This is a genomic window from Streptococcus zalophi (assembly GCF_016481285.1).
Lineage (GTDB): Bacteria > Bacillota > Bacilli > Lactobacillales > Streptococcaceae > Streptococcus > Streptococcus zalophi.
In genome coordinates, this window is the sequence record NZ_JAENBP010000003.1 from 171980 (window position 1) to 222165 (window position 50186).

Genomic DNA, 50186 nt, shown 5'->3' on the forward strand with positions numbered 1-50186 from the left:
CTTGAAATCTTTGTTCATCTCCCAACCCTTTTTTAGAATTTTGGAAATTTTGATTTAAAGTATTGATAAGTGTAGTTACTTGTTTAAGTGTATCATTTGTAAATGTTGCCATTATATCGTTCTCCAATCATTCAATTGACAGTTTTAAAATCGAAATACTAAATAATGAAACAGTGAAAAAGCTCCCTCTGTTAATAAATGATTGATATCATCTATCAGTTTTCTAGCTTTTTGGGGTAGTATAATGTCAGCAGTCACAAGTTTTTGATTGACCGTTGACAAAAATTCTTTTACTCTCTGTCGTAGAATCACATCATTTGACTTGCCTTCTTCTAGGAAAACTAAAAAAATATTGGTCAAGTGATTTAAATTGATTTTTTCATTGATGGTGTAGTCATCTCTAATGATTTGATACAAGTTTTTAACCGTTGCTTTCAGTGTCTTTTTCAACATTATTAACCCCTTTCTTGTCTCCAACCAGTAGATAACCTTTGTTGCAATATCACTAACTTCTTTTGATTATCCTTTAAAAGCAAAAGGTTGTATTTTGCTTGTTGTTTCAAAAGAGCTATTCAATGCCTGAATGTGATGCCACAATTCACTGCCTTCTTTCGATAAAACAATGCCACCAGGCATTAAATGTCTTCCAAATACTGTCACAAAGCGACGTAATTTAGAGGCTACTACAGCTTCACCTTCTTCTTTGGAGTGACGACTGTCTAAAAATTCTTGAATTGTTTTAAGAGCATTTTGTTTAAGCTCACTAGTAATTGCCATTGTAGCAATTTCTTTTTCCAAACTTGTCACTAAAGCAATGCTTTTTTCTTTATAAGATGTTGTCATGGTTTTTTCCTTTCTTTTTACATCATTGCGTATTTCATTGATTTTTAATAATACTAGTGATGATTTTACAAATAAATAATAGCACAACAATTTATTTTAGTCGTGCTTTTTCCTAAACAGTCATTGAACAGTCCTAAATGGTAAAATTTAATATTTTTCATAAAAATAGGGTATAATAGAAATATCTTAATAGAATTGAGTTTAGAAATGAAAGTTATCAAAGTTTTTTGGGAGTCATAATGATAATCATTATTATCACTTGGTTAAAATCCTTTTCATCAGATTCGAAATATGTTGACCCAAGACAAAATCAAATTAATGCGATTAAAATCCAAGAAAAAGAAATGGAACAAAAGGTCCATGAAAGATATCCACAAATCAAAAGCTTGGAAATTATTTATGATACATTAACTATTGACGCTATTTCAAATCATCCATTTTTTGGTTTTGGAACTGACTATTATCAATTAGAAGTTCGATCTAAATTTAATCATATTGAAAACAGCGATATTATTCTTTCCTTTGATTTGGAAAATCAAACGGATCTCCCAAATATTTCTAATTTCGGCTTTTTATACCCCATTTTTCTTTTTAAAGATGAAGAAGGGCATGAGTATTGGACTCGATATGATGAAGAAACGTTAAAACTAATAAGCGGTGAAGAGTTAGCAAAAAGAACTTTTAGCCAATGAAAATAGCTAATAAATTAGCATTTAAAAAAGCCGTTAGGCTTTTTTATTGTCTTAATTTCTTCTCATTATATCTTAAAGAAAGTACCATGCCCTTTGTCACTATATTTAGCATTGGTGTCTTCAATAGAACGGTAAAGTTCACTTTCTTCAGTAGTCAATATCACTTGTCCGTCATGCTTTAAAGCACCAATCTCTTTGATTAACCACTTCACTTTTAAAGAAATGCTTAAAATACTACCATTATTTCCAGAAATTTCCTTAAGACCTTCATCGATTTTAGTCACTATGGCTTGATGAAAGGTATTGTCATAAGATGCCATTTTTTCTTTGAAGGATTCTATTAAAGGCAAAATAGTAGCTTGAAATTCTGCTGTTTTATCATCTTTTTTTGTATGAAACATTTGTATAACCTCCAATTATATTATTATCATAAATTTTAATGTTTTTATGAAAAGTACTATTGATTTTTTATAAAATAACACTGGTTTCATTTTTTCTTTGAAATTATATTCCCCAATTATCTATTTTATCATAAAATCAGCTTATAATTTCTATGAAAATGTATTTTTATCTAACCATTAAAAAATAATTTTCAACATTTAACATTGTCGTCACTATCAGCAGTATGATAAATACTATAAAATAACATTATCAAACACCTTTTCAAAATTTTAGTTACTTCAATTTTCTAACTTGAATTAACCATTCAGAATATAAAAATCATATCACCTTAATTAATTCAGTCCAAGATCTTTCATAAATGGTTCAAATTCTTTATCTTGTATCATTTTATTAATAATTTCCTTAATTAAATAAATTTGAATTGAAAGCCTGTCTTCTTTTAATGCAGTTTTGCAAACTTCTTCAATACTTACACTAATATCACTTATATTTTCAAAAACCGGCAAAATATCTGATACTTGCTGCAATCCTTCTTCTTTATGGGAGATAAAACTACTTCCCTTACTTATTTCTCTTAATTCATCAAAAGTTTTATTAACGAATGACAGTCCAAAATAATCTGGTTTGCCTCCTCTTTCTATTAATCTAGCGTATCCAATTATTTTTGTTTTCAGCTTTAAGTTTTTGGAGGATAATCCCCATTCCTCCAAAAATTCTCTCTCCATTGCATTAATAATAATATCATTAAAAGAGTTTATTTTTCTTTTTTTATAATCTAAATACCAATCAACCGAACCTGAGCCAGAGGGAGCATAACGATTTGCATTTGATTTTGAATATTTACCCTGCAGACCAATTAAAATTTTATTATCAGAAGTAAAAACTATTGTTGAAGCCCCTAAAAAATTGGCACTTCTATTTTGTTCTAGAGGATTTAGTATATTATTATCCAACATTAAGTTTATTCCCTCAAATTTTATTCCAATTTCATCAGTCTTCATAAAATTTTTATAAACAATCTCATGAGTGCATTGTCCATCGTAATAATTAGATTTACTAACTGTCATCGTTTTAATTTTATTGTTATCATCAAATAATAAACTATTATTTTGCTTCAAAAGATTACCATTATTCATAAATTTATCCTTTTTAAGATTATGGTACATTATCTTAGGAACAAAATCTTGAATTTCTCTAGGAATATGATAGTTATTTTTTTTTCTAGTATTTATAGATAAATTATTAGTTTGTAAATATCTATTGATATCATCACTTATAACATAATACTCCTTTTCATTAGTCCTATTAAATGTTTTTATTTGATATCCAGATTGCAAATATTTTTGATTTAATTTTATTAATTTTTTTATTTTTTCTTGTTCGTTAGATGATAATGAATAAATTTCTATATTATTTTTTAAATAATTATATCTATATAATGCTAATAAAAAAATAATAATAAATAAGAAAAGTAGAAAAAATAACTTATTAAAAGATAATATATTTAATAATGAAAAATCAAAAAGTACATCAATATAATCAATTAAAGCAATCAACTGACTAATAACAACAATAACAATTGATAAAATCCACCATCTTCTATATCTAATTGTCATAAAAAACAAATCAACTTTTCCAGTCAAGAGATAGTAATATTTATTTCTATTTTTAAAAATATCTTTCATTTTTAACATTAAATTATTTTTCATCATTTCATCCTTAACGTTAAAATACTAATATCATCTCTTTTTTTAAATTTGTTAGATTTTTCTTTATCTTCGTTTTTGAAGATATCAGAAATTATTCTAATGATATTCTCTGTTGTAAATTCTAACTCTAAAATATTATTTTTGAATTTAAAATAATCTAGAAATCCATCAGAACAAAGAATTAAGCGCTGATTTTCTTTTATCTGTAAAGTTCCAACTAAAGCATAATCTAGACCATAAGCATCTAATGAGCCTATCCAATAACCATTTTTTTGATTTAATTTTTTTCTGGTATCAATTAAGATTTCTTTCCTTTTTTCTGAATCAAAAATTTTTCTAAACTTCTTTAAATCATTTTCAGAAAACCTACTAATTCTATGATCAGAAATAATTGTTTGACCTTCTATAATTAAAGAAGAATCTCCCAGAACCATATATTCTATTTGGTTATTTCTTGTTTTTCTAATGAAAATAATAGTAAATGTAGGTAACTTGTATTTTTGTATTGCTTCACTATCAAATAACATTTTTGTTTGATGATTAATCTCTGAGAGAGTGTTTTTTAAGATACTTTTTAAAGAAAGTTCATCATTAAGGTGATTAGGCAACACTTCATTAATTAAGCTAACAAGCTTTTTAGAATCACTACCTTCTTGAAATAAATCCATATCAAATAAATCTGTGACACCATCCATAAGCCAGAAATAATTTTGATAAAATCCTACAATATCTTCATTAAATAAACTAGTTCCTTTTAGTGATAAAAAATTTTCAACAATCATTGTTTTCCTCAGATATTTCATTAGTACTACTAATCATTATAACATATGAAAACAATTAATAGAAAAAATTGGCTGAAACACTATCAGTTTAATTTTCTCAATTTATAAAATTAAGATAAACAAAAAGTCATCTATGATAGGTTCAGATAGATATCACATTTGTCTAAAAAGTCTACCGTAAGTTGCTTATATTCATTTTACTACAAATTAAATCGTAATGATAAATGATTGAAGTATAAGGTGAATAATAAATTTCAGTTCTTAAAATTGCTCAATTATTTAAACGATTCCGTACAACTATTGATAAGAGTATTAATTTTCTAAAATAAAGATAATCAGCAAGCGACTATTATTGTCACTACAAAACTAATAAAATTGTTGTGACCATAGTGAAACATACCTTCCTAAAAAGGAAATAATTTTTATTTTAAGAATATTTTAAACAATATTAGTTAATAGACGTTATTAAAGAAATTTTAAAAAAACATATTTCTTTTTTTATGAAAATCTTATATCGTTTAGTAGAGCGTGACATCTTCAATAAATTAGAATTTCCATAATAAGGATAACGTAAATCCAATGATTATGAAGAAAAGCGTAAAAAACAAGCTTCATATGACATATTATACTAACTTATAGTCGGTTTTACAGTTCAATTATCAAAGAATTAAAAGTTATAAGTCATTGATATAAAACATATTGATGACTTTTTATATTATATTTTATCAAATTAATATTGCTAAAAAATCTTTTCAAACTAAAAAAGAGCAACTCCTAGGAGTCACTCTTTTCTTCTTATCTTTTATGGTTTCAAGCGGTGTAACATTCGTGGGAATGGAATGGCTTCGCGGATATGTTCATTGCCTGTGACAAAGGTTACCATACGTTCTAGTCCTAAACCAAAACCAGAATGTGGCACGCTACCGTACTTACGAAGATCTAAATACCAACCGTATTCTTCTTCTGATAAACCGAATTCAGCAATTTTAGTTTTTAAATAATCATAGTCAGTCGCACGTTCACTACCACCAATAATCTCACCGTAGCCTTCTGGTGCAATCAAGTCGGCACAAATCACCACGTCATCTCTTGTTGGGTGTGGTTTCATATAGAAGGCTTTAATCGCTTTTGGATAGTTCATGATAAAGGTTGGCACACCGTAGTAGTTTGACACAAAAGTTTCATGTGGTGAGCCAAAATCATCACCCCACTCGATTGGCTCGTAATCATTTTCGGCTGCTTTTTCTTGCAATAAAGCAATCGCATCATCATAGGTCACGCGCTTGAAAGGCTCCTTGAGGTATTTCTCTAAAAGACTTCTGTCGCGTTCTAAGACTTCAAGAGCGTAGCCTTGATTATCCAACACCGCTTTGATTAGGAACTTAATATAGGCTTCTTGAATATCAAGAGATTCTTCGTGTTGGACAAATGCCATTTCTGGTTCAATCATCCAAAATTCAGTCAAATGACGTCTTGTTTTTGATTTCTCAGCTCGGAAAGTCGGACCAAAGGTAAAGACCTTACCAAGAGCCATCGCTCCTGCTTCTGCGTAAAGCTGTCCAGTTTGGCTTAGAAAGGCTGGTTGACCAAAATAATCCGTTTCAAATAATTCTGTAGTTCCTTCAGGCGCTGACCCTGTTAAAATTGGTGAGTCAATCTTGATGAAGCCTTCCTTATTAAAGAATTCATAAGTCGCACGGATAAGCTCATTACGGATTAACATGATGGCATGTTGCTTACGCGATCTCAACCAAAGGTGACGATGGTCCATCAAGAAGTCTGTCCCATGTTCTTTCGGAGTGATTGGGTATTCGTTACTTTCTCCGACCACTTCAAGGTCAACAACATCTAGTTCATAACCAAATTTTGAACGTTCATCTTCTTTAACAATACCTTTGACAAGGACAGATGTTTCTTGGCTTAGCTTTTTAATCGTATTAAATTTTTCTAAACCTACTTCTTCACCAAATTTTTCGATAAAGTTTGGCTTAAAGGCAACCGCTTGGAAAAAGGCTGTCCCATCACGAAGTTGTAAAAAGGCTAATTTCCCTTTTCCTGATTTATTGGCAACCCAGGCACCAATAGTGACTTCTTGACCAACATGGTTTTTAACATCGATAATTGATACGTATTTTTTTGACATAATCTTTCTTTTCTATCCTTTTCTTATTTTTTCATAAATGCTGTTAAGCGACGAACGCCTTCTTTGAGGGTTTCTAAGTCTGTGGCATAGCTTAAACGGACGTTTTCTGGCGCACCAAAGCCCTCTCCTGTTACTAGAGCAACACCCACTTCTTCTAAAATGGCCATTGTAAAGTCTGTGACATTTTGATACCCTTTCATCACCATTGCCTTAGAAACATTTGGAAACAGGTAGAAAGCTCCTTGCGGTTTATCCACTTCAAAGCCAGGAACAGCCGCTAACAAGGGGTAAATGATATTGAGACGTTCTTCAAAGGCTTGTCTCATCTCTTCAATCACATCTTGAGGGCCACTAAGCGCTTCAATCGCAGCATACTGGGCAACGGTTGTCGGGTTTGAGGTGGTCTGTCCTAAAATTTTACCCATTGCAGCAATAATTTCTGGCTGACCAACCGCAAAGCCAATGCGCCAACCCGTCATCGCATAAGTTTTTGAAACGCCATTGACAACAATCGTTTGTTGCTTAATCTCATCGCTCAGAGTTGAGATAGGTGTGAACTTAGCCCCATTATAAACCAGCCTACCATAAATGTCATCTGCTAAGATGAGAATATTATTGTCAACTGCCCACTGGCCGATAGCTAAAAGTTCCTCTTTATCATAAATCATTCCTGTCGGGTTTGACGGTGAATTTAACAAGAGGACTTTAGTCTTCTCAGTTTTAGCCGCTTCTAGCTCAGCTACCGTCACTTTAAAGTGATTGCTTTGTTTGGTAGGAATAATGATTGGAGAGCCTTGTGCCATCTTGACCTGATCGGCATAGCTCACCCAGTAAGGAGCTGGTATCACAACCTCGTCAAAGGGATTAAGAACTGTCATGAAAAAACTATATAGTATAAACTTGGCACCTGTCCCTGCAACAATCTGATTAGTTGCAACAGAGTAGTCATAATAACGCTTCATATAATCTTGAATGGCTTCTTTTAGAGTTGGTAAACCTGAAGCTGGTGTGTAAAAACTTGCCGAACCATTTCTAATCGCTTCAATCGCTTTGTCTTGAATCGATGGAGGTGTTTTAAAATCAGGTTCTCCCAAAGTCAGATTGATAATATCTTTGCCACTTGCCTGTAAGGCTTTAGCACGGGCTCCTGCTTCTAAAGTTACACTCTCAGACATATTTAAGACACGGTCTGATAATCTTGTCATATCTCCTCCCACATTTTTTCCATTAATTAACACTACCTATTATAGCAAAAAATCAGATAGTTCTGATAGGATTTCCTCAAAATTTTCTTCCCTAACAGGAGATTGTTTGGCTAAGGCCTTGGTAATTTGTTTGCCGTAGCGTTTGGTTACCACTCTATTATCTAAAATAATAATCGCTGATTCCTGTGTTTGTCTACGATTGGTCCGTCCGATCGCTTGTTTTAATTTTAAAATAGCTACTGGCAGAGTATAATCATAAAAAGGATTTTTCTTATTGTCTCTAAGGTAGCTTGCCATCTTTTTGGTGAAAAAATCCTCAGGATTATCAAACGGTAAGCGAGTGATGACGGCTATCATTTTATCTTGTTGGGTAAAGTCAACCCCTTCCCAGAAACTGCCTGTTCCTAGTAATAGCTTACTTTCTGCGTTGTCAAAACGTCGTTTAACATTACTAGCTAGACCATTTTTATACTGTGTCAGATGTTTGATATGATAATCATCCAATCGATCTGAGACTGACAACATGACTTGTTTTGACGTAAATAAAACCAGCATGGGAATATTTTTTCTGGTCAATGAAACTATTTTTTTAACCAATAAAGCCTCATAGGATGCTAGATCTGTTTTCTCATAGGGCTCTGCTTCTTTATCCAGCCAAATCTTCTGATTAAGACTGACATCAACAGGCAAATAATCAAAAGTAACCTCATCAAAACCTAGTAAATCAGCGAGATTGACTTTTTTACTGATCGACAGTGTGGCTGATATAGCGTAGGTTTTCGTTTTCGGTGATAGATATTCTTGAAAACGTCTAAAGTCAGTCTGACCGCCTCTAAGATAGGTTTCACGGTGTGTCTCTAGCTGCTCACTCTCTAACCAAAAGACAGTTAAAGAACTAAGCAGTAATTCTTTCAATTCATCCAGATCATTATCTGGATACTCACTGATATCTTGTTTTAGTTGTATGAGGTGTTCTTCTTCTAAAAGATTTCTTTTTTTCTTATAGAAATCCCCAACCAAATGACTTAATTCAAATTGAAGACTCTCTAGTAATCTTTGTAAAATAAGTGGAGGGTCTTGTTGCAATTTTTTGTGAATGATTTGTAAGATTTTTGTGACATTCACCTTTTTTTGTGAAGTTCTTTCTAAAGCCAAAAAGAACTTTTGCGCTTCATCAATCACAAGAACCTTGTTTTCCAAAAAGGACTTATCATGTTCTGAGCGAGCAAGCAAATAAGCATGATTAGTGATAATAATTGGTTTTTTACGATAATTACTTTCAATCCTATGCCAAAAATCAACCTCAAAAAAGGGAGATGACGCATCAATAAAACCATCATGTTTTATCTCGTCAAAATAAGCTTCAAAACGTTGTTTTTGCTTAACTTCATCCAAATCACCTGTCTTAGTTTCAAGTAACCAGACAAGTAATTGCATTTTATAGCGGTTAATCAGACGATTATGGTCCTGTCGCTGTAAGGTTTGGTAAAAAGCATCTAGTTTAAGATAATTTTGCGGGCTTTTGATGCTTTGACAATCAATGTTAAAAGTTTCTTTAATTTGTCGAGCTTCACTAGCAACAATCTGATCTTGTAACACTTTAGTTGGCACACTGATAAGGAGTTGCTTGCCATCTAGTCTTGGTAGAAGCGACAAAAGGTAGCCGTAAGTTTTACCAATCCCTGCTTGGGCTTCGATAAAACTAGTTGTTGGCTCCTCAAATCGTTTTTCAATTAATTGTGCAAACTGTGATTGGATTGGGCGTTCTTCTAACCCCAAATAATGACAATTAGTGTCAAAGTCGAGAGATAAGTGTTTTGGTTTAGCCATTGGCTGATCTTTTTTTAGGAGAATATCCGCCACTCTAATATAATCCTTATCATCATATGATGATTTTTCAGCAATGATTTCTTTAATAACCAACTGAGATTCAAACAAGAGACTGTCACCAAATGTCACTATTTTTTCAAGTGTTCTTTTAGGCAGTTGACGCATTTTATTTCGTAATTTTAAGAATAATTCAGCGGTTGCTATGGCATCTGAAATGGCTATATGAGCATTTGCCAGATTAAGAGACAAACTTTTAGCTAGAATCGGCAAACTATATTTTTCTAGGGTAGGGTAGAAAACTTGAGTTAATTCAACCGTATCCACACGCGGTGTCATTAGTTCATAGCCTTCAAAAAATAATTGTTCTGCTAAAAGATTAGCATCAAACTTAACATTGTGCGCCACAAAAATGCAGTCTTCCAATAACTCAAAGATTTCTTTTGCCACTTGTGAAAACTCAGGTGCCTTACTTAAGCGCTCATCTGTCAAACCAGTTAAAGCTATAATGTGGTCATCCAATCTTTCATGAGGATTAATATCTGTTTCATAGGTTTTAATAATGTGATCATCTTCAATAATGACTATGCCAACTTGAATAATGGAAGCTGTTGTTCCTGCTGAGGTTGCTTCCAAATCAACAATGGCATATCTTGGCTTTTTCATCTCTTCTTTCATAATATCCCTATTATATCATAGACTTAGTACTTTTCTATAGACGCTACAAAGTCTTTTCAAAATAAAAAAACTCTAACAAACGATTTTGTTAGAGTCGGTTTTTTAACGATTAAAACTTTCAGTCAATTGTGGTACCACTTGTTTTTTACGAGAAACAGCACCCTCAAGAAAGGCATGATTGTCAACTAATTTGAAGTTAAAGGCTGCCTCAATTTTATCTCTATTATTACCAAGTGATAAAATTTCTGAATTAGAATTGATAATATCAGTAATCATCAAGACAAAGTCAGAATAACCGTTGGTAGCAATTGCTTCTTTAATAGCTGTTTCGATTTCTTCTTGACGTTCTAGGACATCAGCAATTTCTACTGTGTTGACTTGAGCGACACGGACCTTATTGCCATTAAGTTCAAACGTTTTAGCATCGATATCAATCAATTCATCAGCTGTTTTACTTGCAAGATTAGTACCAGCTTTTAGCATTTGAAGTCCATACTCTTCTAAGTTAACTTCTGCAATCTCAGCTAGCTCTTTAGCAACACCATGATCGATTTGGTGTGTTGTTGGTGATTTTAATAGCAAGGTATCTGAAATCAAACCAGAAAGTAGCATTCCTGCAATATCTTTAGGAACAGCAATGTTATTTTCTTTAAACATACGATAGGTAATCGTACTTGCTGAACCCACTGGCTCAAGACGCATAAATAGTGGATTAGCTGTTTCAAAATTAGCCACACGGTGATGATCAACGACATAAACCACTTCAACATCTCGAATATCAGAGATAGATTGTTGAAATTCATTGTGGTCTGTCAACATGACTTGAGTTGAACCTGCTTCTTTAGCAGAATGAACAACTTCAAGAGGTTTAACACCAAAATAATCTAATGCAAAAGCTGTTTCTTCATTTGGTTCACCAAGAGCAACTGCCTTTGTATCATAACCAAATGCCTCTTTCGCTAGATAAGCAAAACCATAAGCCGAACCAACGGCGTCAGTATCAGGATTTTGATGACCAAATACTAAAATTTTAGACATTTTTTTACCTCTTCTAATATCTTTTTCTCAATTGACCTTATTTTATCAGAAAAATAAGGATATAGCAAAACTAGACACTTTTAAAAACAAAAGAAGCTATTTAACAAACTTCTTTTTGATATTAACCATGAACACGTTTCATATAATCTTGATAGCTTTCTGTCTCCATCAACTCTTGAGCATTTTTAACACGGTCTTTTGTTGGTGGCTTAACACCAGCTAATGGATAAGGAATCCCTAGTTCACGCCACTTAAATTCACCCATGGTATGATAGGGAAGAATCTCAAACTTGTCAACATTTTTTAAGGTTTTTACAAATTTACCAAGTTCGATCAAATCTTCATCAATATCGGTTAGACCTGGTACCAAGACATGACGTATCCAAACGGGAATATTTTTATCAGACAAATAGCGGGCACAAGCAAGAATATTTTTATTGCTTTGGCTAGTCACAAAACGGTGAGTTTTATCATTGATTTCTTTAATATCTAGCAAGACTAAGTCTGTCACAGCAAGTAGTTTATCAAATATTTTATGGTATTCTGGTTTATCACGAAATGGTAGAGCACATGTATCTAAGGTACAATGAATACCTAATTTTTTAGCTTCTGTAAATAGCGCAGTGACAAATTCTATTTGAAGAAGGGCTTCACCACCACTAACAGTGATACCTCCTTTTTTGCCCCAGAAACCACGGTAACGAAGGGCTTCTTGTAAGACGTCTTCCACTGTACGTTCTTTAGATTGATTGGTTTCCATTTCCCAAGTATCAGGGTTATGACAGTATTGACAGCGCATTTTACAACCCTGCATGAAAACGATAAATCGAATCCCCGGGCCATCTACAGAACCAAAACTTTCTGTTGAGTGCACCATGCCTGTTACTTTATTATAATCAATAGTTGACATGTCAAATCCCTTCTAAACTTATTTCTTTTATCCATTATACCACTTTTAACCCCAAAAAGACTAGTTTTTAACTAGTCTTTTTCAGCTAAGTCTGGAACTTCTGTTATCATAATTTTCAATTTTGTTACACGACCATCTCTCACCTTATCATTCACTAAAACTAAGTGTTTATCTTTTGAGTCGACTTCGTAGTAACGTTTTTCATCAGGACTAGGAATAGTCCCGACACCTGTTAAGTAAAATCCTGCAATGGTATCAACATCATCACTTTCAAGAGTTGTATCAAAGTAATCATTAAATTCATTAATGGTCATTATTCCAACTACGATGTAAGTATTATCTGCTATTTCACGAACAAATTCAGACGCCTTATCAGATTCATCATCAATCTCACCAACAATTTCTTCTAATAAATCTTCTAAAGTCACAAGCCCTGCCACCCCACCATACTCATCAAGCAAAATTGCCATCTGATTTTGTGTATTTCTTAGGGCACTTAATAAATCGTCAACAAAAATAGTCTCAGGAACAAATAAAGGCTCTTGTAAAATACGACGAATATTAATATTTTCAAAGCCTTCATTAAAACCAGCATTTAATAATTTTTTCGTATGAATTAAACCAATCACCTTATCACGATCATCATCATAAACTGGTATTCTAGAAAATGATTCTTTTAAAATAGCTTTGATGATTTCTTGTGAGTCATCGTTAATATCGACCATGAAGGCATCTGTTCTAGGTACCATCAATTCACGCGCCATCATTTCATCAAGTGAAAAAACACCTTGAAGCATCTCAATCTCATCAGCATCTAAAGTAGCTTCACTTTTCGTTAACATATATTCAATTTCATCACGCGTCATTTGTTGGTCAGCATCATCAAAAGTCATCGGAGTAATACGACTCAACAAATTAGTGGTTGCTGATAATAACCAGACAAAAGGACTAACCACTTTTCCTAAGAAAATAATAAATGGCACTGCTGCAACGGCTAGATTTTCTTTCAAATTCATTGCAATACGCTTAGGATAAAGTTCTCCTAAAACGATAGAAATATAGGTTAGAAAAGCAAGCGAAATAATACCACCAATTGTTTCGGCAGACGGTGAATCACCAAACCAAGAAGCGATTACCTTTCCTAAAGAATCCGCCAATTTAGCCCCTGATAAAAGGGTTAAGAGGGTAATACCGACTTGAATGGTAGACAGAAAATTATTAGGATTTTCTAGAACTTTCAGCAAACGCATATATTTGTGATCGCCTTCAGCTGCTTTTTGTTCTACTCGCGAACGATTTAAAGAAACCAAAGCCATTTCACTGGCTGAGAAAAAAGCATTAAAAAGAGTCAAAACAATTAGTAATAATAACTGTAACATTATCGATTGACTGCTCGGGTCTTCCATTATAATATATCTCCTAATATTTTTAATATAGCTTATTTATTATACCATATTTCTTAAATAATGTAGTAAAATGCCACATATTACCATCAAAAAGGTATTTAAGTGATGAAAATCAATTTGATTCTCTTTTAAAGACTCCTTTTTTCAATCATGATTAAAAAAGGGGGATAGTTAACTTGATTGACCGGCTGATAGCGCATAACAGTGTATTGATTTTGAGATAAGGTTTTGAGAAACTGCTCTAGAGCATCTTTTTCTATTTGACCCCCGTCATGGCCATAATAGACCATGATAGAAATCCGGCCGCCAGCTTTTAGTAATGCTAACGTTTTCTCTAAGGCCTTAATCGTTGAGTCTGGTTTTGTAACAATCGTTTTATCAGCCTTTGGGAGATACCCTAAATTAAAAATAGCCACGTCAATCTCACTAAGGTAGTTATCAATATGTTCATGACTGTCTAAAACGAGCTGTACATTTTGATAACCAGAAGTTAGTAGCTTTTCTTTTGTCGTTTTAAGTGCTATTTCTTGAATGTCAAAGGCATAAACTTTCTTGGCATGTTTAGCAAGAAATAACGTATCATAACCATTTCCCATGGTAGCATCAAGTGCGATACTTTGATCGGTAAGAACTTCAGCTAAGAAATCATGTGATAATTGAATAGGATTTTTCATAGTTAACCTCTTGATATCTTGTTATTAGTTATCATCAATCACTCTTTTTTGTTGACTGATTATCTTCATTCTAACATAAAAAAACTATTCTCTTACTAATAAAAGAATAGCATTATCAAACAAATTCTTATTTTTGTAGGCTTTTAAAACGCCACTTAAAGCGCCACTCATCGTAATAAGGGAAAATAAGATTTAGACAACCAAAAGCTAACAATAATCCTGCTAGAACATCACTAGGATAATGAACACCAAGATAGATGCGTGATAACGAAATAATGATTATTAAAGCAACTAGTGCCAAAAGAACCAGTTTTTTCAAAAAACCATCTTTTAAGCGTTGTTGAAAGATAATAAAGAGAGTGCCAAAAATTAAGAGAGACCCAGTCGCATGACCACTTGGAAAAGAAAAACCATGTTCAACGATTAAGTGAGGGATATCAGGACGCTCACGAACGTATAAATTTTTTAAAACAATGATTAAAATACCTGCCAAACTACCACTAAAAAGCATGAACAAGCCTTCTGCTTTCCATTTTTTCCAAAAATAAAAAAATAAAAATAAGACTGTTACAATAATAACTTGTGACAAAACATTACCAATAATCGTAATATGACTTAAAAAAACAGTCACCAGTTGTGGCAACTGCCCCCTTAGCGCATTTTGAATCGTTGTATCAAAGCTTACTAGCGTCTGTGGGAAAAACTTAACAAGGTAACCAAGCATCACAAAAAAGAGTATGCTAAAAGAGGCTACTAGTAAATGTTGTTGTTTTTGTTTCATACTTTACAAGTCTCCAAGAATGATTTCATTGAAAGATAAATAATACCAAATGCCACTGAAAACAAAATCCCCTGAACAATATTAAATGGAATAACCATAGCCACAATATATTTGCTAATGCCAATAAACTGACCAATATCAAAATTGGCAAAAGTAGCATACAAAGGAACGGCATAAAAAATATTTAAAATAATCATAGCAAGTGTTAAGAGTGTTGTTGCTAGGATACTTGAAATCACGTAGGTTTTTCGTGTTCTCTTATGATTCCAATAAAGAGCAAAAACAAGGACAAATATTCCTGTTGCAACGACATTCATCGGTAAGCCAATTAAATCATTGACACCAGTATTATTTAAGAAAAATTTCAAAGCTGTTCTTAACAGTAAAATAATATAAGCGGATTTTAGATCAAAAAGAACAAGTCCTATTAGAACAGGGATAATACTAAAGTCTATTTTTAAAAATTCGGCTCCCGGAATAATGGGAAAGTTAAGAAGCATCAATATAAAAGAAAGAGCTCCTAAGATAGCCATATGGGCTAATTGTTTTGTTTTTAACATAAAAAAATTCCTCCAATTTTTTCAAATTGAAAGAAGTCACAAAGAGTTAAGCAAGCAAAAAACCCTTCGTCTTCTTCCATCCAGACTTTACTGTCGGTTGTGGAATTACACCACATCAGCTTTCGCTCGCGGACTTCTAGTATCCTAGTTACCGCCGGTCGGGAGTTACACCCTGCCCTGAAGACATTCTTATCATACCAAAAAAGTTTTTTTTTAGCAAGATATGATGCTTACACAATGTTTCAAATAAAAAATGACGGTTTGTAAAGAAAAAAATCAGATTAAAAATCTGATTCATTAATATAATATTTATACTTGAAAAAATTTTCAAAACACATCCTACTAAGACCATTATTTTATTTTAATTTATCTTGCTGATACTGATGACTTAATTCTAAACCAGAAAAATGCTGTTGACGCAAGGCTTCATAAACGATTAAACAAACCGTATTAGACAAATTGAGACTTCTTACATGCTCATCATTCATCGGAATACGCAAGGCTTTTTGGGCATGACTGCGCATAAAAGATTCTGGAAGTCCCTTATCTTCTCTCCCAAAAAGAAAATAATGAGTGTCACCGTCGTCATATGACACTTCAGAATATGTTTTTTCAGCAAATTTAGTGATTAAATGAAGTTTTCCATCACAGTTTGTCATAAAATCTTCTAAACTATCGTAGAAAAAAACAGTTAATTTATCCCAATAATCAAGGCCAGCGCGTTTCATTTTCTTATCGTCAATTGGAAAACCCATCGGTTGAATGATGTGAAGGGGGGCGTTCGTTGCAGCACATGTTCTAGCAATATTTCCCGTATTAGCAGGAATTTGGGGTTCAAATAAGACGATGTGATTTTTAGCTAAAATGGGTGGTTTTTGTGATTTTAAAGGTTCTATCATTGCTATCTCCCTCTTTTTAATTGATAACAAAAAAACCACGAAACCCGGAGTCTAGGCTCGGCAGATATCGTGGTTGATGGTGATTCACAAACTTAAATCACAACAGATCTGATTTAAATCAGTGAATGGTACTATTAGTATAGCATTTTTATCTGAATTGTCAACAAATCCAATCTTAAAATATTGTTTAAAACGTTTTCTTTTCTACCACGTGTCATTTGTGAAATAATGACATGTTTTTTTCTTAAAAAAGATGATATTTTTGTAAAAAAAGGGTATGATAGTTACTATATATTGGAGGTTATCATGAGAATAATTGTCGTTGGTGGCGGTAAAGTTGGCGCGGCACTTTGTCGTTCCTTAGTTGATGAGAACCACAACGTTGTTTTAATTGAACAAAAAGAATCCGTCTTATCCCAAGTTGTTAAACGTAATGACATTATTGGTATTATTGGGAATGGCGCTAATTTTAAAATTTTGGAACAGGCAGATGTTGCCAACTGTGATATCTTTATATCTATTACCGATAAAGATGAAGTTAATATGATTGCTGCTAGTTTGGCTAAAAAAATGGGAGCCAAAAAAACAATTGTAAGGGTTAGAAATCCAGAATACTCTAATCCTTATTTTAAAGAAAAAAATTTCTTAGGTTTCTCTCTTATGGTTAATCCAGAACTTCTCACCGCACGCTATATTGCAAACGCTGTGGAGTTTCCAAACGCACTATCAGTAGAACATTTTGTGAGTGGTAGAATTATGCTCATGGCTTTTAAAATTAAAAACAATAGTGTTCTCTCTGATATGACGTTGTCGCAATTTCGTAAGAAATTCCAAAACATTGTTATCTGTGCGATTGAGCGTGATAGTCAAATTATTATACCTGACGGAGAAGCAACTATTTTAAATCAAGATAATATTTATGTGACTGGAAATCGTCAAGAGATGATTGCATTTCATAATTTTCTTAAAAAAAGAATTGTTAAAAGTCTTATGATTATTGGTGCGGGAAAGATTGCTTATTACCTGCTCACCCTTTTAAAACAAACTAAAATTAAGATTAAATTAATTGAAATCAATCCCAAAAGAGCAGCATTATTTAGTGAAGATTTCCCAAATATTCATATTGTTGAAGGAGACGGCACCACTAAAAATCTTCTCTTAGAAGAACGTGCTGATCACTATGATGCGGTTGCAACGTTAACAGGTGTCGATGAGGAAAATATTGTTGCCTCAATGTTTTTAGACTCTCTTGGTGTCCAAAAAAATATCACCAAAGTCAATCGAACAAGTCTTTTAGAAATTATAAAAGGTGAAGAATTTTCAAGTATTGTAACACCTAAAGCTATTGCCGTTGACGCTATTATGCACTTTATTCGCGGTCGTGTTAATGCACAGCACTCTAACTTAGATGCTATGCACCATGTTGCTAATGGGCGTATCGAGACCCTACAATTTGAAATTAGGGAAAATAACCGCATGGCTGGTCAAACCCTTTCTTCCATTAAATTGAAAAAGAATGTTTTGATTGCTGCTATTATCCGTCAAGGTAAAAATATTTACCCAACAGGTGAGGATATTTTCCAAGTTGGCGATAAAATTGTGGTCATCACTCTACTTAACAATGCTAATAATATCTATGATTTGTTGAGGTAAGTCATGAATAAAAGTATGGTACGTTTTTTATTAGCAAGACTCCTTGTCATTGAAGCTGCCTTATTACTGGTTCCCTTAGGAGTTTCCTTTATCTATAAGGAATCAATGACTGTCATCTCTAGTTTTTTAATCACCATGGCACTGTTATTAATCATTGGTGGTGTGGGGTGTCTTTCTAAGCCGAAAAATTTTAGAATTTATACTAAAGAAGGGTTTCTCATTGTGGCATTATGTTGGATGCTTTGGGCCATCTTTGGAGCACTTCCTTTTGTTCTTTCTGGTCAAATCCCTAATTACATTGATGCTTTTTTTGAAACCAGTTCAGGTTTTACAACAACGGGTGCAACTGTTTTAAATGATACTGCTGTGCTATCACCTTCTCTACTATTTTGGCGAAGTTTTACCCATCTTATTGGTGGAATGGGGGTGCTGGTTTTCGCCCTTGCCATAATGGAAAATAGTAAGAATAGCCACCTAGAAGTGATGAGAGCGGAAGTTCCTGGCCCTGTTTTTGGTAAGGTTGTTTCCAAATTAAAAAACACGGCGCAAATTCTCTATATTATCTATTTGGTCATGTTTACTATTTTAACACTAGTACTATGGTGGGCTGGTCTGCCTTTATTTGATAGCATAATAACCGCCATGGGAACAGCTGGAACAGGTGGTTTTGCCGTCTATAATGATAGTATCGCTCACTATAATAGCTCTCTCATTACAAACATTGTCGCTGTTGGGATGTTAATATTTGGTATTAATTTCAATCTTTATTATTTGCTACTTATTGGCAAGTTAAAAAGTTTTTTTAAGGATGATGAATTAAAAGCCTATCTCCTAATCATTGCGATTGCTGTTGGTCTTCTTTTCTTAAATGTTGGTGGTTTATATGCCTCAACACAAGAAGCCTTTGAGAGAATTTTCTTTCAAGTATCAACAACCCTAACATCAACTGGTTTTGGATTAAATGATGTCACCTTTTGGCCGTTATTTTCCCAGATTATTCTCTTACTCCTTATGTTTATCGGAGGTTCAGCAGGTTCTACTGCTGGTGGATTTAAAGTGATGCGAGTGCTTATTCTCTTAAAAATTGCATATAATCAAATGCTCTTAAATCTCTATCCTAATCGTATCGTTTCCTTACATATCAATGGTGACGTTTTGGATAAGAAAACGCAGCATAGTATTTTAAGATACTTTGTTATTTACGTCATGATTTTTATTAGTCTCGTTTTTTTGATTAGTATTGATAATAATCAACTCATGATTGTTGTTAGTGCAGTTGCAAGTATCTTGAACAATATTGGACCAATGCTTGGAACTTCTGAGAATTTCTCTATTTTTAGTCCTTTCTCAAAAATACTATTATCTTTAGCCATGATTGCTGGACGTTTAGAATTATACCCCATGTTATTACTCTTTTCATCAAAAACATGGTCAAAACAATAAAAATATCTTCCTCTTTCAGGAAGATATTTTTATTAATTCTTATTGCTTAAGATTAAAAACATAGGTTAATTATTCTTCTTTATTTCGCTTTAAGCTGAAATAATCTGGCACACTGTCTTTTCCTCCTTCAACAAAGGGATGACAACGTAAAATTCTTGCAATTCCCATCAATACACCTTTTATCCCATGTTTATCAATAGCTGTAATCATGTATTGAGAACAAGTTGGTTGATACCGACAAGAAGGTGGAAAAAGAGGTGAAATCCATTTTTGATAGCCTCTAACCAGTAAAATTAATAATTTTTTCATTTGATATGATTGACGGCCGCATTATGCAGCTGACTAATTTCCTTTTTATTTAAACGACGTGACTCTCCCGGACGAAGCCCAGTTAAATCTAAGGTGCCAAAACGCGTTCTTGAGAGTTTATCTACTGGTAGTCCAACTGATTCAAACATTTTTTTAACTTGATGATGACGACCTTCATGGATGACTAATTCAACCACGGAACGATTTTTATCACGATCAACTTTGATAATGTTGTATCTAGCTGGCTTGGTTTTTTTACCATCAATCACAACCCCTCTTGTTAAAGGACGTAAATTTTCTTTGTTGGCTAATCCCTTAACGCGAGCAACATAGACTTTATCAATTTCATTTCTAGGGTGAATCATTTTATCAGTAAAATCCCCATCATTGGTTAAAATGATAAGACCCGTTGTATCCCAATCTAGACGTCCAACAGGGTAAATACGTTCTTTCACTTCTGGTAATAAATCAAGAACTGTTTTTCGCCCTTTATCATCTGAAACGCTTGAGATGACACCTCTTGGTTTATTTAAGAGATAATAGACTTTTTCTTCATTATAAATGGGACTACCATTGATTTCCACTTGGTCATGCACTTTAATCGTAGTCGCAAGATTGGTCACAACTTTACCATTGACTGTGACTTGTTCTGATGTTATCAATTCCTCTGCTTTTCGTCTACTAGCAATACCAGCATGTGCAATATATTTATTAATTCTCATTGTTATTTCCTAACTCTTCTTCTAGTGATAAAGGCTCTTTAAAAAGAGTTACTTCTTCTTCTTTCAACGCAATGGTTGAGGCATCGGGTAATTCTGTAATGTCATTTATTCCCATGAAATCAAGAAAATAATCTGTGGTAATATAAAGATTTGGACGACCAATCACTTCTTTTTTGCCATCTTCACGGATTAAATCATAGGCTTGTAATTTAGTAATCACACTGCTAGAATTAACTCCTCTGATGTCATCAATTTCAATTCGAGTGATAGGTTGCTTATAGGCAATAATCGATAACACTTCAAGACTAGCTCTTGTTAAGCTTTGATTGATGGGGGTTTTAGCAAATTCTTGCAGCAAGTCAGCAAAATTTTCCTTTGTCACTATTTTATAGCTATTTGAGGATTCTATCAAACATAAACTACTATTATCATCTTCTTGATACTTTTGAGATAACTTTTCTAATTGTTGCTTTAAGGCCGAAGGCGTTATTTCTAGAAAATGTGATAATTGTCTTAAACTAAGTCCTTCTTCACCAGCAACAAATAGTAACGCTTCAATTTTAGATAAATAGGTCATGCATTTCCCCTGACTAACAAAATATCACCAAAATTTTCTTTTTGTGTGACAACAATACTTTGCACCTTAATTAATTCCAAGGTTGCTAGAAAAATCGTAATCATCTCATTAATATTATGACTTTCTTCAAACAATTCTCTTAAGGTAATCTTTTGAAAAGTTGTCATTTTCTCTTCTATAAAAATCATCATATCTTCAATACGAAAATCATCTCTTTCAATAGTCGTATGTGTATTTTTAATCTGTTTTTGCTTTTCAGCCATAATAGTGGAAAAAGCTAAATAGATATCAAGCACCGACTTATCATGATTTAAAGTCATATCTTCATAAATCAGTTCTTGCTTGGGTTTTGAAAAATACAAAGCCCTTTTTTGGTGCTGTTCAGCCATTTTTTGACTAAGCTCTTTAAACTGACGATACTCCTCAATCTGTTGTAATAATAACTGTTCAGGATCTTCATCTATGGGCGTTTCTTCAACAACCTTAGGCAGTAAGCGACGACTTTTTATCACCATCAACTGACTCGCCATCACCATATAGTCACCAGCAATCTCCAATTTCATCTCTTGTAGTGTCTTGATATAGGTAAGGTATTGTTCTATAACGTCAACAATAGGAACATCATATATGTCCATCTGGTATTTTGAGACCAAATGAAGCAAGAGGTCCAACGGACCCTCGAAATCTTTTAATTTTATATCCATTAGTGTTTATAATACTTTTCTAGAGTTGTTGATGTTTTTAATCCCAACTGCTTTGCCAGCGTATAACGATCAACGCCTCTGTTTATTTCCTTTAAAATATACTGTTTTCTAAGTGTTTGCGCACTCATTGATGAACAATCAATCGATGTTAAAAAGGTAGTTAATTGATTGAATAACCACTGCCTTGAATAGGGTTTCCCCTTATTATCAAAGAGATATTCATTTGAGAGCCTACCTTCTAGATAGCCCATTAAATCGTCTGGCAGAGTCAGTATTCTTCGATGTTGCTCTTTTTTAATGGTTATCACTTTAAAGTCAAGTGAGATATCTTCTGATTTAATCAGTAACAACTCATTTGGTAATAGTCCCAAAGAAATAATCATTAATGCTATCAGTTGACCATCAAGAAACGGTGTTTCTTCATAAAAAGTAGATAAATCTTCCAAACCCACAACAAAAGAATCTACACCACCAAATTGTTTCACTTTTTTTAGCTTTAAAAAGGTATCAATCTTTTCTTCTTCATATAAGAAATACAAGAATTGATTGACCACTGACTGCTTTCTTTTTTGAACAGACAAGGTTAAAGTAGATAAATAGTCTTGGTATAAATGGAGTTTATCTCTTGATAGTTTCTTCTCGACAATAGTCAAAAATTGTAGCAAATCATATTGGTAGGATAATCTTGAATTCTCTGATAATTTCTTACTAGCTAAAAAATGATTAATTAGTGTTTTCATTTCTTTTTAATCTCATAAGTGGCTGTAAAATTATGTAATAAACTATTGATGGCTTTTAAAATAGATTTTCTGGTAATAATCCCCATAAAGGTTTGGTCATCAGTGACAACCGGTAAGAAAGAAGAATCAACAAGATCGTGCATAATATCTGTTAGATTGGCAGATATTGAAATCGTCTTAATCCGTTTATTAACCATGTTAGAAATATCAAGACGAGCTAACTCATCAACATCTAATTGGTGCTCTGATTGGTATTTTATAATATCAGAAACACTAATCGTACCGACATATTTTCTATCTTTGGTTATAACTGGTACACGAGAAAAACCATTACTAGCTAACACCAGCATCACATGATCCGTATTATGAGTATCAATAAAGATGGCAAGATCTTTTGCAGGCGTTAGGTAGGTATCAGCATAGTGGATTAAATAATCTTCAAATTCTTTAGCAATCATCTCATAAATTCCTTTGATAATGATGGGTAAATCTCATGGTCACGCGTGAAATAATCAACTTTAATGGTTTGTTTAGTAATAGTTACCTTGGCATATAACTGCTCATTAACTTCGCCACGAGGTTGTAAGACACTCCCTGGATTAATAAATAAAATATGGTCATTTTCCCAAGCTGCAGGACGATGTAAGTGACCATACAAGCAAATATTAGCATTTGCTTCTTGAGCAAACCAGTTTAGTCTATCCCAACCAAAATTAATACCATATAAGTGACCGTGTGTTTGTGCAATAGTGATATCTGAAAGTTTGGTGATTAGATTTTCTGGATAGCCACTATCATAATCACAATTGCCTCTAACCACCTTAATACCATTCCAGACAGGGTCTGAAGAAGGTAGTTCAGAATCACCATTATGGAAAATAGCATCTACTTTTCCCAAGTATTTCGTTTTAATATTTTCAATAATATCTCTATCACCATGAGAATCACTCATAACAATTAGTGTGAGTTCTGCCATTTAGAGAAAACCTCCATTAGTTTCTTAACTGCTTGACCTCTGTGGGAAATCTTGTTTTTTTCTTCTGCAGAAAGTTCTGCTGCTGTTTTACCGGTGTCACCAACAAGAAATAAGGGATCATAACCAAAGCCATTCTCACCTTTTGGCACATGTGCGATATAACCATCCCAATCTGCTTCTACAATTAAGGTTTCTTTATCTGGTGCTGCAACAGCAAGCGTTGTATGAAATTGTGCGGTTCTATCCTTAAGCTCAAGAACCATGGCTAATTCATGTAACAATTTAGCATTGTTACGACTATCAGTAGCATCAGCGCCTGAAAACCTCGCTGACCAAACACCAGGAAGACCACCTAATACATCAACTTTTAATCCGGAATCATCAGCTAAAACCATTTTCCCAGTGATTTTTGAAATCGTCTCTGCTTTTAATCTAGCATTCTCTTCGAAGGTTGTCCCAGTTTCTTCTACCTCAGGTAATTCAGGATAATCATCCAAATTTTCAACCTTTAGGCCAAGTTGGCCAAAAAGTTTTTCAAATTCTTTAGTTTTTCCTTTATTTCTAGTAGCAATTAAAATACTATCACCAAGGTTTTTAGGAGAAAAATCGCCATTTCCAAAAAAGTCTTCTAGTCGCATTCCTTCTTTTGGAACATATACTGATAATAGTTTATCCTTTTCCAAAAGTAAGATGGCTCCTTTGTGATTAACAACAGATAAAGCTGTGTTATAGCGATCATTCATCATCTCAGCAACAAACGTGAATAAACTAATAGGAGAAGAGAAATGAATAAGATGAAGTTGTAAACCAGTCGCTTCATCCAATCGAAAAAGCTGTGTCAACATTTGACGAATGTCACTTAAATTGTCTTTTGTCTCAAAACTAGTGATTTTGGTGTTTTCTCCCCATTGGCCAACATACCAATCATTTTGGGTTTGGTGATTATAAATTTTTTGTTTCATATTTCTACATGCTCCACACTAACTGGTAATTGTAACCATTTTTCAGCGATAGCTTTAAAACTATCTCGATTTGCCGTTGTATAAAACTGGTGATTTCTTGTTTGTTTGTCTCTTTGATGATTAATATCAAAATAATTCAACAAAACAGAAATATCACGAACACATTCGGCACCACTGTCAATTAATCTGACTTTTTTTCCCATCACATTTTGAATAATGGGACGAAGTAAAGGATAGTGAGTGCACCCTAAAACAAGGGTATCTACTTGTCCTACCATAGGTGAAAGGGTTTCGTACACTACTTTTTTTGCTAAACTAGAGGTCATCTCATTAGCTTCAACCAAAGGGACAAAACGAGGACAAGCTAAACTATGCACATTCATTTGTGGTGCTAAATCTGTAATTTTTTCTCTGTAAATATCTGATGCTATTGTCATTTCGGTACCAATAACACCAATGTCCCCTGAGGCCGTATTTTTAATGGCTGCACTAGAACCAGGTAAAATCACACCCAAAACAGGAATGTCTAACTTTGATTTCACTTCTTCCCAAGCAACTGCCGTTGCAGTATTACAGGCAAAAACAATCATTTTAACATTTTTTGTGAGTAAAAATTGAACCATTTCCCAAGTAAAGGTTCTGATTTGTTCAGCAGATCTTGGTCCATAAGGAGCTCTTTTGGAATCGCCAATATAGACAACTTCTTCATGAGGGAGCTGTCTTAAAAGTTCTCTAACAACTGTTAGACCGCCAACACCAGAATCTAAAAAACCAATTGGTCTATTATCCATATCCATCTTCTTTCTAAAATAAGACTAGGCAAGCCCAGTCTTATCTAAAAGATTATTATTTCTTTTTAGCCTTTGCTTTGGCTGCTTTTTGTTGCTTATTCATTTGACGGACAACTTGTTGCACTTTTGCTTCACTTGGTTTTTGCCCCATTTGACTCATCATTGTTCGAATAAGATCCTCATTTAATGGTGGGTTCTCTTCTAAATATTTTTCCATTTGTTTACGGGCGATGAAAGTACCCCCAACAAGCCCTGCCAACAAGGCAACCATAACTATTATTATCCAAATCGTTGTAGACATATATTCTCTTTTCTCCTCATTTTTTTACCTTCTCATTATAGCAAAATAGACTAGTTTTTACAAATCTTCTTCTTGTTTAACACAATTCTTTAAAGACAAAAAATCAGTGCTGTCCAATATAATGTTAAACTTTCTTTTTGTGGATTAAAAATGAGTAAAATAAAAAAACACTTGATGACATAAATCAAATCATTTCATCAAATGTTTCTTTAACTACTTAAAAATTGTTATCTTAACGTCTTCTACCAAAAATTCTTAATAAACTAATAAATAAATTGATGAAATCAAGGTAAAGACTTAGAGCAAGTGACACTGCCCAGCCGTCTAAAACTTGTCCATTACTTTCTTCATAGACACGTTTAATACGTTGATTATCATAAGCGATAAGACCAGAAAAGATAACAACAGATACCATACTAATCATTAAGCTAAGCGGACCACTTGCTAAAAACATATTAACAATGCTTGTAATGATTAAACCAATTAAAGCTGCAATTAAGGCTTTACCCATACCAGATAAATCTTTTTTAGTCACGCGACCAATAATAGCCATGACAAAGAACAAAATGGATGATGAAACAAAGGCAGCTACAACTGTTGTTTGAGCATATTGGGCAATAATAAAGCTTAATGTGAAGCCATTTAAAGCTGAATAGATTAAAAATAAAGGAAGAGCCAAGGGGCTATTTTGACGTGCGACACTAGCTGCCCAAAAGACTAATACAAGCTCAACAGCCATGGCACCAAAATAAATCATTGGCTGATTAATCAAAATATCGACAAAAGTATCAGTAAATATATATAGCATTCCAGCAGATACAATGGCAGAAAGTAAAATACCCATACCAACTAAGCCATAAACTCTAGCAAAAAAACGATTTAATCCTGTCTGTGTTTCTGTATAAATGTTGTTATTCATAATAATCTCCTTTTCTTTAGTTGTGATGACTACCTAGTGTTTTGCGTTTAAAGAATGGTTGTCTTTTTAATAATTGTCTTACTGGTGTCAAAGCTTCTTTAACAGCCCAATATTTATCAACCATGGTCACTATATAGCCTTCTTTATATCTAGGCGGTGCAATCGTAGCCCCCCACATGTGTTTTAAGATAATATCTTCTTCTTTTTTATTTAGTGTTGTGATTTTCCGAGCATTTTTAACAGCTATCCTGGGATGAACCCAAGCATGGCTTTTTTTAAATTTTGTCACACGCCAATCATAATAGAAAAAGTCATGAAGTAAGGCACCTCTAGCAGTACTCTTAGCATCCCACCCCATTTTCTTAGCAATTTGATAACTAGTATAGCTAACATTTATCGAATGTTCAAATCGTGTCGAAAAGTGATGCTGGGTAATACTTTCCAATTTTTTAAATCTCGGGTGTGCAATCAAATGACCGATATGGGTCATAAATTCATTATCTTTTTGATAGTCTTTATTATTCAATTTCTCACCTCTTTCAAGTATTATAACATAATCTTTTAAATGAGTTGAAAAATAATGATTCCGGCAGCAACTGAAACATTTAAACTCTCTGCTTGACCAGGCATTGTGATATGAACTACAAAATTTGCTTCTTTAGCAACTAAATCAGAAATCCCTTGTCCTTCATTACCCATAATTAAAGCAAAAGTATCGTATTTAACTAAATTCTTGTAATTGATAGACTCATTGCTTAGTGAAGTGGCAATAAGAGGAATCATTTGTTCTTTTAATTGTTTGATAATCTCAGTCATCTCTAACCGATAAATAGGCAAATGAAAATGACTACCTTGCATTGAACGTAAGGTTTTATCGTTATAGATATCAGCTGTTTTTAGCGAAACAAAGACACCATCAAAATTAGCTGCATCTGCTGTTCTAATCATTGTGCCAACATTTCCAGGGTCTTGAACATCCTCTAAAATAAGATAGCGGCCTTGTTTTTTTATTGGAGGATTAACAGACATTTTTATTTCCGCAATGACCCCTTGAGGTGCTTTTGATACCGTCAATTCTTTTAAAACAGCTTCAGAAACAACTATAATTGGCGCAACTTGTGGAACTCTTTCTTTTTGTGAGTCAATCACAAAAATGTTTAAAATAGTAGCCTTATATTTAATGGCTTCTTCTAACAAATGCCAACCTTCTATCAGATAGCTATTTTGTCGGTGCTTTTTTTGTAATAATTTCTTTGTTTTTTTAATGAGATTATTTGTTTTTGAGGTTATAATAGTCATATAGCTATTATACCAAAAAGGAGGGATTTTGATGAAAAAAGTACGTCTATTAGTTTCAGGAAGAGTTCAAGGCGTTGGCTTTCGTTATTCCATAGCTCGTCTAGCTTCACAAATAGGAGACATTAATGGTAGGGTTTGGAATAATAAGGATGGTACGGTTGAAATACTAGCCCAATCAACTAATCACAGAAAACTAGATGATTTTATTATCGCGGTTAGAAAAACACCTTTTCGATTTGCAAAGGTCACTTATGTAGATGTCACCACAGACAATTCTGAGGAATTTCAAGATTTTCAAATCCTTAGATCATAATAATTTCAAAATCATCCCTAAGAACTATTGAATAATTCTTAAAAAAACAGTAAAATGGGAAGGTATAACTAAATTAAAGGACAATAACCGTGAACAAAAATATTAAACGTTTCTTATTCTCAGGATTGGCATTATCAATCCTTCTCTTTCTATCTGGCTGTGTGCAACAAAAAAATGGCGTGCCTACTGGTGAAGGATGGGTATATCGCTTTCTCGTTGAACCTATGGGGGAGGTCATCAAATACTTTGCCAACGATATGGGCTTAGGTTTTGGTTTAGCCATCATCATTGCAACCATTATCGTTCGACTTGTCATTATCTTACCTTTGGGACTTTATCAAAGTTGGAATGCTACTTATCAATCAGAAAAACGTGCCTACCTTCAACCCATTTTAGGACCTATACAAGAACGCATGCAAAATGCTTCTAGTCAAGAAGAGAAAATGGCAGCGCAAACTGAATTTATGGCTGCTCAGAAAGAAAATGGTGTGAGTATGCTTGGAGGCATTGGGTGTCTGCCTATCATTATCCAAATGCCATTCTTCTCTGCTCTTTTTTATGCCGCAAGATTTACTGAAGGGGTTTCAGAATCTCATTTTCTCTGGTTTAAATTATCAGATTCAAATCTGATTTTAACAGCCATTATTGCCAGTCTTTATTTCTTCCAATCTTGGTTATCAATGCGAGCAGTTCCAGAAGAACAACAAAAACAAATGAAAACCATGATGTACTCAACACCTATCATGATGATTTTCTTCACCATCTCTCAACCATCAGGTGTTGCTCTTTATTGGTTAGTGGGAGGAATCTTTAGTATTATCCAACAATTAATTGTGATGACTGTTTTAAAACCTAAATTACGTGAAAAAGTGGCTGAGGAATTTAAAAATAATCCTCCTAAAGCGCCTAAAACAAATCCACAAACACGTAAAGATGTTACCCCTAAAAAAGAAGAAGCCATCACTTCTCCAATTTCAAAACCTAAAAAAACAAATCGAAATCTAGGAAAACAAAAACGTCAATAACTAAAAACCTTAACTGCTGTGGCAGTTAAGGTTTTTTTATCTTGTTATTCTTTAGTTTTTTCAACACTAATAATTTCAACATTATATTTCCCTGCTGGTGACACAATAGTTACAACATCACCAACTTTTTTCCCGATCAATGCTCGAGCGATTGGACTTTCATTTGAAATTTTACCAGCAAACAGATCTGCACCGGCTGAACCAACAATAACATATTTGTCTTCATCGTTAGTACCAACTTCTTTAATAACAACAGTTCTTCCAATAGCAACTTCATTTTTTGCTATAGCATCACTGTCAATAATTTCTGAAAAGCGTAATTTCGTTTCAAGTGTTGAAATTTGACCTTCAACAAAAGCTTGTTCATCTTTTGCTGCGTCATATTCACTATTTTCTGAAAGATCACCATAAGATCTAGCGATTTTAATACGTTCTACAATTTCAGGACGACGGACTAGTTTTAACTCTTCTAATTCTTTTTCAAGTTGAGCTTTTTCTGTCAGTGTCATTGGATAAGTTTTTTCTGTCATAGTTTCCTTTTTACCTTTTTTATTATTTTTAAAGTTTTAAAGACAAACATGATGTGACTTCACATCATGCTTTTATCTGCTATTGCAATTGACTATTCACGTATTTTTCAACATTAGCAGAATGTTCTTCAAATGTTGTCGCATAATAAACTTGACCAGTCGTTACATCCGCAACAAAATATAAATAATCAGTTTGAGCTGGCATTATTGTTGCCTTAATTGCTGATAAACTTGGACTATCTACTGGTCCTGGTGTTAAACCTGTTTCCCGATAAATATTATAGGGAGAATCAATTTCAGTGTTGATACTCGCATCTTCAGATAAAGTAGTTTTCTCTCCTAATTTATCCATAGCGTAAAGAATGGCAATATTACTTTGAAGTGGCATCCCAATATTCCAACGATTATAAAAGACACTAGCAATATTTTTACGATCATCATCTGTTGAACCTTCTTTTTCAACAAGAGAGGATAAACTTAATAATTGATTAACAGTTAATCCTTGAGAAGCAATTGTATCATAATATGGACTTAAATTATTATCCATTGTTGCAATCATCTCTTCAACAATATTCTCCATAGTAGTATCTTCACTATAATTATAAGTAGCTGGGAAAAGATAACCTTCTAAGCGATATTTAACAGCATTAGCCTCGGGTAAACTTTCTAATAATCTAGGATAAGTCTCTTTCATTCTAGCGATAAAAGCTTCATCCGTAACAACCTTTAAAAAGTCTTCTGAACTATATGGTGTTTTTTCTTTTTTATTTTTAGAATTTGAATTGACTGACACCGCCTCAGAAATCTGTTTGATAGTATAACCTTCAAGCACTAAAATTTTACCTAAAACAGGATTGACTGGTTCAGCCGTTCCTCCCGCTTGAAGAGCTTGGGCAATCTCATCTAAAGACATACTTTTTTGAAAATTATAGTAACCACTTTGAAAATTGCCATAGTTGCGAAACTTCGTATAATAATTGAAAATCATACCGTTTTTAATAACGCCAGATTGCTCTAAAACTTGTCCAATCAATTTATTTCCAGAACCCTCTGGAATTTCCACTTGAATAAATTCTGTAGAATTTCGATCCAACGGCTCAATAGCACTCGTTACATAACGATAACCAAAAAAAGCAGTTGCTAATAATAAAACTAAAATTAGTGTTCCTAGTAATAAAGAAATTTGGTTGGCAATTTTATTTGTTTTTTTCCTATTTCTTCGACTCAATGCTTCATCCTCTTTTACAGTTTGATGACTGGCTGATAATTCAATGGAATCAGTGTCTACAGATAATTCACTTTCTGACAATGAATTATCTTCATCCTTTAAACGTTCTTTTATAGGTGCTGTTGATAAGATAATGCTATCAGCATTATCATCTCTATCAACCTTAATTATTTCTTCAGTTCGTTCAGTTGGAATTTCAGATATATCATTTTGAGAATCAAAAAGCTTAAGTTCATTCAAAAGCGATAAATCATCAGTTTTTGAATCATCTGATGGATTTTTTAAATCAAGTTCTTCAGTAACTTGTTTTCCTTTAGCTTCTTTTAACTCTCTTAATATTTTTTCTTTAAAAGTCTCTGGTTCGGGCATCTTTTGGCTCTCATCATCATTATAGATATCTGTCAAAGTAAAGCCTCCTCACATTTATCAAACGCCATTATAACTTAAAAAGCAAATAAAAGCAATCATCTTATGAAAATGTTATAAATTCTTAATAAAATTAAGTTTTTTGAGGATTCTCCCAAAACATTATGTGCCATTTTTCGCCACCTAATTGTGATTGCGAAATTCCTTTAATTTTAAAATCATTCATTTCATAGTAAGAAATTAATTCTTCTTTACAAGTGAGTAAAATACCATCTCGCTGATATTTTACTACTATTTCTTTAAATGAAGCTAATAGTAGGGTTCCAATTCCTTGTTTTTGATAGTTTTTTGCAATAGAAAGGCTAGTGATGGCTTGAATACCTCCTGTTGATGGATTGGAAGGAACACTTTTAAATAAATCATCTGACAAATCCATCTTATCAATCACTGGACCTTCGATATAACCAGCAAAATTCCCATCTATTTCAGCGATTAAAAAACTGTCTGCTATCAATTGAATTCTCTCTCTTATAGCTTCTTTAGAAGTGGCAATAGTTTCACCAAAATTGTCAATTTCAATTTGAGAAATAACATCTAAATCTGTTATTTCTACCTGCCTTATAATCATTTTTAATCCTTTCAAAAAAGTTTTTACTTTCGTAAAAACTTCGCTTTGTTACTGATTTGTATGAGTTAAAGAAGATAACAACTGTTCAAATGAATATTCATACAGTTGGATATCACCTGCTCCCATGAACACAAAAACAGCATTGTCATGGTCTAAGAGTGGTGAAACATTTTCTACTGTAATCACTTTTGCACCTTTTTCAATTTTATCAGCTAAATCTTCAACTTTCACTTTACCATTATCAGTTTCTCTTGCTGAACCATATATTTGAGCCAGATAAACACTATCTGCTTCATTTAGTGACTCAGCAAACTCATCTAATAAGGCAATGGTTCTTGTAAAAGTATGCGGTTGAAAAATAGCTACAATCTCTTTAGTAGGGTATTTTTGTCTAGCAGCATCAATTGTGGCACGAATTTCCGTTGGATGATGGGCGAAATCATCAATAACCACAACTTGGTTAATAATTTTTTCTGTAAATCGTCTTTTAACACCTGTAAAGGTTTGAAGGTGTTGATTGACTTGATCCATCTCAAATCCAGCAATATATAAATTTGCAATGACTGCAGTAGCATTTAAAATATTGTGTAAGCCAAATGCTGGTAGATAAAAAAGTCCTAATTCTTTTTCACGATATCGCACCTTAAAATGAGAACCATTCGTTTCACGCGTTAAATCATAGGCGATAAAATCATCATTTTCTTCAAATCCATAATAATAAATGGGAGCATTTGACGTGATTTTCCTAAGGTATTTATCTTCACCATAAAGAAAGAGTCCTTTTTTGATTTGCTTAGCGTAATCATTAAATGCATTAAAGACATCATTAATACTGGTAAAATAATCAGGATGATCAAAATCAATATTGGTGACAATAGAATATTCAGGATGATAGGGCATGAAGTGACGTTCATATTCATCAGACTCAAATACAAAATACTGACTGTCTTGTATTCCTCTACCAGTGCCATCACCAATTAAATAACTAGTGTCGGTAATATTTTTAAGCACATGAGATAACAATCCTGTCGTTGACGTTTTTCCGTGTGCTCCTGCCACACCTAAACTGGTGAACTGACTCATAAATTCCCCAAGAAATTCATGATAGCGTTTAAAAGAATAACCTTCTTTAATAGCTTTTGCTATTTCAACATTATTGTGTTCATGAAACGCATTACCAGCAATAATTTCAACATCATCAGTAATATTTTTTTCATCGAAAGGAAAGATAATAATTCCTGCTTGTTCCAAATCTCTCTGCGTGAAGTAATACTTTTCAACATCACTCCCTTGAACTTTTTTCCCCATTTGGTGAAGCATAAGGGCTAAAGCACTCATTCCCGATCCTTTTATACCAATAAAATGATATGTCTTAGACATGTTTTCTCCTCTAGTTAATATCTTCAAATCGCGAAAGATTTAGTTCTTGTGCGACTTTTCTCTCTTTATGTTGTATCATTTCTTTTTTATTATATATTTGACTTTTTTTTAAAAAATCATAACTATTTTTTTTCTTTTTGTTAACAATGACTTCTTCATTTTGAGCATCATTAAGCATAATATCTGCTAGGATATAATCGTCTTGATGTAATTTGCTTGCAATTCTATGAAGGTCACTATTATGTTTTGGAAAAGAAGGTAACACCTTTTTAGAAAAAATCGATTTTGATGAATGAGTCAATTCTTTTGAAAGGTAAGTCTGACGTTTTCTTTTAATGTCTTTTCTTGCTTCTTCTCTTGCGATTGCTGCATAAGATTTTCCTGCATTATGTACTTCTACACGTTCAGGAGCAGTTTTATCAATATTGGGAACTTCGGAGACAAAGCGATAATCACTAGTAATATCATCAAAATTTTTATCCACATAATGCCCATTGATATTGGTAATTAAATCTTCATTATCATATAATCTCATGGTTTTAGGTGCTTCAATAATAGCTTCGTCATCAGAAATCAAAGGAAAAACTCTATTTTTCTTATTCATATGCTCAATCCTTTCCGTAACATTCCCATTATAAACTAAAATAGTTCTTTTTTCAAAACTTTATTGCATTGACTTAATTTAATTTCCGTATTTTAATCATCAATTCCTAATATTTCTTTAATATCTTCAACGCTCATACTAGACCTGGTTTCATTACCGTCAAGAACGGTTGTCACCAGATGTTTTTTACTATCTTGAAGAGATAAGATTTTTTCTTCAATCGTCCCTTTTGTGATAAGTCGATAAACCTCAACTTTTTCTTTTTGACCAATCCGGTGAGCACGACTAATGGCTTGCATTTCAACAGCTGGATTCCACCATAAATCAATCAAAATAACAGTATCAGCACCCGTTAAGTTCAAACCAACCCCTCCTGCTTTCAATGAAATCAGAAAACTATCTTTACTTCCTTTATTAAAAGCCCTTGTCATCTCTTGCCTTTCAAAGGCTGGTGTTGAGCCAGTTATTTTATAACTAGTCAAGCCAAGATCCACCAGTTCTTTTTCAACAATATCAAGCATTCCTCTAAATTGAGAAAAAATTAGGGTTCTATGCCCATTCTCTTTAATTTGAAGGAGTAATTCTCGAAGACTATCAATCTTTCCACTAGCACCATTATAATCCATAAATAGCTGAGGTGTATCACATATTTGACGTAATCTAGTAATCCCAGATAGAATTTCAATTTTTCGACGATTGATGTCTTGATCATTGGCACCCTTTAGATGATTTTGCATGCTTTCTAACTGAGCTAGATAAATCGTTTTTTGACTATCAACCAATTCATTTGAGTAAGTCATCTCAATTAAGTCAGGCAACTCTGGTAAAACATCTTCCTTTTTACGACGCATGATAAATGGCTTAATATACCTTGAAACCTCATCGGGTGTTAATTTTAAAAATTGTTTCTTATTTGGTAATAATCCAGGAAGAACAATCTGGAAAATCGACCAAATTTCTAATAGTTTGTTCTCAATTGGTGTACCAGATAAGGCGAAACAATTATTAACATTAAAATGTCTTAATTTTTGAGCAATTTTAGTCTGCGTATTTTTAATCATTTGTGCCTCATCTAAAATAAGATAGTCATAATGATTTTTTTGATACTCTTCAAAATCTTGTCTAAAAGAATGATAGCTAGTGATTAAAATTTGGTGATTTTCTTGAATGATTTGATTTCTATATTGTTTCAATCCATAGGCAACACCAACATCCATTTCTGGAGTAAATTTTTCAAACTCATCCTTCCAATTATATATTAAACCTGAAGGCGACAATATCAGAACTTTTGAATGATTTTTGATCCTATTTTTTAAGAAAGCAATTGTTTGAATTGTTTTTCCAAGTCCCATATCATCAGCTAATATACCACCAAATCCATAAGAATCTAACATACTCATCCATTTGATACCTGTTTCTTGATAAGAGCGTAGACTTGCTTTAATCTCTGGCATTTTAATGTTAAATTGCTCAGGAAATCTAAGATGCCTAGTGAGAGCCTCAAATTCCTTAGAAAAATTAACTCTCTGGTTATTTTCAAAGAGATCAGATAGATGAAAAGCTGCCATTTTACTTAACTGAAAATGTCCGTTAATACTTTCTTTTGCACGTAATTGTTTTAAAACTTGACTAACTTTTTGTGTTTCTTCATCAAATAAAATCAGTTTTCCAGATTGACTAATAATATAATCATCTTTGTTTATCAAAGCCTCTAAAGCTTTCTTAATATCTCTTTTGGAAATTGTTGAAAAATCAAAAGAAATATCTAGTAAGTTTCCTGCTGTATTAATCGTTAAAACTGGATTTTCAACCTGCTTCAATTGTGATAAATTTTCTGACAAATGAACTGTTCCAATATCTTTAAAACGCTTCAAAGTTCTTTCAAAAAAATGATAGAGCTCATCTTTTCCCAAAGATGGCCTTTTAGAAGAAAAACCAACTGAAAAATTTTCTGATCTTAATAATTTAATCACTTTTTCTTCCTTTTTAAAGTGACTTGTAAAAGGAAGGTTGTTTAACTCTTCTTGACTACTGATTTTAAGATGACCATAGTCAAAAGTCATGCTTAACAAAATCTCTTCTTGTGCAGAAAGATCAAAATAAAAATCAATCTTAAAATCTTTAATAGCAAAACTTTTCGGCGCATTTACCAATCCTATTTCTTGAAAGTCTAGAAGGCTAACCGCTAATTTTGCTTGGTCGGCGATATCAAAGTGAATATGTTTACTCAAATCATTTTCTACGGGTAAATTCTTAACGGCTAAAAAAAGTTTTCTTTGTTTCATATCAAGATGATAGAAAACACCTTGATAAAAAATATAGTGATTATCAAAAAACGCCTGACTATTTTTTTCGGTAATCATTAATTCGATGGATTGACGATGAACAATCACTTTAAATTGAAACAATTTGTCTTGTGAAGATAATTCTCTAAAAACAAGAGTCTGATATTTTTGGTGTCCCATCTCAAAAGAAAAATGAGCCAGTTTTGTTAATAAAGTCACACCTTCCTCAAAAAATCCGGCAGGAAAGCTTAAATGTCTCCCTTGATTTGGCAAAAGATAGGATAAGTCAACACGTTCTTTATGAGGAATAAGACGCCATAAAAATTGGATTAACTCTTGACTGTTATCATCAAATTGCGATAAGTGCAAAGGTTCAAAATAGTTCTTACCAATTTGAAAGTAATTTTCTTTTTTGATAGTCGTTAAAAAAGCTTTGATATCACGAATCACATAGCTTTTTTCATCGGGAAGCCGGTTAATTTTTAGCGTCCACCAAAAATCTGATGAATATGGACTTTTTATCCCTTCTGCAAAAAGACGATACTTGAGCTCATTGTCTTCGTCAAATGTTAAATTATCTAAAAATAAGCTACCAAAAGAAGTTGATACTTGTGCTACCGGTTCTTCTATATAAATGAGTTCTGATAAGACCTTTCCTTTTTTATCATTTTTCAAAAAATACTCTATTGCAGCAAGATGCTGGCAATAGTTTTTTTGAACAAACAATTGACAAGAACAATGTATCATGGTTTCTTCATAAGAAAAAATAATGGTCGCATCTGCTATCTTAGCAGTTATTGTCTTTTCAGAATTATCTAAAATGGTAAGTGCTCCTTGTTCATACAATGAAACACCTTCAGTTCTTATTCGACTTGGAATCAATCGTCCCATAGTTATCCACCTTTTTTAACTTATCCTTTCATTTTACCATATTTCAATCATTTTTTCTTGAATAAAAAAAGAAAAAACCTCATTAAATGAGATTTTAATACTTTCTGAACCTTTGATAACGCTTTTCAATGAGTTCTATACTATCTTCTTTTCGCAAATCAGTTAAACTTTCAATTAAAGATTTTTTCATCATGGCTATAATTTCACTTGAAAAATACCCATGCTCAGGAATAATTTTATCAATGACGCCCATTTTAAAAAGCTCTCCAGCACTGATTTTCATCAATTCAGCCGCTTCAATTGATCTTGTCCCATCCTTCCAAAGAATAGAGGCAAAACCTTCTGGACTAAGAACTGCGTAAAAAGTATTTTCTAGCATCCACACCTTATCAGCAACTGCTAAAGCGAGTGCACCACCAGATCCTCCTTCACCAATAATAATAGCGATGATGGGAACCTTTAAATCACTCATTTCATAAAGATTGCGTGCAATTGCCTCACCTTGTCCGCGTTCCTCTGCGCCAACACCCGGATAAGCACCAGCGGTATTAATAAAGGTGACAATTGGTCGGTTAAACTTTTCGGCTTGTTTCATCAATCTTAAAGCCTTACGATAACCCTCTGGATGAGGTTGACCAAAATTACGATTTAAATTATCCTGCAAATTTTTTCCTTTTTGGATACCAATAACTGTGACAGGTAAATCATTTAATCTAGCAATTCCACCAACAATCGATTTATCATCCGCATAATGACGATCACCATGTAATTCAATAAAATCCTCAAAAATGACATTAATATAATCTAATGTTGTCATTCTTGCTTGATCTCTTGCTTCTTTTAAAATCCTTTTAATATTGCTCATGTTATTCCTCCATGAAACATGATTAATTTAGCAATCACCTCACGAAGTTCTGTTCGTTTAACAATAGAGTCAATAAAACCATGTTCTAATAAAAATTCAGCTTTTTGAAAATCATCCGGCAAGGTTTCTCTCACAGTAGACTCAATCACGCGCCTTCCAGCAAAACCAACCAAGGCTTGTGGTTCAGCAATAATGATATCTCCTTGCATAGCAAAACTGGCTGTTACACCACCGGTTGTCGGGTCTGTCAAAACCGTTAGATAGAATAAACCAGCATTTGAATGGCGTTTGACGGCACCAGAAACCTTAGCCATTTGCATAAGACTCATAATACCTTCTTGCATTCTTGCTCCACCTGATGCCGTAAAAACAACGACAGGTAGGTGCTCTTTAGTAGCATATTCAAAAAGTCTTGTCATTTTTTCACCCACAATTGTCCCCATGCTTGCCATGATAAAATGAGAATCCATGATTGCAAGGGCAACTTTTTGTGATTTGATTTCTGCTATACCTGTTAGGACAGCTTCATCCAATCCTGTCGAAGTTCTCACTTGTTCTAATTTTTCCTTATAATGTGGAAACTTAAGTGGATCCTTGGTTTCAAAACCCGTAAACATCTCCTCAAAACTAGCTTCATCTACAATTAGATGAAGTCGTTCCTTGGCTGAAATACGAAAATTATAAGAACAGCGCGGACAAATTTTAGCCAATCCCAAATCTTTTTGATAAATCATGTGTTTACATGAAGGGCATTTAGCAAAAAGGTCGTCTGGAACTTCAGGCATCTCATGTCTCTTTATTTGTCTTGATGAACGATTAGGGTTTATTCTAATGTATTTATCTTTTCTTTCAAATAATGCCACAAAAATTTCTATTCCTTATCTTTTTTATAGTTTGGTAAAAATGTTTCCATCAAAAATGACGTATCATAATCACCAGCAATCACGTTGGGGTCTGAAATTAAATCAAATTGAAAATCACTATTGGTTTGGATGCCATCAATTTCAAATTCATATAAGGCTCTTTGCATTTTCATTAAAGCATCAAAACGGTTCTCACCATGAACAATAATTTTAGCAATCATGCTATCGTAATAGGGTGGAATAGTATAACCACTATAAACAGCACTATCAACACGAAGACCAACACCACCAGATGGTAAATGAATATCATTTATCTTTCCTGGACTTGGTGCAAAATTAAACTCTGGATTTTCTGCATTGATACGACATTCAATCGCATGACCTTTAATCACAATATCTTCTTGTTGGTGAGATAAAGCTTGTCCTGCTGCTACTTTAATTTGTTCTTTCACAATATCAACACCTGTCACAAATTCTGTCACAGGATGTTCCACCTGGATTCTTGTATTCATTTCCATGAAATAAAAGTTTCCTGATTGCGAATCTAGTAAAAATTCAATCGTTCCAGCGCCCTCATAACCAACAGATTTAGCAGCTCGAACAGCTGCATCCCCCATTTTTTGTCTAAGAGCTTCTCCGATAGCAATAGAAGGACTTTCTTCTAAAACTTTCTGATTATGGCGTTGTAAAGAACACTCTCTTTCACCTAAGTGAATCGTATTACCAAAACGATCTGCTAAAATTTGCACTTCAATATGATGAGCAGGATAAACAACTTTTTCCATGTACATGGCACCATTACCAAAGGCAGCTATGGCTTCTTGGGAAGCAGATTCAAAAGCAGGTACTAACTCTTCTTTTGTACTTACTTTCCGAATCCCTTTGCCGCCGCCACCAGCTGCTGCTTTTAACATGACTGGATAACCAATACGATTTGCTTCTTTTAAAGCATCCTCTGCTGAAATAATTTCACCCTTAGAACCTGGAATGACAGGAACGCCTGCTTTTATCATTTCTTTTCTAGCATTGATTTTATCACCCATTTTATTCATGACTAAAGCAGAAGGACCAATAAATTTAATATTCATCTCTTCACACATGGTGACAAATTTAGGATTTTCACTTAAAAAACCAAAGCCAGGATGAATGGCTTGTGCACCAGTAACAATTGCTGCAGATAAAACTGAATTCATATTCAGATAAGATTCGGTAGACTTTGCAGGCCCTATACAAATAGATTCATCCGCTAGTAGGGTATGGAGTGCTGTTTTATCAGCTTCTGAATAGACTGCAACAGTAGTTATGCCAAGCTCTCTAGCGGCACGAATAATCCGTACGGCAATCTCACCTCTATTAGCAATTAATATTTTATGAAACATCTCGTTGCCTTCTCCTACATCTTTTTTTATCTATTTTCCCATTGCAAACGTTAAAATACCACTTGCCGCCAATTGACCATCAACTTCTGCTTTGGCTTCAACAACAGCAATTGGTCCCCTTCTTTTGACAAAATTAACGCTCATAACAAGTTGATCACCTGGAACAACTTGTTTCTTAAATTTCACCTTATCCATACCAGCATAAAAGACTAACTTGCCTTTGTTTTCTTCTTTTGATAACTCCAAAACACCTGCCGTTTGAGCAAGAGCTTCCATAATCAAAACACCTGGCATCACTGGATAGTCAGGGAAGTGACCATTGAAAAAAGGTTCATTAATCGTCACATTTTTTATCGCGACAATGCTATCTTCTGAATGAGAAATCACACGATCAACAAGAAGCATGGGATAACGGTGAGGTAGAGCTTCTTTTATTTTTAAAATATCAATCATTTGATGCTTACCAGTCCTTTACCAAATTCTACAACTTCTTCATTTGATACTAAAATATCAGTAATAATACCATCTCTAGGTGCTAAAATTTCATTCATCACTTTCATTGCTTCAATAATAAGAAGAGTTTGTCCTTTTTTGACAGAATCACCAATTGCAACAAATGGCTCCTGCGTAGGACTTGGAGAAAGGTAGGCTACACCAACCAAAGGGCTTTCAATGACATCTCCCATATCCTTTCGTTCTACTTCTTTTTCTTGTTTGATTTCTTCAACTTTAGAAAGTTCTGAAGTGACATCTCCATTATCAACAACAGGTGTTGTTACCATATTTTCTGATTCAAGAGACGGTTTTTCTTCCACTTTTCTGTCATTTTTACTAAAAACCAATTCTTTGTCATTAGTTTTATAAGAAAATTCTCGTAAACTGGATTGATCAAATTGAGTCATTAACTCTTTGATTTCTGAAATGTTCACTGTTTAATCCTCCCAACGTTTAAAAGCAAGAACAGCATTATGTCCACCAAACCCAAAGGTGTTTGATAAAGCATAATGAACATCAGCATCCTTTCCTTCTCCGTAAATAACATTTGCTTCAATATCTTCTGATAATTCTTTTGTGCCAGCTGTTTTATGGATAAAGCCATGACGAATGGTTTGAATAGTAGCAATCGCTTCAACACCACCCGCAGCTCCTAAGAGATGACCTGTAAATGATTTTGTACTTGATACAGGCACATCTTTTCCAAGAACAGAAACAATGGCTTGGCTTTCACCTTTTTCATTTGCTGGTGTTGATGTTCCATGCGCATTAACATAACCAACCTGTTCAGGTGTGATTCCTGCTTCTTTGATGGCAAGAGTCATTGCCTTAGCTGCACCAGAACCGTCTGGTGTTGGACTCGTCATATGGTAGGCATCACAAGTATTACCATAACCAACCATTTCAGCTAAAATAGTTGCTCCTCTTTTTTGAGCGTGTTCGAGACTTTCTAAAATCAAGATCCCAGAACCCTCACCCATGACAAAACCATTTCTGTCTTTATCAAATGGAATACTTGAACGGGTTGGATCCTCAGTCGTTGAAAGTGCTGTTAAACTTGCAAATCCTGCAATACCAATTTTAGTGATTGAGCACTCAGAACCGCCTGCAACAACTATATCCTGATGTCCATATTTGATTTCTCTAAAAGCCTCACCAATAGCATCATTAGCAGACGCACATGCCGTTGTGATGGACTTACAAACCCCTCTTGCACCGATTCTTAAAGCGATATTTCCTGCACCCATATTAGAGAGTGTTTTTGGAATAAACATCGGTTGAACACGTTTTGGACCACGTTCATGGAGTCTAATAATTTGATTTTCCATCTCTTGAAGACCACCAATACCACTTGACACAATAACACCTAGTCTATCTTTGTCAATGTCATCTAAAGAAAGGTTAGCATTATTAATAGCCTCTAAACTAGCATAAATAGCATACATGGAATACATATCCATACGGTTTTTATCTTTTTTTACAAAGTATTTATCAAATGGAAAGTTTTTGATTTCACCTGCATTATAAACTGTAAAATCTTGTGTGTCAAATCTTGTAATTGGACCAATTCCAATTTTTCCTTCAACCAAGCTATCCCAAAATTCTTCTGGTGTATTACCAATTGGTGATGTCACTCCCATACCTGTGATTACAACGCGATTTTCTTTCATCTTAAGGCCCCTATCTTTTAATACATGGTCATGCCACCATCAATAGCAATGACTTGTCCAGTTAAATAATCTTGTTGTGCTAAAAAGCTAACAACTTCTGCAACTTCTTTTGTTTTACCAATTCTCTTCATTGGAATCTGATTGATGATGTTTTCCTTCATTTTTTCAGGAATAGCATCCGTCATATCCGATTCAATAAAACCAGGAGCTACCGCGTTTACAGTAATACCACGTGCAGCTACCTCACGAGCAACTGATTTCGTTAAACCAATTACTCCTGCTTTTGAAGCTGCATAGTTAGCTTGTCCGATATTTCCGGTCAAACCTACAACACTAGATATGTTGATGATAGCACCTTCTCTTAGTTTTGTCATCGGTTTTAAGACTGATTGTGTCATGTTAAATGTTCCTGTCAAATTAATGGCTAAAACCTTTTCAAAATCTTCCTGAGTCATTTTAAGCATTAACTTATCATTTGTGATACCAGCATTGTTAACCAAAACATTAACTGCTCCCAACTTTTCAGTAGCTTCAGCAACCATTCGTTGACAATCTTCAAAGCTTGACACATCACCTGAAATAGCGATTGCCTTACCTGAATAGTTGTCAAATTGTTGCAAGATTTCCTGAGAGATTTCTCTACGACCATTTAAAATAACATTAGCACCAAGACTAGCAAATTGATGAGCAATTGCTAAACCAATACCCCTACTCGAACCAGTAATAAAAACTGTTTTATTTGTTACTTCCATCTTTTGTCCTTTCTTATTGATTAAGAAGTGTTTCTAATCCTGTTAAATCATCAACAGTATAGATACTAGCTGTTTTATCAATTTTCTTAACAAAACCACTTAAAACTTTTCCTGGGCCAATTTCAACGAATTCTGTGACACCTAGCGATTTAAGCGTTTCGATTGATTCATAAAATCTAACAGGTTCTTTAACTTGACGTGCTAATAAAGATTTTATTTCATTTTGAGGCATCACTTTTGCCGTTGTATTACTTATTAACGGCATTTTAAACTCAGAAAACGAAATATTTTCCAAGGTTTCAGCTAACTGTTGACTAGCTTTTTCCAATAAGGACGTATGAAATGGACCTGAAACATTCAGTGGAATAAGACGTTTTGTCCCTGCTTCTTTTAAAAGCTCTACTGCTTCATTAACAGCGTCAACTTCACCACCTATAACAATCTGATTAGGAGTATTATAATTGGCAGGAGTAACAATACCTTTTTTGCTGGCTTTTTGACAAATAACTTCAATCACTGCGGGATCTGTATTCATAACAGCAACCATTTTACCTGTTCCTTTAGGCGCTGCATTTGCCATAAAATCACCTCTTTTAGCAACCAACTGAACAGCATCCTCAAAAGACAAACTCTCACTTGCCACCAAAGCTGAATATTCTCCAAGAGATAGACCAAGAACAACGTCAGGTACTATATTTCTTTCTTGTAATACCCTATAAATAGCAAGAGAAGTGACTAAAATAGCTGGCTGAGTGTATTGCGTTTGGTTTAGCTTATCATTGTCTTCATCAATCAGTTCTCTAAGATCATAGCCTAATACCCTACTAGCTGTTTCAAAAGTATCACGAACAATTGAAAAATGATCGTAAAAATCTCTTCCCATTCCTAGTTTTTGAGCACCTTGTCCAGCAAATAAAAATGCGGTTTTTCCCATATTATTCCTCTACTAAATCTTCTATTCGTTTTGCTTCTCTTTTAATAGTTTTTATGGCACCAAAATACATATCTTCTATGATTTCTTGACAGGTTTCTTCCTTACGAATTAGACCTGAAATTTGTCCAGCCATAACTGAGCCATTATCAACATCTCCATCAATAACAGCAAATTTTAAAGCCCCAGCTCCCATTTTGTCAAAAACAGTTAAATCTGGATTTTCTACTTTAAAGGCATCTTTTTCAGCTTGGTCAAATTTTCTGGTTAATTTATTTTTAATGCCACGAACAGCATGACCAAAATGTTGTGCAGATATGACAGTATCAATATCTTTAGCTTTTAAAATTTTATCTTTGTAGTTTTGATGAGCATTAGATTCTTTTGCAACAACAAACCGTGTGCCAACTTGAACAGCTTCAGCACCCAACATAAAGGCAGCAGCCATGCCACGTCCATCAGCAATCCCACCAGCAGCAATAACTGGAATATTGACCGCATCAGTGACCTGTCTCACTAACGTCATGGTTGTTAGTTTACCAATGTGTCCACCTGATTCCATACCTTCTGTGATAACAGCGTCAACACCAAGTTTCTCCATCCTTTTAGCCAAAGCGACACTTGGAACAACAGGAATAACAACAATCCCAGCTTTATGAAGACGTTCCATATATTTACCAGGATTTCCAGCACCAGTAGTCACTACTTTAACACCTTCTTCAATGACAAGATCAACAATATCGTCAACAAAAGGAGAAAGAAGCATGATATTAACACCAAAGGGATTAGTCGTCATGGATTTAATTTTATCAATATTTGCTTTAACAACTTCTTTAGGAGCATTCCCTCCACCAATAATACCTAACCCACCAGCTTTAGAAACTGCTCCAGCCAAATCTCCATCAGCAACCCAAGCCATTCCTCCTTGGAATATTGGATATTTTATACCTAATAATTCTGTAATTCTCGTTTTCATCAATTTTAACTTTCTATTCTTATTAATATAATAGTTTGATTATCAAAATATTATGATAAGAAGAAAGAATATTCTTCTTAGAATATTCTCAAATAAACTTATTTTGTTTTTTCTTCAACATAAGCCACTAAATCACCAACAGTGTTTAGTCCTTCTTCAGTTTCAATTTGAATGTCAAAGGCATCTTCAATTTCTGAGATGACTTGGAAAACATCTAATGAATCTGCATCAAGCTCATCAAAAGTAGTTTCTAATTTTACTTCCTCTGTCTCTTTTCCTAATTCTTCAACAATAATTTCCTGTATTTTTTCAAACACTGCCATTTTTATTTCTCCTTTTATTTTTAAAGATTTTTATTAATCACATGTAGCAACATATAATTTAACTAATTAGATTTTAACAATAAGGCTTCCCCATGTCAAACCTCCACCAAAACCTGCTAATAAAATCGTTTTGGTGCCATCGAGTGAAATGAGACCCTTATCAACTGTTTCTGATAGTAAAATGGGAATACTAGCGGCACTAGTGTTACCATATTCCATCATGTTTTCAAGAAATTTCTCTCTTGTAATCCCAATTTTTTTCGCCATTTTATCTAAAATACGACGATTAGCCTGGTGAAATAAGAGATAATCTATTTCTTCTATAGCAATTGGTGCCTTCTCAATTAATTGAACAACATCTTTTGAAACATCTTTGACTGCAAAATCAAAAATCATTCGGCCTTCCATTTTAAGATGACTATCATTTTCAGTAGATACTGAAAATGGTGAGTTTAAGCCAGTATTACCTGAAGTCAACGCATGACTCCTATTTCCATCTGAATGGAGAGATTCTGCAAGAAAATGCTCATAATCCGTTTGTTCCATTAAGACACCACCAGCACCATCCCCAAATAAAACGGCTGTTGTTCTGTCTGACCAATCAAGGATTTTAGAGATGGTTTCTGCACCAATAACAATGCCTTTTTTGTAGACTCCTGATTTTATCAATTTGTCAGCAGTTGCTAAGCCAAAGACGAAACCACTACATGCAGCTGTCAAATCAAAAACAAAAGCATTTTTAGCACCAATATGTGCTTGAACCTTTGCAGCTGTTGATGGCATAGTACTATCTGGTGTGATAGTTGCAACTACAATAAAATCAATTTCTAAGGGGTCTAATTGTGATTTTTCAATTAATTGTTCAGCCACACGATTGGCTAAATCACTAGTCAATTCATCTTGACTAATATGACGATTTTTAATACCAGTCCTTGATGAAATCCATTCATCACTGGTGTCTAGAATAAGAGACAAATCATCATTTGAAATGGTTTGTTTGGGAACATAATGAGCGACTTGACTAATCTTTGAATAAAACATTAAATCAACTCCTCAAGAAATTTATGTAAACTTCCTAAGCCTCTAGTCAAAACGTCAACATCTTGTGCATCCATACCAGCAACAATATGAGTTACCATTGACTTATGAAACTTTTGATGAAGTCTATCTAAAAGCCTTCCTTTTTTAGTTAAAGTCAAATAAACAACTCTTCTATCTAACTTTGATCGTGTTCTTTCAATATAGCCCTTTGCTTCTAATTTGTTAAGACTTGTCGTAACTGTTCCCAGAGTTAACAACAATTCTCTAGCAATATCACTAGGTGTGACACGATCGCTTTTTCCTATAATTTCAATAGTGTGCATTTCTTTTAAGGACACATCACTAAACTGACTAGACTTTAAACTAGTCTCTTCAATAATCAAAACCTTATTGAAAATATCAACAAGATACTTATTGATTTTATGATAATCCAATCGACACCTCCTACAAATAAACTTTGATAATCGAATTATATCAGATATCAAACTAACTTGCAAGATAAATTATTAAGCACCCTATTCGCCAGTAAATTTTGGTCTTCTTCTTTCGCCATACGCACGAACACCTTCTTTAAAATCTTCTCTAAAGGCGAGAGATTTTTGAAGAGTCAATTCTAAATCTGCATAGGAGTCCCAATCTGAAAAGTAACTTTCCCAAAGTAAAGACTTCATTGCACCATAAGAGTTAAATGAGCCACGTTTTAATCGTTTCAGTAATTGATTCAATACCTTATCCAACTCTTCTTCTGTACACATTTTATAAACAAAGCCATATTTTTCAGCTTTTTCAGCAGATACAGCTTCACCCGTCATAACAAGATGAGTCGCACGATTAATTCCAAGAGATCTCACCAACAAATAAAGACCACCAGCATCTGGAGCTAAACCTACATTAACAAATGCCTGAATAAACTTTGTTTTAGTTGTTGCAATACAAAAATCAACGGCTAAAGCAATATTAAAAGCAGCTCCAGCAACAGGACCATTGGCACATAAAATAACTGGTTTTGGTAATTTTTTGATAGCAAATGAAATATCCTGAACTAATTCAGCAATTCTAACTAACGAACTGATATCATCTTCTGAAACAGCTCGTTGCATTTCATCAAGATCACCACCAACAGAAAATACTTTGCCATTTCCTTTAATAACCAAAATTTTAAGTGACTTATCTTGTTTCACTGTCTCAATAGCATCTAATATTTCTTCACACATTAAAACATTAAAACCATTGGAAACTTCTGGCCTATTGAATGTTAGTTGAGCAATATCATCCTTTCTTTCAAAAATGATTGTTTGATAGGACATAAAACAACCTCTACTTTCATAATGATTTGACTATTAAAATATTTTATTATCAAATGATTTGATAATAAAATAATAATACCACAAGTCCTTGATAAAAATCAAGAAATTTTATTAAAAAAGATAATAAAGAGGTCAATGACATTTGAGCTCAATTCTGTTATAATTTAGTATAAACTTAAAGGAATGGTTACTAAATGAAAGTTGTAAAATTTGGAGGTAGCTCACTATCTGATGCTTCTCAACTAAAAAAAGTATTAGATATTGTTAAATCCGATATCAAAAGACAGATTGTTATTGTTTCTGCTCCCGGAAAAAGAGATAAAAACGATACAAAAGTCACTGATGCCTTAATTAAATATTTTAAAAATTATATTAATCATAAAGACATTACAGAAAATCAAAAATGGATTATAAAGCGCTACAAGGATATTATTGATGAGTTAAATTTACCAATAACACTTCTTGAAGACATTAAACAATCTATTGAAAAATTGGCAACACTACCAATTGAGCATAATGATTATCTCTATGATAGTTTTCTATCAGAAGGAGAAAACTCTAATGCCAAAATTATCGCTGAATTTTTTAAACAAAGTGGTCTAGATGCAAGCTACGTCCATCCTAAAGAAGCTGGTTTAATTGTTTCAAGTGAGCCTAGTAATGCAAGAATTTTACCCTCAAGTTATGACAAAATTGAGAATTTAGCATCAAGAGATGATATCTTAGTTATCCCAGGATTTTTTGGAGTGACAAAAGACAATCAGATATGTACCTTCTCAAGAGGTGGCTCTGATATTACAGGTGCTATTATTGCCGCTGGTATTAAAGCTGAAAGCTATGAAAATTTCACAGATGTTGATGGTATTTTTGCAGCTCATCCCGGAATTATAAAAAATCCTGAGCCAATATTAGAGTTGACTTACCGTGAAATGCGAGAGTTAGCCTATGCAGGTTTTAGTGTCTTACACGATGAGGCTCTAATTCCAGCCTACAGAGGTAAGATACCGCTTGTCATCAAAAATACGAATAATCCTAGTCACCCTGGAACAAGAATTGTTTTAGAAAGACAACACAATCAAAATACTGTTGTCGGGATTTCAGGAGATAAAGGTTTTGTAAGTATCAACATTTCCAAATATTTGATGAATAGAGAAGTTGGTTTCGGTAAAAAATTATTACAAATTTTAGAAGATTTAAATATTTCTTGGGAGCACATGCCAACTGGCATTGATGACCTCTCCATCGTCTTAAGAGAAAGAGAATTAACACCAATCAAGGAACAAGAAATTGTCACAAGACTGACTAGAGAATTGGAAGTTGATACTGTGACAGTTGAACACCATCTTTCTATTATTATGATTGTTGGAGAAAATATGAAAAATCATATTGGTGTCACCGCGAAAGCAACACAAGCACTATCTAATCACAACATCAACTTATCAATGATTTCTCAAGGTTCCAGTGAGGTATCAGTTTTATTTGTCATCAAAACACAACAAGAAAAAGAAGCTATAAAAGCCCTTTATCAAACTTTCTTTGCACAACAATAAAAAGCCGTATAAAATCATATATGGCTTTTTTATTTTGTAATCAGAAAAAATCTTTTCCAATTTTCTTTAATTTTCTGATAAAAGCGGCTCTTCCTTTAAATCTTTCACCAACCAACAAAGAATCAAACATAATCAACTCTTCCCTACTTAATAATTGAGATAATTGTGATACTGAATCCTTAAAGACAATAAAATCATCTACTAATGATTCAGATGATGATAAAGAATGCTCTATATCACCAATTTCTTCATAATTAGGCTTATTAAATTGCCTCTTTTGACTTTCCTGTCGCCGGATTTCATCATTGATATAATTAGAAAATTTAGTTTTAAAAAAACGAAATAATTTTAATTTATCTAATGAAAGTTCAGGATGTTTTTTTAATAATTCATAAAGACTGATCATGCCTTCTTGTTCCCAATCGTCATTGTCCCAAATATGTAAATGATACTTTCTTCGTAATTTCAAAACAATAGGACGAACTAGCTTATATACCTCTTCAAATTTCATAACATAACCCCATTTCTTTATTGTTATCTCATTATAACTAGAAATAAAAGAAAAGAACATGACATATATGTCATGTAAAAAATTTAAAGAGCAATAAAAAAACTAGCTCACGCTAGTTAAAATACTCCGGCAGTAGGACTCGAACCTACGACATCATGATTAACAGTCATGCGCTACTACCAACTGAGCTATGCCGGATACTAGCTAAGCAACTACCCTATCTCACAGGGGGCAACCCCCAACTACTTCAGGCGTTCTAGGACTTAACTGCTGTGTTCGGCATGGGTACAGGTGTATCTCCTAGGCTATCGTCACTTAACTATGAATG

Annotated in this window: 55 protein-coding genes, 1 tRNA gene, 1 rRNA gene and 1 riboswitch (1 of these 58 cut by a window edge); of the genes, 6 read left to right on the forward strand and 51 right to left on the reverse strand. The window is 33.6% G+C overall.

Annotated features, from left to right (window positions below):
* The 3 genes from JHK64_RS03620 to JHK64_RS03630 form a co-directional block, all read right to left on the reverse strand.
* Window positions 1–112 carry the start of a helicase BlpT gene (locus JHK64_RS03620; protein ID WP_199567645.1) on the reverse strand. The gene continues 224 nt to the left of window position 1, outside the view, so 112 of the gene's 336 nt are visible here — the first part of the coding sequence; it begins with the start codon at window positions 110–112; its stop codon lies beyond the left edge, outside the window.
* 32 nt (window positions 113–144) lie between these two features.
* Window positions 145–453, reverse strand: coding sequence for a hypothetical protein (locus JHK64_RS03625; RefSeq protein ID WP_199567646.1), 309 nt, complete (start codon window positions 451–453; stop codon window positions 145–147).
* 66 nt (window positions 454–519) lie between these two features.
* Entirely contained in the window at window positions 520–843 is a 324-nt protein-coding gene (locus JHK64_RS03630) for a hypothetical protein (protein ID WP_199567647.1), read from the reverse strand.
* Between the two features lie 239 nt (window positions 844–1082).
* Here JHK64_RS03630 and JHK64_RS03635 point away from each other — a divergent pair, with 239 nt between their 5' ends.
* Entirely contained in the window at window positions 1083–1535 is a 453-nt protein-coding gene (locus JHK64_RS03635; protein ID WP_199567648.1) for a hypothetical protein, read from the forward strand.
* Between the two features lie 65 nt (window positions 1536–1600).
* Here the strand turns inward: JHK64_RS03635 and JHK64_RS03640 are convergent, their stop codons facing one another.
* The 13 genes from JHK64_RS03640 to trmL all read right to left on the reverse strand — a co-directional run bounded on the left by JHK64_RS03640 (window position 1601) and on the right by trmL (window position 16549).
* Window positions 1601–1936, reverse strand: coding sequence for a hypothetical protein (locus JHK64_RS03640; RefSeq protein ID WP_199567649.1), 336 nt, complete (start codon window positions 1934–1936; stop codon window positions 1601–1603).
* A gap of 333 nt (window positions 1937–2269) precedes the next feature.
* Entirely contained in the window at window positions 2270–3646 is a 1377-nt protein-coding gene (locus tag JHK64_RS03645) for a hypothetical protein (protein WP_199567650.1), read from the reverse strand.
* Window positions 3646–4428, reverse strand: a complete 783-nt coding sequence (locus JHK64_RS03650; protein WP_199567651.1) for a PP2C family serine/threonine-protein phosphatase — start codon at window positions 4426–4428, stop codon at window positions 3646–3648. The genes JHK64_RS03645 and JHK64_RS03650 overlap by 1 nt, the downstream gene beginning before the upstream one ends.
* Before the next feature lie 802 nt (window positions 4429–5230).
* The gene (gene asnS, locus JHK64_RS03655) at window positions 5231–6571 is read right to left on the reverse strand and encodes an asparagine--tRNA ligase (protein ID WP_199567652.1); all 1341 of its coding nucleotides are present in this window, start codon (window positions 6569–6571) and stop codon (window positions 5231–5233) included.
* 23 nt (window positions 6572–6594) lie between these two features.
* Window positions 6595–7776 carry a pyridoxal phosphate-dependent aminotransferase gene (locus tag JHK64_RS03660; RefSeq protein ID WP_199567653.1) on the reverse strand — a complete coding sequence of 394 codons (1182 nt, stop codon included), beginning with the start codon at window positions 7774–7776 and terminating at the stop codon, window positions 6595–6597.
* 39 nt (window positions 7777–7815) lie between these two features.
* A complete protein-coding gene (locus JHK64_RS03665; RefSeq protein ID WP_199567654.1) occupies window positions 7816–10281 on the reverse strand; it encodes a bifunctional DnaQ family exonuclease/ATP-dependent helicase in 2466 nt (821 codons plus the stop codon).
* A gap of 102 nt (window positions 10282–10383) precedes the next feature.
* Window positions 10384–11319, reverse strand: coding sequence for a manganese-dependent inorganic pyrophosphatase (locus JHK64_RS03670; protein WP_199567655.1), 936 nt, complete (start codon window positions 11317–11319; stop codon window positions 10384–10386).
* A gap of 121 nt (window positions 11320–11440) precedes the next feature.
* Complete coding sequence (pflA, locus tag JHK64_RS03675; protein WP_199567656.1) at window positions 11441–12229, reverse strand: pyruvate formate-lyase-activating protein; 789 nt, start codon at window positions 12227–12229, stop codon at window positions 11441–11443.
* 71 nt (window positions 12230–12300) lie between these two features.
* Window positions 12301–13635 carry a hemolysin family protein gene (locus JHK64_RS03680; RefSeq protein WP_199567657.1) on the reverse strand — a complete coding sequence of 445 codons (1335 nt, stop codon included), beginning with the start codon at window positions 13633–13635 and terminating at the stop codon, window positions 12301–12303.
* A gap of 128 nt (window positions 13636–13763) precedes the next feature.
* Complete coding sequence (gene mnmM, locus JHK64_RS03685; protein ID WP_199567658.1) at window positions 13764–14309, reverse strand: tRNA 5-(aminomethyl)-2-thiouridylate-methyltransferase MnmM; 546 nt, start codon at window positions 14307–14309, stop codon at window positions 13764–13766.
* 127 nt (window positions 14310–14436) lie between these two features.
* The gene (locus JHK64_RS03690) at window positions 14437–15090 is read right to left on the reverse strand and encodes a phosphatase PAP2 family protein (protein ID WP_199567659.1); all 654 of its coding nucleotides are present in this window, start codon (window positions 15088–15090) and stop codon (window positions 14437–14439) included.
* Window positions 15087–15650 carry an ECF transporter S component gene (locus JHK64_RS03695; RefSeq protein WP_199567660.1) on the reverse strand — a complete coding sequence of 188 codons (564 nt, stop codon included), beginning with the start codon at window positions 15648–15650 and terminating at the stop codon, window positions 15087–15089. Before JHK64_RS03695 ends, JHK64_RS03690 begins: the two co-directional genes overlap by 4 nt.
* 64 nt (window positions 15651–15714) lie before the next feature.
* Window positions 15715–15839: riboswitch (FMN riboswitch) on the reverse strand.
* A gap of 167 nt (window positions 15840–16006) precedes the next feature.
* Complete coding sequence (trmL, locus tag JHK64_RS03700; RefSeq protein ID WP_199567661.1) at window positions 16007–16549, reverse strand: tRNA (uridine(34)/cytosine(34)/5-carboxymethylaminomethyluridine(34)-2'-O)-methyltransferase TrmL; 543 nt, start codon at window positions 16547–16549, stop codon at window positions 16007–16009.
* 306 nt (window positions 16550–16855) lie between these two features.
* Between trmL and trkA the strand changes: the two genes are divergently transcribed.
* Both trkA and JHK64_RS03710 read left to right on the forward strand, forming a co-directional pair.
* Window positions 16856–18202 (forward strand): Trk system potassium transporter TrkA, encoded by a 1347-nt coding sequence (gene trkA / locus JHK64_RS03705; protein ID WP_199567662.1) that lies wholly within the window; start codon window positions 16856–16858, stop codon window positions 18200–18202.
* Between the two features lie 3 nt (window positions 18203–18205).
* Window positions 18206–19645, forward strand: a complete 1440-nt coding sequence (locus JHK64_RS03710) for a TrkH family potassium uptake protein (protein ID WP_199567663.1) — start codon at window positions 18206–18208, stop codon at window positions 19643–19645.
* A 69-nt stretch (window positions 19646–19714) separates the two neighbouring features.
* Here JHK64_RS03710 and yidD read toward each other — a convergent pair whose 3' ends face one another.
* The 13 genes from yidD to JHK64_RS03775 form a co-directional block, all read right to left on the reverse strand.
* Window positions 19715–19954, reverse strand: a complete 240-nt coding sequence (gene yidD / locus JHK64_RS03715) for a membrane protein insertion efficiency factor YidD (RefSeq protein ID WP_199567664.1) — start codon at window positions 19952–19954, stop codon at window positions 19715–19717.
* Window positions 19951–20676, reverse strand: coding sequence for a pseudouridine synthase (locus tag JHK64_RS03720; protein ID WP_199567665.1), 726 nt, complete (start codon window positions 20674–20676; stop codon window positions 19951–19953). The genes yidD and JHK64_RS03720 overlap by 4 nt, the downstream gene beginning before the upstream one ends.
* Window positions 20666–21253, reverse strand: a complete 588-nt coding sequence (scpB, locus tag JHK64_RS03725; protein WP_199567666.1) for an SMC-Scp complex subunit ScpB — start codon at window positions 21251–21253, stop codon at window positions 20666–20668. The genes JHK64_RS03720 and scpB overlap by 11 nt, the downstream gene beginning before the upstream one ends.
* A complete protein-coding gene (locus JHK64_RS03730; protein WP_199567667.1) occupies window positions 21250–21957 on the reverse strand; it encodes a segregation/condensation protein A in 708 nt (235 codons plus the stop codon). Before JHK64_RS03730 ends, scpB begins: the two co-directional genes overlap by 4 nt.
* A complete protein-coding gene (gene xerD / locus JHK64_RS03735) occupies window positions 21957–22697 on the reverse strand; it encodes a site-specific tyrosine recombinase XerD (protein ID WP_199567668.1) in 741 nt (246 codons plus the stop codon). Before xerD ends, JHK64_RS03730 begins: the two co-directional genes overlap by 1 nt.
* On the reverse strand, window positions 22694–23155 hold the full coding sequence (gene cbpB, locus JHK64_RS03740) for a cyclic-di-AMP-binding protein CbpB (protein ID WP_199567669.1): 462 nt from the start codon (window positions 23153–23155) through the stop codon (window positions 22694–22696). Before cbpB ends, xerD begins: the two co-directional genes overlap by 4 nt.
* Window positions 23152–23673, reverse strand: coding sequence for a metallophosphoesterase (locus JHK64_RS03745; RefSeq protein WP_199567670.1), 522 nt, complete (start codon window positions 23671–23673; stop codon window positions 23152–23154). The genes cbpB and JHK64_RS03745 overlap by 4 nt, the downstream gene beginning before the upstream one ends.
* Window positions 23655–24635 (reverse strand): nucleoside-triphosphate diphosphatase, encoded by a 981-nt coding sequence (locus JHK64_RS03750; RefSeq protein ID WP_199567671.1) that lies wholly within the window; start codon window positions 24633–24635, stop codon window positions 23655–23657. Before JHK64_RS03750 ends, JHK64_RS03745 begins: the two co-directional genes overlap by 19 nt.
* Window positions 24632–25426: a glutamate racemase gene (gene racE / locus JHK64_RS03755; RefSeq protein ID WP_199567672.1), complete on the reverse strand. Its 795-nt coding sequence runs from the start codon at window positions 25424–25426 to the stop codon at window positions 24632–24634. The genes JHK64_RS03750 and racE overlap by 4 nt, the downstream gene beginning before the upstream one ends.
* A 55-nt stretch (window positions 25427–25481) precedes the next feature.
* Window positions 25482–25727 carry a YneF family protein gene (locus tag JHK64_RS03760; RefSeq protein ID WP_199567673.1) on the reverse strand — a complete coding sequence of 82 codons (246 nt, stop codon included), beginning with the start codon at window positions 25725–25727 and terminating at the stop codon, window positions 25482–25484.
* Between the two features lie 232 nt (window positions 25728–25959).
* Window positions 25960–26646, reverse strand: coding sequence for a Bax inhibitor-1/YccA family protein (locus JHK64_RS03765; RefSeq protein WP_199567674.1), 687 nt, complete (start codon window positions 26644–26646; stop codon window positions 25960–25962).
* Window positions 26647–26662: 16 nt separating this feature from the next.
* The gene (locus JHK64_RS03770) at window positions 26663–27136 is read right to left on the reverse strand and encodes an HD domain-containing protein (RefSeq protein WP_199567701.1); all 474 of its coding nucleotides are present in this window, start codon (window positions 27134–27136) and stop codon (window positions 26663–26665) included.
* Between the two features lie 71 nt (window positions 27137–27207).
* On the reverse strand, window positions 27208–27945 hold the full coding sequence (locus JHK64_RS03775; protein ID WP_199567675.1) for a TrmH family RNA methyltransferase: 738 nt from the start codon (window positions 27943–27945) through the stop codon (window positions 27208–27210).
* A gap of 31 nt (window positions 27946–27976) precedes the next feature.
* Here JHK64_RS03775 and JHK64_RS03780 point away from each other — a divergent pair, with 31 nt between their 5' ends.
* Together JHK64_RS03780 and yidC are read left to right on the forward strand one after the other, a co-directional pair.
* Window positions 27977–28258 carry an acylphosphatase gene (locus JHK64_RS03780; RefSeq protein WP_199567676.1) on the forward strand — a complete coding sequence of 94 codons (282 nt, stop codon included), beginning with the start codon at window positions 27977–27979 and terminating at the stop codon, window positions 28256–28258.
* Window positions 28259–28347: 89 nt separating this feature from the next.
* On the forward strand, window positions 28348–29283 hold the full coding sequence (gene yidC, locus JHK64_RS03785) for a membrane protein insertase YidC (RefSeq protein WP_199567677.1): 936 nt from the start codon (window positions 28348–28350) through the stop codon (window positions 29281–29283).
* A gap of 44 nt (window positions 29284–29327) precedes the next feature.
* Here yidC and greA read toward each other — a convergent pair whose 3' ends face one another.
* The 19 genes from greA to fabM all read right to left on the reverse strand — a co-directional run bounded on the left by greA (window position 29328) and on the right by fabM (window position 47797).
* A complete protein-coding gene (greA, locus tag JHK64_RS03790; RefSeq protein WP_199567678.1) occupies window positions 29328–29813 on the reverse strand; it encodes a transcription elongation factor GreA in 486 nt (161 codons plus the stop codon).
* Between the two features lie 79 nt (window positions 29814–29892).
* The gene (gene mltG, locus JHK64_RS03795) at window positions 29893–31410 is read right to left on the reverse strand and encodes an endolytic transglycosylase MltG (RefSeq protein ID WP_425507304.1); all 1518 of its coding nucleotides are present in this window, start codon (window positions 31408–31410) and stop codon (window positions 29893–29895) included.
* Between the two features lie 130 nt (window positions 31411–31540).
* Entirely contained in the window at window positions 31541–32035 is a 495-nt protein-coding gene (locus JHK64_RS03800; protein WP_199567680.1) for a GNAT family N-acetyltransferase, read from the reverse strand.
* A 48-nt stretch (window positions 32036–32083) separates the two neighbouring features.
* Window positions 32084–33415, reverse strand: coding sequence for a UDP-N-acetylmuramate--L-alanine ligase (gene murC / locus JHK64_RS03805; protein WP_199567681.1), 1332 nt, complete (start codon window positions 33413–33415; stop codon window positions 32084–32086).
* A gap of 10 nt (window positions 33416–33425) precedes the next feature.
* Entirely contained in the window at window positions 33426–34019 is a 594-nt protein-coding gene (zapJ, locus tag JHK64_RS03810) for a divisome accessory protein ZapJ (protein WP_199567682.1), read from the reverse strand.
* A gap of 92 nt (window positions 34020–34111) precedes the next feature.
* Window positions 34112–37195, reverse strand: coding sequence for a pilus expression-regulating Snf2 family helicase (locus tag JHK64_RS03815; RefSeq protein ID WP_199567683.1), 3084 nt, complete (start codon window positions 37193–37195; stop codon window positions 34112–34114).
* Window positions 37196–37289: 94 nt separating this feature from the next.
* A complete protein-coding gene (locus JHK64_RS03820) occupies window positions 37290–38060 on the reverse strand; it encodes an acetyl-CoA carboxylase carboxyl transferase subunit alpha (RefSeq protein WP_199567684.1) in 771 nt (256 codons plus the stop codon).
* Complete coding sequence (gene accD / locus JHK64_RS03825; RefSeq protein ID WP_199567685.1) at window positions 38057–38923, reverse strand: acetyl-CoA carboxylase, carboxyltransferase subunit beta; 867 nt, start codon at window positions 38921–38923, stop codon at window positions 38057–38059. The genes JHK64_RS03820 and accD overlap by 4 nt, the downstream gene beginning before the upstream one ends.
* A gap of 8 nt (window positions 38924–38931) precedes the next feature.
* Window positions 38932–40302 (reverse strand): acetyl-CoA carboxylase biotin carboxylase subunit, encoded by a 1371-nt coding sequence (gene accC / locus JHK64_RS03830; protein ID WP_199567686.1) that lies wholly within the window; start codon window positions 40300–40302, stop codon window positions 38932–38934.
* A gap of 30 nt (window positions 40303–40332) precedes the next feature.
* Complete coding sequence (gene fabZ / locus JHK64_RS03835; protein WP_199567687.1) at window positions 40333–40755, reverse strand: 3-hydroxyacyl-ACP dehydratase FabZ; 423 nt, start codon at window positions 40753–40755, stop codon at window positions 40333–40335.
* Entirely contained in the window at window positions 40752–41204 is a 453-nt protein-coding gene (locus JHK64_RS03840; protein WP_213086825.1) for an acetyl-CoA carboxylase biotin carboxyl carrier protein, read from the reverse strand. Before JHK64_RS03840 ends, fabZ begins: the two co-directional genes overlap by 4 nt.
* A 30-nt stretch (window positions 41205–41234) precedes the next feature.
* Entirely contained in the window at window positions 41235–42467 is a 1233-nt protein-coding gene (gene fabF / locus JHK64_RS03845) for a beta-ketoacyl-ACP synthase II (protein WP_199567689.1), read from the reverse strand.
* Between the two features lie 17 nt (window positions 42468–42484).
* Complete coding sequence (gene fabG / locus JHK64_RS03850; protein ID WP_199567690.1) at window positions 42485–43219, reverse strand: 3-oxoacyl-[acyl-carrier-protein] reductase; 735 nt, start codon at window positions 43217–43219, stop codon at window positions 42485–42487.
* Window positions 43220–43232: 13 nt separating this feature from the next.
* Window positions 43233–44153 carry an ACP S-malonyltransferase gene (gene fabD, locus JHK64_RS03855; protein ID WP_199567691.1) on the reverse strand — a complete coding sequence of 307 codons (921 nt, stop codon included), beginning with the start codon at window positions 44151–44153 and terminating at the stop codon, window positions 43233–43235.
* A 1-nt stretch (window position 44154) separates the two neighbouring features.
* The gene (gene fabK / locus JHK64_RS03860; RefSeq protein ID WP_199567692.1) at window positions 44155–45126 is read right to left on the reverse strand and encodes an enoyl-[acyl-carrier-protein] reductase FabK; all 972 of its coding nucleotides are present in this window, start codon (window positions 45124–45126) and stop codon (window positions 44155–44157) included.
* A 98-nt stretch (window positions 45127–45224) separates the two neighbouring features.
* Window positions 45225–45449: an acyl carrier protein gene (locus JHK64_RS03865; RefSeq protein WP_199567693.1), complete on the reverse strand. Its 225-nt coding sequence runs from the start codon at window positions 45447–45449 to the stop codon at window positions 45225–45227.
* Between the two features lie 66 nt (window positions 45450–45515).
* Window positions 45516–46490, reverse strand: coding sequence for a beta-ketoacyl-ACP synthase III (locus JHK64_RS03870; protein WP_199567694.1), 975 nt, complete (start codon window positions 46488–46490; stop codon window positions 45516–45518).
* Entirely contained in the window at window positions 46490–46924 is a 435-nt protein-coding gene (fabT, locus tag JHK64_RS03875) for a fatty acid biosynthesis transcriptional regulator FabT (RefSeq protein WP_199567695.1), read from the reverse strand. The genes JHK64_RS03870 and fabT overlap by 1 nt, the downstream gene beginning before the upstream one ends.
* Before the next feature lie 81 nt (window positions 46925–47005).
* Window positions 47006–47797, reverse strand: coding sequence for a trans-2-decenoyl-ACP isomerase (gene fabM / locus JHK64_RS03880; RefSeq protein WP_199567696.1), 792 nt, complete (start codon window positions 47795–47797; stop codon window positions 47006–47008).
* 194 nt (window positions 47798–47991) lie between these two features.
* Here fabM and JHK64_RS03885 point away from each other — a divergent pair, with 194 nt between their 5' ends.
* Window positions 47992–49347, forward strand: a complete 1356-nt coding sequence (locus JHK64_RS03885) for an aspartate kinase (RefSeq protein WP_199567697.1) — start codon at window positions 47992–47994, stop codon at window positions 49345–49347.
* Between the two features lie 40 nt (window positions 49348–49387).
* Here the strand turns inward: JHK64_RS03885 and JHK64_RS03890 are convergent, their stop codons facing one another.
* The 3 genes from JHK64_RS03890 to rrf all read right to left on the reverse strand — a co-directional run bounded on the left by JHK64_RS03890 (window position 49388) and on the right by rrf (window position 50177).
* Window positions 49388–49858 carry a sigma-70 RNA polymerase sigma factor region 4 domain-containing protein gene (locus tag JHK64_RS03890; RefSeq protein ID WP_199567698.1) on the reverse strand — a complete coding sequence of 157 codons (471 nt, stop codon included), beginning with the start codon at window positions 49856–49858 and terminating at the stop codon, window positions 49388–49390.
* Window positions 49859–49982: 124 nt separating this feature from the next.
* Window positions 49983–50056 (reverse strand) — tRNA-Asn (locus JHK64_RS03895).
* A gap of 5 nt (window positions 50057–50061) precedes the next feature.
* Window positions 50062–50177 (reverse strand): 5S ribosomal RNA (gene rrf / locus JHK64_RS03900).
* Between the last annotated feature and the right edge of the window lie 9 nt (window positions 50178–50186).

Coding starts and splice junctions, on each gene's coding strand:
- fabK (WP_199567692.1), bottom strand. CDS start 45,126: ATGAAAACGAGAATTACAGAATTATTAGGTATAAAATATCCAATATTC.
- zapJ (WP_199567682.1), bottom strand. CDS start 34,019: ATGAATAAGAAAAATAGAGTTTTTCCTTTGATTTCTGATGACGAAGCT.
- xerD (WP_199567668.1), bottom strand. CDS start 22,697: ATGAAAACACTAATTAATCATTTTTTAGCTAGTAAGAAATTATCAGAG.
- trkA (WP_199567662.1), top strand. CDS start 16,856: ATGAGAATAATTGTCGTTGGTGGCGGTAAAGTTGGCGCGGCACTTTGT.
- fabF (WP_199567689.1), bottom strand. CDS start 42,467: ATGAAAGAAAATCGCGTTGTAATCACAGGTATGGGAGTGACATCACCA.
- JHK64_RS03800 (WP_199567680.1), bottom strand. CDS start 32,035: ATGATTATAAGGCAGGTAGAAATAACAGATTTAGATGTTATTTCTCAA.
- fabG (WP_199567690.1), bottom strand. CDS start 43,219: ATGGAAGTAACAAATAAAACAGTTTTTATTACTGGTTCGAGTAGGGGT.
- JHK64_RS03865 (WP_199567693.1), bottom strand. CDS start 45,449: ATGGCAGTGTTTGAAAAAATACAGGAAATTATTGTTGAAGAATTAGGA.
- trmL (WP_199567661.1), bottom strand. CDS start 16,549: ATGATAGAACCTTTAAAATCACAAAAACCACCCATTTTAGCTAAAAAT.
- JHK64_RS03680 (WP_199567657.1), bottom strand. CDS start 13,635: ATGGAAGACCCGAGCAGTCAATCGATAATGTTACAGTTATTATTACTA.
- JHK64_RS03640 (WP_199567649.1), bottom strand. CDS start 1,936: ATGTTTCATACAAAAAAAGATGATAAAACAGCAGAATTTCAAGCTACT.
- JHK64_RS03890 (WP_199567698.1), bottom strand. CDS start 49,858: ATGAAATTTGAAGAGGTATATAAGCTAGTTCGTCCTATTGTTTTGAAA.
- fabD (WP_199567691.1), bottom strand. CDS start 44,153: ATGGGAAAAACCGCATTTTTATTTGCTGGACAAGGTGCTCAAAAACTA.
- JHK64_RS03780 (WP_199567676.1), top strand. CDS start 27,977: ATGAAAAAAGTACGTCTATTAGTTTCAGGAAGAGTTCAAGGCGTTGGC.
- JHK64_RS03625 (WP_199567646.1), bottom strand. CDS start 453: ATGTTGAAAAAGACACTGAAAGCAACGGTTAAAAACTTGTATCAAATC.
- mnmM (WP_199567658.1), bottom strand. CDS start 14,309: ATGAAAAATCCTATTCAATTATCACATGATTTCTTAGCTGAAGTTCTT.
- fabZ (WP_199567687.1), bottom strand. CDS start 40,755: ATGATTGATATTTTAAAAATAAAAGAAGCTCTACCTCACCGTTATCCC.
- greA (WP_199567678.1), bottom strand. CDS start 29,813: ATGACAGAAAAAACTTATCCAATGACACTGACAGAAAAAGCTCAACTT.
- JHK64_RS03660 (WP_199567653.1), bottom strand. CDS start 7,776: ATGACAAGATTATCAGACCGTGTCTTAAATATGTCTGAGAGTGTAACT.
- JHK64_RS03650 (WP_199567651.1), bottom strand. CDS start 4,428: ATGATTGTTGAAAATTTTTTATCACTAAAAGGAACTAGTTTATTTAAT.
- JHK64_RS03670 (WP_199567655.1), bottom strand. CDS start 11,319: ATGTCTAAAATTTTAGTATTTGGTCATCAAAATCCTGATACTGACGCC.
- scpB (WP_199567666.1), bottom strand. CDS start 21,253: ATGACCTATTTATCTAAAATTGAAGCGTTACTATTTGTTGCTGGTGAA.
- JHK64_RS03775 (WP_199567675.1), bottom strand. CDS start 27,945: ATGACTATTATAACCTCAAAAACAAATAATCTCATTAAAAAAACAAAG.
- JHK64_RS03885 (WP_199567697.1), top strand. CDS start 47,992: ATGAAAGTTGTAAAATTTGGAGGTAGCTCACTATCTGATGCTTCTCAA.
- JHK64_RS03840 (WP_213086825.1), bottom strand. CDS start 41,204: ATGACTCAATTTGATCAATCCAGTTTACGAGAATTTTCTTATAAAACT.
- JHK64_RS03745 (WP_199567670.1), bottom strand. CDS start 23,673: ATGGCAGAACTCACACTAATTGTTATGAGTGATTCTCATGGTGATAGA.
- accC (WP_199567686.1), bottom strand. CDS start 40,302: ATGTTTCATAAAATATTAATTGCTAATAGAGGTGAGATTGCCGTACGG.
- yidD (WP_199567664.1), bottom strand. CDS start 19,954: ATGAAAAAATTATTAATTTTACTGGTTAGAGGCTATCAAAAATGGATT.
- JHK64_RS03815 (WP_199567683.1), bottom strand. CDS start 37,195: ATGGGACGATTGATTCCAAGTCGAATAAGAACTGAAGGTGTTTCATTG.
- JHK64_RS03645 (WP_199567650.1), bottom strand. CDS start 3,646: ATGAAAAATAATTTAATGTTAAAAATGAAAGATATTTTTAAAAATAGA.
- JHK64_RS03710 (WP_199567663.1), top strand. CDS start 18,206: ATGAATAAAAGTATGGTACGTTTTTTATTAGCAAGACTCCTTGTCATT.
- JHK64_RS03750 (WP_199567671.1), bottom strand. CDS start 24,635: ATGAAACAAAAAATTTATAATCACCAAACCCAAAATGATTGGTATGTT.
- JHK64_RS03630 (WP_199567647.1), bottom strand. CDS start 843: ATGACAACATCTTATAAAGAAAAAAGCATTGCTTTAGTGACAAGTTTG.
- JHK64_RS03635 (WP_199567648.1), top strand. CDS start 1,083: ATGATAATCATTATTATCACTTGGTTAAAATCCTTTTCATCAGATTCG.
- JHK64_RS03695 (WP_199567660.1), bottom strand. CDS start 15,650: ATGTTAAAAACAAAACAATTAGCCCATATGGCTATCTTAGGAGCTCTT.
- JHK64_RS03765 (WP_199567674.1), bottom strand. CDS start 26,646: ATGAATAACAACATTTATACAGAAACACAGACAGGATTAAATCGTTTT.
- asnS (WP_199567652.1), bottom strand. CDS start 6,571: ATGTCAAAAAAATACGTATCAATTATCGATGTTAAAAACCATGTTGGT.
- JHK64_RS03760 (WP_199567673.1), bottom strand. CDS start 25,727: ATGTCTACAACGATTTGGATAATAATAGTTATGGTTGCCTTGTTGGCA.
- JHK64_RS03870 (WP_199567694.1), bottom strand. CDS start 46,490: ATGTTTTATTCAAAGATTAGTCAAGTCGCTCATTATGTTCCCAAACAA.
- JHK64_RS03690 (WP_199567659.1), bottom strand. CDS start 15,090: ATGAAACAAAAACAACAACATTTACTAGTAGCCTCTTTTAGCATACTC.
- JHK64_RS03665 (WP_199567654.1), bottom strand. CDS start 10,281: ATGAAAGAAGAGATGAAAAAGCCAAGATATGCCATTGTTGATTTGGAA.
- JHK64_RS03820 (WP_199567684.1), bottom strand. CDS start 38,060: ATGAGCAATATTAAAAGGATTTTAAAAGAAGCAAGAGATCAAGCAAGA.
- JHK64_RS03720 (WP_199567665.1), bottom strand. CDS start 20,676: ATGAGAATTAATAAATATATTGCACATGCTGGTATTGCTAGTAGACGA.
- racE (WP_199567672.1), bottom strand. CDS start 25,426: ATGGATAATAGACCAATTGGTTTTTTAGATTCTGGTGTTGGCGGTCTA.
- JHK64_RS03730 (WP_199567667.1), bottom strand. CDS start 21,957: ATGGATATAAAATTAAAAGATTTCGAGGGTCCGTTGGACCTCTTGCTT.
- pflA (WP_199567656.1), bottom strand. CDS start 12,229: ATGTCAACTATTGATTATAATAAAGTAACAGGCATGGTGCACTCAACA.
- cbpB (WP_199567669.1), bottom strand. CDS start 23,155: ATGATTGCTAAAGAATTTGAAGATTATTTAATCCACTATGCTGATACC.
- mltG (WP_425507304.1), bottom strand. CDS start 31,410: ATGCCCGAACCAGAGACTTTTAAAGAAAAAATATTAAGAGAGTTAAAA.
- JHK64_RS03770 (WP_199567701.1), bottom strand. CDS start 27,136: ATGACCCATATCGGTCATTTGATTGCACACCCGAGATTTAAAAAATTG.
- murC (WP_199567681.1), bottom strand. CDS start 33,415: ATGTCTAAGACATATCATTTTATTGGTATAAAAGGATCGGGAATGAGT.
- fabM (WP_199567696.1), bottom strand. CDS start 47,797: ATGTCCTATCAAACAATCATTTTTGAAAGAAAGGATGATATTGCTCAA.